Origin of the sequence: Streptomyces sp. NPDC048142, assembly GCF_043202835.1 — a bacterium.
Lineage (GTDB): Bacteria > Actinomycetota > Actinomycetes > Streptomycetales > Streptomycetaceae > Streptomyces.
The window spans coordinates 1-55,528 of sequence record NZ_JBIDBC010000032.1; the positions used below are offsets into that span (position 1 = coordinate 1).

Annotated in this window: 52 protein-coding genes and 1 pseudogene (1 of these 53 cut by a window edge); 22 read left to right on the top strand and 31 right to left on the bottom strand. The window is 73.9% G+C overall.

The genetic code is table 11. The features are described 5' to 3' along the window. Positions 1-183 precede the first annotated feature (183 nt). Positions 184-573 carry a hypothetical protein gene (locus ACGF2Y_RS29875; protein ID WP_392953864.1) on the bottom strand — a complete coding sequence of 130 codons (390 nt, stop codon included), beginning with the start codon at positions 571-573 and terminating at the stop codon, positions 184-186. A gap of 87 nt (positions 574-660) precedes the next feature. Between ACGF2Y_RS29875 and ACGF2Y_RS29880 the strand changes: the two genes are divergently transcribed. After that, positions 661-1,026 (top strand): DUF779 domain-containing protein, encoded by a 366-nt coding sequence (locus tag ACGF2Y_RS29880; protein WP_392953866.1) that lies wholly within the window; start codon positions 661-663, stop codon positions 1,024-1,026. A gap of 72 nt (positions 1,027-1,098) precedes the next feature. Here the strand turns inward: ACGF2Y_RS29880 and ACGF2Y_RS29885 are convergent, their stop codons facing one another. From ACGF2Y_RS29885 to ACGF2Y_RS29945, 13 genes are all read right to left on the bottom strand, one after another. Next, positions 1,099-1,839, bottom strand: coding sequence for a hypothetical protein (locus tag ACGF2Y_RS29885; protein ID WP_392953869.1), 741 nt, complete (start codon positions 1,837-1,839; stop codon positions 1,099-1,101). Positions 1,840-1,944: 105 nt separating this feature from the next. Next, the gene (locus tag ACGF2Y_RS29890; protein WP_392953872.1) at positions 1,945-2,139 is read right to left on the bottom strand and encodes a hypothetical protein; all 195 of its coding nucleotides are present in this window, start codon (positions 2,137-2,139) and stop codon (positions 1,945-1,947) included. Between the two features lie 117 nt (positions 2,140-2,256). Continuing rightward, on the bottom strand, positions 2,257-3,135 hold the full coding sequence (locus tag ACGF2Y_RS29895) for a phosphatidylinositol-specific phospholipase C/glycerophosphodiester phosphodiesterase family protein (RefSeq protein ID WP_392953875.1): 879 nt from the start codon (positions 3,133-3,135) through the stop codon (positions 2,257-2,259). Positions 3,136-3,422: 287 nt separating this feature from the next. After that, complete coding sequence (locus ACGF2Y_RS29900; protein ID WP_392953878.1) at positions 3,423-4,157, bottom strand: ABC transporter ATP-binding protein; 735 nt, start codon at positions 4,155-4,157, stop codon at positions 3,423-3,425. Then, entirely contained in the window at positions 4,150-5,079 is a 930-nt protein-coding gene (locus ACGF2Y_RS29905; RefSeq protein ID WP_392954045.1) for an ABC transporter ATP-binding protein, read from the bottom strand. The genes ACGF2Y_RS29900 and ACGF2Y_RS29905 overlap by 8 nt, the downstream gene beginning before the upstream one ends. 77 nt (positions 5,080-5,156) lie before the next feature. Next, on the bottom strand, positions 5,157-6,014 hold the full coding sequence (locus ACGF2Y_RS29910; protein ID WP_392953881.1) for an ABC transporter permease: 858 nt from the start codon (positions 6,012-6,014) through the stop codon (positions 5,157-5,159). After that, positions 6,007-6,972 (bottom strand): ABC transporter permease, encoded by a 966-nt coding sequence (locus ACGF2Y_RS29915; RefSeq protein ID WP_392954048.1) that lies wholly within the window; start codon positions 6,970-6,972, stop codon positions 6,007-6,009. The genes ACGF2Y_RS29910 and ACGF2Y_RS29915 overlap by 8 nt, the downstream gene beginning before the upstream one ends. A 23-nt stretch (positions 6,973-6,995) precedes the next feature. Further along, entirely contained in the window at positions 6,996-8,612 is a 1,617-nt protein-coding gene (locus tag ACGF2Y_RS29920; RefSeq protein ID WP_392953884.1) for an ABC transporter substrate-binding protein, read from the bottom strand. A 145-nt stretch (positions 8,613-8,757) separates the two neighbouring features. Beyond that, entirely contained in the window at positions 8,758-9,876 is a 1,119-nt protein-coding gene (locus ACGF2Y_RS29925) for an acyl-CoA dehydrogenase family protein (protein WP_392953887.1), read from the bottom strand. Further along, positions 9,873-11,066 (bottom strand): acyl-CoA dehydrogenase family protein, encoded by a 1,194-nt coding sequence (locus ACGF2Y_RS29930; protein WP_392953890.1) that lies wholly within the window; start codon positions 11,064-11,066, stop codon positions 9,873-9,875. Before ACGF2Y_RS29930 ends, ACGF2Y_RS29925 begins: the two co-directional genes overlap by 4 nt. Beyond that, positions 11,063-12,028 (bottom strand): NADPH:quinone oxidoreductase family protein, encoded by a 966-nt coding sequence (locus tag ACGF2Y_RS29935; RefSeq protein ID WP_392953893.1) that lies wholly within the window; start codon positions 12,026-12,028, stop codon positions 11,063-11,065. Before ACGF2Y_RS29935 ends, ACGF2Y_RS29930 begins: the two co-directional genes overlap by 4 nt. A gap of 125 nt (positions 12,029-12,153) precedes the next feature. After that, positions 12,154-12,759, bottom strand: a complete 606-nt coding sequence (locus ACGF2Y_RS29940) for a helix-turn-helix domain-containing protein (protein ID WP_392953896.1) — start codon at positions 12,757-12,759, stop codon at positions 12,154-12,156. 60 nt (positions 12,760-12,819) lie between these two features. Next, the gene (locus ACGF2Y_RS29945) at positions 12,820-13,554 is read right to left on the bottom strand and encodes a PIG-L deacetylase family protein (RefSeq protein WP_392953899.1); all 735 of its coding nucleotides are present in this window, start codon (positions 13,552-13,554) and stop codon (positions 12,820-12,822) included. A gap of 189 nt (positions 13,555-13,743) precedes the next feature. On the opposite strand from ACGF2Y_RS29945, the gene ACGF2Y_RS29950 reads away from it, so the two are divergent. Then, positions 13,744-14,316: a rhodanese-like domain-containing protein gene (locus ACGF2Y_RS29950; protein WP_392953902.1), complete on the top strand. Its 573-nt coding sequence runs from the start codon at positions 13,744-13,746 to the stop codon at positions 14,314-14,316. A gap of 90 nt (positions 14,317-14,406) precedes the next feature. Here the strand turns inward: ACGF2Y_RS29950 and ACGF2Y_RS29955 are convergent, their stop codons facing one another. Continuing rightward, on the bottom strand, positions 14,407-15,702 hold the full coding sequence (locus tag ACGF2Y_RS29955) for an alpha/beta fold hydrolase (protein WP_392953904.1): 1,296 nt from the start codon (positions 15,700-15,702) through the stop codon (positions 14,407-14,409). 260 nt (positions 15,703-15,962) lie between these two features. On the opposite strand from ACGF2Y_RS29955, the gene ACGF2Y_RS29960 reads away from it, so the two are divergent. Next, positions 15,963-17,126 carry a betaine/proline/choline family ABC transporter ATP-binding protein gene (locus ACGF2Y_RS29960; RefSeq protein WP_392953906.1) on the top strand — a complete coding sequence of 388 codons (1,164 nt, stop codon included), beginning with the start codon at positions 15,963-15,965 and terminating at the stop codon, positions 17,124-17,126. A 159-nt stretch (positions 17,127-17,285) separates the two neighbouring features. On the opposite strand, the gene ACGF2Y_RS29965 is transcribed toward ACGF2Y_RS29960, so the two are convergent. After that, on the bottom strand, positions 17,286-17,570 hold the full coding sequence (locus ACGF2Y_RS29965; protein ID WP_392953908.1) for a hypothetical protein: 285 nt from the start codon (positions 17,568-17,570) through the stop codon (positions 17,286-17,288). Between the two features lie 17 nt (positions 17,571-17,587). Between ACGF2Y_RS29965 and ACGF2Y_RS29970 the strand changes: the two genes are divergently transcribed. Further along, on the top strand, positions 17,588-17,797 hold the full coding sequence (locus tag ACGF2Y_RS29970) for a hypothetical protein (RefSeq protein WP_392953910.1): 210 nt from the start codon (positions 17,588-17,590) through the stop codon (positions 17,795-17,797). Between the two features lie 84 nt (positions 17,798-17,881). On the opposite strand, the gene ACGF2Y_RS29975 is transcribed toward ACGF2Y_RS29970, so the two are convergent. Next, positions 17,882-18,187 carry a DUF2087 domain-containing protein gene (locus ACGF2Y_RS29975; RefSeq protein WP_179500118.1) on the bottom strand — a complete coding sequence of 102 codons (306 nt, stop codon included), beginning with the start codon at positions 18,185-18,187 and terminating at the stop codon, positions 17,882-17,884. Between the two features lie 383 nt (positions 18,188-18,570). Here ACGF2Y_RS29975 and ACGF2Y_RS29980 point away from each other — a divergent pair, with 383 nt between their 5' ends. Beyond that, a complete protein-coding gene (locus ACGF2Y_RS29980) occupies positions 18,571-19,485 on the top strand; it encodes a nitroreductase/quinone reductase family protein (RefSeq protein WP_392953913.1) in 915 nt (304 codons plus the stop codon). 13 nt (positions 19,486-19,498) lie between these two features. Here ACGF2Y_RS29980 and ACGF2Y_RS29985 read toward each other — a convergent pair whose 3' ends face one another. The 3 genes from ACGF2Y_RS29985 to ACGF2Y_RS29995 are packed head-to-tail and all read right to left on the bottom strand — an operon-like array spanning position 19,499 to position 21,829. Next, the gene (locus tag ACGF2Y_RS29985) at positions 19,499-20,455 is read right to left on the bottom strand and encodes an ABC transporter substrate-binding protein (RefSeq protein WP_392953915.1); all 957 of its coding nucleotides are present in this window, start codon (positions 20,453-20,455) and stop codon (positions 19,499-19,501) included. Beyond that, positions 20,452-21,123 (bottom strand): ABC transporter permease, encoded by a 672-nt coding sequence (locus ACGF2Y_RS29990; protein WP_392953917.1) that lies wholly within the window; start codon positions 21,121-21,123, stop codon positions 20,452-20,454. Before ACGF2Y_RS29990 ends, ACGF2Y_RS29985 begins: the two co-directional genes overlap by 4 nt. A gap of 28 nt (positions 21,124-21,151) precedes the next feature. Next, positions 21,152-21,829 (bottom strand): ABC transporter permease, encoded by a 678-nt coding sequence (locus tag ACGF2Y_RS29995; protein WP_392953919.1) that lies wholly within the window; start codon positions 21,827-21,829, stop codon positions 21,152-21,154. 35 nt (positions 21,830-21,864) lie between these two features. Between ACGF2Y_RS29995 and ACGF2Y_RS30000 the strand changes: the two are divergent. The 14 genes and pseudogenes from ACGF2Y_RS30000 to ACGF2Y_RS30065 all read left to right on the top strand — a co-directional run bounded on the left by ACGF2Y_RS30000 (position 21,865) and on the right by ACGF2Y_RS30065 (position 36,225). Next, positions 21,865-22,514: pseudogene (locus ACGF2Y_RS30000) on the top strand (TetR/AcrR family transcriptional regulator). A 32-nt stretch (positions 22,515-22,546) separates the two neighbouring features. Then, positions 22,547-22,912 carry a VOC family protein gene (locus tag ACGF2Y_RS30005; RefSeq protein ID WP_392954051.1) on the top strand — a complete coding sequence of 122 codons (366 nt, stop codon included), beginning with the start codon at positions 22,547-22,549 and terminating at the stop codon, positions 22,910-22,912. Positions 22,913-23,133: 221 nt separating this feature from the next. Then, complete coding sequence (locus tag ACGF2Y_RS30010) at positions 23,134-24,192, top strand: tetratricopeptide repeat protein (protein WP_392953922.1); 1,059 nt, start codon at positions 23,134-23,136, stop codon at positions 24,190-24,192. Then, positions 24,189-25,238 carry a polyprenyl synthetase family protein gene (locus tag ACGF2Y_RS30015; RefSeq protein WP_392953925.1) on the top strand — a complete coding sequence of 350 codons (1,050 nt, stop codon included), beginning with the start codon at positions 24,189-24,191 and terminating at the stop codon, positions 25,236-25,238. The genes ACGF2Y_RS30010 and ACGF2Y_RS30015 overlap by 4 nt, the downstream gene beginning before the upstream one ends. A 134-nt stretch (positions 25,239-25,372) precedes the next feature. Beyond that, on the top strand, positions 25,373-25,951 hold the full coding sequence (locus ACGF2Y_RS30020; protein ID WP_392953928.1) for an isochorismatase family protein: 579 nt from the start codon (positions 25,373-25,375) through the stop codon (positions 25,949-25,951). 336 nt (positions 25,952-26,287) lie between these two features. Continuing rightward, positions 26,288-27,463 (top strand): glycosyltransferase, encoded by a 1,176-nt coding sequence (locus ACGF2Y_RS30025; RefSeq protein ID WP_392953930.1) that lies wholly within the window; start codon positions 26,288-26,290, stop codon positions 27,461-27,463. Continuing rightward, the gene (locus ACGF2Y_RS30030; RefSeq protein WP_392953932.1) at positions 27,460-28,938 is read left to right on the top strand and encodes a sugar transferase; all 1,479 of its coding nucleotides are present in this window, start codon (positions 27,460-27,462) and stop codon (positions 28,936-28,938) included. The genes ACGF2Y_RS30025 and ACGF2Y_RS30030 overlap by 4 nt, the downstream gene beginning before the upstream one ends. Positions 28,939-28,940: 2 nt before the next feature. Next, positions 28,941-30,314: an O-antigen ligase family protein gene (locus tag ACGF2Y_RS30035; protein ID WP_392953934.1), complete on the top strand. Its 1,374-nt coding sequence runs from the start codon at positions 28,941-28,943 to the stop codon at positions 30,312-30,314. Continuing rightward, positions 30,311-32,041 (top strand): murein biosynthesis integral membrane protein MurJ, encoded by a 1,731-nt coding sequence (gene murJ / locus ACGF2Y_RS30040; protein ID WP_392953937.1) that lies wholly within the window; start codon positions 30,311-30,313, stop codon positions 32,039-32,041. The genes ACGF2Y_RS30035 and murJ overlap by 4 nt, the downstream gene beginning before the upstream one ends. Then, a complete protein-coding gene (locus ACGF2Y_RS30045; protein WP_392953938.1) occupies positions 32,031-32,843 on the top strand; it encodes a polysaccharide deacetylase family protein in 813 nt (270 codons plus the stop codon). Before murJ ends, ACGF2Y_RS30045 begins: the two co-directional genes overlap by 11 nt. Beyond that, complete coding sequence (locus ACGF2Y_RS30050) at positions 32,840-33,976, top strand: glycosyltransferase (RefSeq protein WP_392953941.1); 1,137 nt, start codon at positions 32,840-32,842, stop codon at positions 33,974-33,976. Before ACGF2Y_RS30045 ends, ACGF2Y_RS30050 begins: the two co-directional genes overlap by 4 nt. Then, entirely contained in the window at positions 33,973-34,647 is a 675-nt protein-coding gene (locus ACGF2Y_RS30055) for a lipopolysaccharide biosynthesis protein (RefSeq protein ID WP_392953944.1), read from the top strand. The genes ACGF2Y_RS30050 and ACGF2Y_RS30055 overlap by 4 nt, the downstream gene beginning before the upstream one ends. After that, positions 34,644-35,792, top strand: coding sequence for a GNAT family N-acetyltransferase (locus tag ACGF2Y_RS30060; RefSeq protein ID WP_392953947.1), 1,149 nt, complete (start codon positions 34,644-34,646; stop codon positions 35,790-35,792). The genes ACGF2Y_RS30055 and ACGF2Y_RS30060 overlap by 4 nt, the downstream gene beginning before the upstream one ends. A gap of 139 nt (positions 35,793-35,931) precedes the next feature. Further along, positions 35,932-36,225, top strand: a complete 294-nt coding sequence (locus ACGF2Y_RS30065; RefSeq protein WP_392953950.1) for a chaplin — start codon at positions 35,932-35,934, stop codon at positions 36,223-36,225. Positions 36,226-36,292: 67 nt separating this feature from the next. On the opposite strand, the gene ACGF2Y_RS30070 is transcribed toward ACGF2Y_RS30065, so the two are convergent. Both ACGF2Y_RS30070 and ACGF2Y_RS30075 read right to left on the bottom strand, forming a co-directional pair. After that, positions 36,293-37,156: a tyrosinase family protein gene (locus tag ACGF2Y_RS30070; protein WP_392953956.1), complete on the bottom strand. Its 864-nt coding sequence runs from the start codon at positions 37,154-37,156 to the stop codon at positions 36,293-36,295. 19 nt (positions 37,157-37,175) lie between these two features. Continuing rightward, positions 37,176-37,643 carry a tyrosinase family oxidase copper chaperone gene (locus tag ACGF2Y_RS30075; RefSeq protein WP_392953959.1) on the bottom strand — a complete coding sequence of 156 codons (468 nt, stop codon included), beginning with the start codon at positions 37,641-37,643 and terminating at the stop codon, positions 37,176-37,178. A gap of 258 nt (positions 37,644-37,901) precedes the next feature. Between ACGF2Y_RS30075 and ACGF2Y_RS30080 the strand changes: the two genes are divergently transcribed. The 3 genes from ACGF2Y_RS30080 to ACGF2Y_RS30090 all read left to right on the top strand — a co-directional run bounded on the left by ACGF2Y_RS30080 (position 37,902) and on the right by ACGF2Y_RS30090 (position 43,277). Beyond that, a complete protein-coding gene (locus ACGF2Y_RS30080) occupies positions 37,902-39,191 on the top strand; it encodes a cytochrome P450 (protein WP_392954053.1) in 1,290 nt (429 codons plus the stop codon). A gap of 123 nt (positions 39,192-39,314) precedes the next feature. After that, positions 39,315-40,556: a glycoside hydrolase family 26 protein gene (locus ACGF2Y_RS30085; RefSeq protein ID WP_392953962.1), complete on the top strand. Its 1,242-nt coding sequence runs from the start codon at positions 39,315-39,317 to the stop codon at positions 40,554-40,556. 255 nt (positions 40,557-40,811) lie between these two features. Further along, entirely contained in the window at positions 40,812-43,277 is a 2,466-nt protein-coding gene (locus ACGF2Y_RS30090; protein WP_392953963.1) for a SpoIIE family protein phosphatase, read from the top strand. Positions 43,278-43,328: 51 nt separating this feature from the next. On the opposite strand, the gene ACGF2Y_RS30095 is transcribed toward ACGF2Y_RS30090, so the two are convergent. The 9 genes from ACGF2Y_RS30095 to ACGF2Y_RS30135 all read right to left on the bottom strand — a co-directional run. Further along, positions 43,329-45,194 carry an ABC transporter ATP-binding protein gene (locus tag ACGF2Y_RS30095; RefSeq protein WP_392953966.1) on the bottom strand — a complete coding sequence of 622 codons (1,866 nt, stop codon included), beginning with the start codon at positions 45,192-45,194 and terminating at the stop codon, positions 43,329-43,331. Beyond that, entirely contained in the window at positions 45,191-46,930 is a 1,740-nt protein-coding gene (locus ACGF2Y_RS30100; protein WP_392953969.1) for an ABC transporter ATP-binding protein/permease, read from the bottom strand. Before ACGF2Y_RS30100 ends, ACGF2Y_RS30095 begins: the two co-directional genes overlap by 4 nt. Before the next feature lie 125 nt (positions 46,931-47,055). Further along, positions 47,056-48,507: a nitroreductase gene (locus tag ACGF2Y_RS30105; RefSeq protein ID WP_392954056.1), complete on the bottom strand. Its 1,452-nt coding sequence runs from the start codon at positions 48,505-48,507 to the stop codon at positions 47,056-47,058. Between the two features lie 455 nt (positions 48,508-48,962). Next, entirely contained in the window at positions 48,963-50,330 is a 1,368-nt protein-coding gene (locus tag ACGF2Y_RS30110; protein WP_392954059.1) for a YcaO-like family protein, read from the bottom strand. Further along, positions 50,327-52,144, bottom strand: coding sequence for a CocE/NonD family hydrolase (locus tag ACGF2Y_RS30115; protein ID WP_392953972.1), 1,818 nt, complete (start codon positions 52,142-52,144; stop codon positions 50,327-50,329). The genes ACGF2Y_RS30110 and ACGF2Y_RS30115 overlap by 4 nt, the downstream gene beginning before the upstream one ends. Further along, on the bottom strand, positions 52,141-53,133 hold the full coding sequence (locus tag ACGF2Y_RS30120) for a hypothetical protein (protein ID WP_392953974.1): 993 nt from the start codon (positions 53,131-53,133) through the stop codon (positions 52,141-52,143). Before ACGF2Y_RS30120 ends, ACGF2Y_RS30115 begins: the two co-directional genes overlap by 4 nt. Positions 53,134-53,260: 127 nt before the next feature. Next, the gene (gene amiA / locus ACGF2Y_RS30125) at positions 53,261-53,395 is read right to left on the bottom strand and encodes a streptamidine family RiPP (protein WP_257136712.1); all 135 of its coding nucleotides are present in this window, start codon (positions 53,393-53,395) and stop codon (positions 53,261-53,263) included. Between the two features lie 66 nt (positions 53,396-53,461). After that, entirely contained in the window at positions 53,462-54,235 is a 774-nt protein-coding gene (locus ACGF2Y_RS30130; protein ID WP_392954062.1) for an ABC transporter ATP-binding protein, read from the bottom strand. A gap of 236 nt (positions 54,236-54,471) precedes the next feature. After that, on the bottom strand, positions 54,472-55,528 hold the 3' portion of the coding sequence (locus tag ACGF2Y_RS30135) for a FecCD family ABC transporter permease (protein WP_392953977.1). Its footprint extends 11 nt past the window's final position; 1,057 of the gene's 1,068 nt are visible here — the last part of the coding sequence; its start codon lies beyond the right edge, outside the window; it ends in the stop codon at positions 54,472-54,474.

Here is a 55,528-nt window from a genome sequence, read left to right on the forward strand (position 1 = left end):
AGCTACCTCGCCGGACTCCATCTCCGCGCCTCCATGATCTGGATCAAGGACCTCGCGCGGACCATCCATTGATCACAACTGGATACAGGCCCTAGTAGCTCCGCTACGAGGGCACCCGTCCGGCACGCCGAGGGCACGCACCGACCGCCGCTCCTTCTCCCGAGGGAGAACTCGATACAGGCCCTAGAGCAGTGGATCCTCGCCCTCGTCCGGTCCGCCGCCCTCGACCCGCAGCGCGAGGTCCTGGAGGACGTCGGCCGACGACACGTCGGTCTGCCCGGAGTCGTGGACCTGGGCCAGCATCGTGAACGCGAGGGTGAAGGCGCTCACGAGCTGTTCGACCGCGCCGCCGACCTCGCGCCCGACGACGGTGACCACCTCCTCGACGGAGAAGTCGTCGGGGATGGCGATGTGGGGCATCGTCTCGTTCAGCAGGGCGGTGACGGCGCCCGCTCCCGTGTCCAGGTCTTCCCGTTCGAGGTCCGCCTCCAGCAGACGCTGCATTTCACGCGCCTCTGTGAGGATGCCGATCACGCGCTTCACGACTTCCCGTTGCTCCATGGGCGCGAGCATAGGGCGTGCAACCCGGTCGCAACGTCCGGTCGAGTTGACTTGCGTCCGGTTGTCGCAGCGTTGCCGCAGCCGAGAAGGGGCAGGTCCATGGAGTGTGACCCGCAATCGCCCGCCGTCGAGCTGACTCCCGCCGCGGCCGGGGTGCTGCGGCGGCTACGGGCGGACCACGGCCCGTTGATGTTCCATCAGTCGGGCGGCTGCTGCGACGGCAGTGCGCCGATGTGCTACCCGGCCGGTGAGTTCCGCACCGGGGACGCCGATGTGCTGCTGGCGGCCCTCGCCGTCGAGGGGATGCCCGAGAGCGTGCCGTTCTGGATGTCGCGGAGCCAGTACGCGGTGTGGGCTCACACCCGGCTGATCGTGGACGTGGTGGAGGGCCGCGGCAGCGGATTCTCGCTGGAGGCCCCGGAGGGGGTGCGGTTCCTCATCCGTTCCCGTCTGGTGGACGGCTGAGGAACCCCACCGCCCGTCGGACGGTGTCGCATACCTGTGGGCCGCGCACCACGTGCCGTCGGGAGCTTCCGCTCAGCGCGGCGGACGCTTCGTACGCGAGCGGTTCTCCAGCATCGCCCGGCGGATTCCGGCCGCCGTGGAACGCGCGTGCTCCGGGGTCGCCGTGTGGTCGGCGACCGAGGTGACGAAGCGGTGCAGCGGCCGGCGGCAGCGGGTGCACGGGGTGTCGGTCGTCAGGAGGTAGCCGTCCTCGCACTGCGGGTCCGTGCACGAGCCCGGCCGCAGGAGCTGCTCGGCGATGTCCTGGGCGCTCCACCGGCGGCGGCCGTCCTCGTCCTTCTCGCCGAGCGCGTGGGCCCAGCGCAGGTTCCAGCGGCGTTCGATGCGCTCGCGCAGGAGGCCGGAGCTGCGGACGGCGAGTTCCTGGTGGATGAGATCGTGCACGGTGCTGGGAAGCCGGCCGCCGAGCGCCTGGAGGAGCTGGGGCGGCAGGGCCTGGAGGACGTAGCCGGGCGGGTTGCTCCGGGCGTTCTCCCGCCAGCGGTCGCAGGCGCAGGATCCGTCGGGGCGTTTCGGGGCGTGGCAGCGGCCGCACAGTCCGCGGCACTCGGCGCACAGCCCGCCGTCGAGCCCGTCCAGATAGGGCGCGGGCGCCCGGCCGCACTCGTGGCAGCAGGCCGCACACGGCCCGCAGAGCCGTTCGTTGCCCGCCTTCGTCGTCCAGGTCCGCATCTGGCACCGGCAGCACAGGCCGGTGTTGCAGTACTCGTGGTGGGCGGCGCCCGAGTGCCGGCCGGAGGGCGGAAAAGACATCTGCCCATTGTGCGGGATGTCCGAGCGCGGCGCGGACAGTCCGCCGGCCACCGCCGGGCCGGGGCCGGAGTCAGCGGCGGGGGCGGCGTCAGGAACAGGGCCGGGTCAGGGGTGGAGTCCGCTGACCAGGTCGGCGGTGGCCCCGACGCCGTCGTGGATGGTCGGTGCCATGCTCGTACCGGCCAGGAAGAAGCCCAGCAGGGCGCAGACCAGCGCATGCGAGACCTTCAGCCCGCCGCTGCGCAGGAAGATCACTGCCAGGATCAGCAGGAGCAGCACCAGTGAGATCGAAATAGCCATGACCAGCCTCCTCCGCCGCGCCGGATTTGCGGCATTCGGCCGCCAGTGTGGCGCAGCGGAGGGGCTGTTCGGAGCACTGGCGTGTCCGCCGAACGGGTACTTCCGGGCCGGGGGGCGTTACGGGGTCCGGGCGCCGTTCCCGCGAGCGCGGAGGAAGTCTCCGAGTCCGGCCAGGTCGTCGGTGTTGAGGTGGTCGACCCCGGCGGCGAGCAGTTCGGACCAGACGGCCTCGCGTTCGGGTCCTGGCAGGTCGGGCGTGGCCCAGAAGCGGATACGGCGGCCTTCGCGGTGGGCGGCGGTGACGAGGGCCCGGAGCCGGTCGCGCTCGGCCCGGGGAAAGGGGCCCGCGCCGAGCCAGCCGAAGCTCTGGGTCCAGTTGGCGCTGACGAGCGGGGCGAACGAGGCGGGGGCCGCGGTGCCGAGGTCGTCGAGACGGCCGTCGTAGAACGCGTACCTGGTGCGCTGCGCCTCCATGGGGACGCGGGCGGCGCGGTCGCCGGAGATGACCGGGGTGACCGCGCCGGGGTGGACGCGGCCGTGGCTGTAGCGGGTGAGGATCCGGTGGTGGCGGCGCAGCTGTCGGTCCAGTTCCCGGTAGGCGGCGACGCCGTCGGCCTTGATGTCGATGAGCAGTTGCAGCGGGGCGCGGTGGTGCGGGTGGACGCCGCCGCGCCCCGCGCGGACCAGGGCGGCGAGCGGGTCCAGGTAGAGCGAGGCGAGGGTGCGGGTGGGGTCGAGCCCTGCGGGCTCGTGGGCGACGAGCAGGTCGCCGTCGATGAGGAAGACATCCGCCTCGACGCTGGTGAACCCGTGCGCGAGCGCGTCGTACAGCGGCCGGGGGTGCAGGTAGTCGTTGTGCGCGTGGGCGTGGCGTAACGGACGCGGGCCGCGCGGGCGGGCGGGGGCGGCGACCGCCGTCGCGGTGGGGACGGCGATGCCGGCGGCTGCGGTGGCGAGGGCGACCGTGAGCGCGCGGCGGCGGGTGGGGTGGACCATGGGGACTCCCTGAGCGGCGGACGACGTGCGGCGGAGGGGCGGCAGACGGGCGGAGTGGACGGTCGCGTCGAGTATGGAGTCGGGCCCCCGATATTGGGCAGGTACCTGCCAAGAGTTGGCCGGACCGTCGCCGGTCGGTCGGCCGGGCCGCATCCGTTGTTCGCCGTATCCAGCCTTCCGTGCCGCTTGCCGTTCCCCGTGCGGCTCGGCGGTCCCCGTGCCGCTCAGCGGTCCCTGCGCGGCTCGCCGTTCCCGCGCGGCCGGCAGCCCCCGTGCGCGTGCAGTGCTCAGCCGGCCACGACGCGTTCGTGTCCCACGGGTCCCACGGGTCCCACAGCTCCTGCGGGTCCTGCGGGTCCTGCGGGTCCCGCGTTCTGCTCGTCCCAGCGGACCGTACGGTCGCACCAGCGCTCCAGCAGCACCCGGTCGTGGCCGACGGCAAGCAGCGCCGCCCCCGAATCGGATCGGTAGCGCTCGACCACGGCGACCAGGGCGGCCGTCGTGGACGCGTCGAGCATCGCGGTCATCTCGTCGCAGATCAGCAGCCGGGGCTTCAGCACCAGGGCCCGTGCCAGACAGGCCCGCTGGAGCTGGCCGTCGCTCACCGCGTGCGGGCGGCGCTCCAGCAGCTCCTCGGAGAGGCCGACCAGCGGGGCCAGTTCCGCCACCCGCTCGGGGACGTCCCGGCGCAGCCCGGTGGACCGCAGCGGCTGGGCGATCAGTTCGCGCAGGCTGAGCCGGGGGTCGACGGAGAGCCGGGGCTGCTGGAAGACGACGCCGATCGCCGTGCGCTGCTCGCGCGGGGCCCGGTGCCGCCAGCCGCGTATCACCGTGCCGTCCAGGGTCATGGTTCCGGCGTCCGGGCGGTGCAGGAGGGCGGCGACCTTGGCCAGGGTGGACTTGCCGCAGCCGCTGGGGCCCAGCAGCCCGACCGCCTCGCCCGCCCCGACGCGCAGGGACACCTCGCGGACGACGGGGTCGCGGCGGTCGTATCCGGCGGTGATCCGGGTCAGCTCAAGCATCGGCGGCCTCCTTGAGGGGGTGCGTCCGGCCGGTCAGCGCGTGGTGGCAGGCCAGGTCCGCCGCGAAGGCCGGGTGTTCGCCGGCGCAGCGGGCATCGGCGTACGCGCAGCGGGCGGCGAAGGCACAGCCGTCGGGCAGCGCCCCCAGCTCCGGCGGCATACCGGGGATCGGGGCGAAGTCCCGCTCGGGCAGGGCGTCCAGGAGGCCCTTGGCGTACGGGTGGCGGGGGCCGGGTGCGCCGAAGAAGGGGGCGGCGTCGGCGATCTCGACGATCCGGCCCGCGTACATCACGGCGACCCGGTCCGCGATCCGCTCGGCGGCGGCCAGGTCGTGGGTGATGATCAGCAGCGCCCGGCCCTCGTCGGTGTGGCGGCGCAGCTCGTCGACGGTCCGCTCGACGAGGTCCCGGTCGAGTCCGGTGGTCGGTTCGTCGGCGAGCAGCAGCGGGGCGTCGCCGATCAGGGCGAGGGCGGTCGCGGCGCGCTGGGCGAGGCCGCCGGAGAGCTGGTGCGGGTAGCGGTCGAGGTGGCCGTCGGGGAACGAGGCACGGGCCGCGGCTGCCACGGCGGCCTTGCGCAGGGCGCTCCCCCGCACCCCGGTCAGCTCGCGCAGGCTCTCCTCCAGCTGGGACCGGACGGTGCGCACGGGGGTGAGGTGGGCGGCGGGACTCTGCGGTACGAGGCCGATGCGCCGTCCCCGTACCGTGCGGGCGAGGGTGCGTTCGTCGGCGGTGAGCAGGTCGGTGTCCCCGCCGAGTACCGCGCTGCCGGTGGTCGCCGCGTTGGCGGGCAGCAGTCCGAGCAGGGCGGAGGCCAGGACGGACTTGCCGCAGCCGCTCTCGCCGACCAGGGCCAGGCACTCCCCCGGTGCGACGGAGAAGCGGGCGTCGGTGACGGCGGCGATGTCCCGGCCGCCGCGCATCCGGAAGCGGACGGAGAGGTTCTGGACATCGAGGACGGGGGCATCGGCTCCCGGGGCGGACGGCTCATGGGCGCGGGTCACAGCATCAGCTCCGATTTCCGGCGCGGGTTGATCCGGTCGCGCCATGCTCCGGCGAGTCCCGCGAGCGCGAGGGTCGGGATGATCAGGAAGAGGCCGGGGAAGAGCGTCGGCCACCAGTCCCCCGCGAGCAGCGAACCGCGCGCGGACTGGACGAGGTTGCCGAGGCTCGCCTGATGGGCCGGGAGGCCGAGCCCGAGGAAGGACAGCGCGGACTCGTGCCACATCGCGTGCGGCACCATCAGCACCGCCGCCAGTCCGGCCTGCGGGAGCACGCCGGGCAGCAGGTGCCGCACGATGACCCGGGTGCGGGAGGCCCCGCCGGAGACGGCCGCGTCGATGAAGGGGCGCGAGCGCAGCGAGAGCACCTCGGAGCGGACGATCCGGGCGGTGGAGATCCAGTGGGTCAGGGCGACCGAGATGACCACCGGCCAGACGCCGGGCCGGAACATCGCGACGATGAAGATGCCGAGCAGCAGATGCGGGATGGAGGACAGGGCGTCGACGACCCGCATCACGACCCGGTCCGTCCAGCCGCCGAACGCCCCGGCGAGCGCGCCGATCGCGGTGCCGATGACGGTGGCGGTGAGGGCCGCGACCAGGCCGACGAGCAGGGACACGCGCAGGCCGTAGACGCAGCGCAGCAGGAGGTCGCGGCCGACGTCGTCGGTGCCGAACGGGTGGGCCCAGGAAGGCGGTTCGAGCTTGTTGGCCAGATCGACGGCCTGCTGGTCGAGCTGGGCCAGCGGCGGGACGACGAGGACGGCGAGCGCGACGACGGCGACGATCGTGGCCGAGGTGACGATCCGGACGCGGCGGGTGGCGCGGCCGGGGAGGGCGTGCGTGGTCTCAGCCATCGAAGGCCACCCGGGGGTCGGCGAGTCCGTAGAGGAGGTCGGAGAGCAGGTTGCCGAGCAGGACGGCCGCGGTGGCGAGCACCGTGAGCGCGGCGAGCAGGGAGAAGTCCACCGAGGTGGCGGCCTCGACCGTGGCGGCGGCGATGCCGGGCCAGCTGAAGACCGTCTCGACGAGCAGCGCGCCGGTGATGAGTTCGGGGACGCGGGAGCCGATCAGGGTGAGCATCGGCAGCATGCCGGAGCGCAGGGCGTGGCCGAGGAGCACGGTGCGCTCGCTCAGTCCCCGGGCGCGGGCGCCGCGCACCGGATCCTCGGCGATGGCGTCGGCGACGCCCTGGCGTACGTACAGGAAGAACCACGGCAGCTGGGAGACGCCGAGGACGGCCGCGGGCAGGACGAGGTGGGAGGCGACCTGGTCGAAGGTGACGACGTCGCTGGCGGCGTCGGTGAGTCCGCCGGCCGGGAGGACGTCCAGCTTCAGGGCGAAGAACCAGATGGCGAGCAGCCCGAGCCAGAAGGCGGGGGCGGCTTCCAGGGTGTACGCGACGGAGCTGACGCACCGGTCGAGCAGGCCGCCGGGCCTGCGGGCGGCGAGGACGCCGAGGCCGGTGCCGAGCAGGATCGCGACGAGGAAGGCGGTGGCGGCGAGCAGGACGGACCAGCCCATGCGCTCCGCGATGACGTCGGCGACGGGCTGGCGCATCACGCTGGAGTCCCCGAGATCGCCCTGGAGCGCGGAGGTCAGCCAGTCCCACCAGCGGGCGACGAGCGGCTGGTCGACGCCGAGGTTGGCCCGCAGCTGGTCGAGGTTCTCCTGCGATGCGGTGAGCCCGGCGGTGCCCGCGTAGGCCTTGACCGGGTCGAAGGGGGACGCCGCGGCGACGGCGAAGACGCCGAAGGTGACGACGCCGAGGACGGGGACGGCGAACAGGGCCCGCCGTCCCGCCATCCGCGCCATCGGCCCCCAGGGGAGGCGGCGGCTCACTTCTTCGAGCCTCCGGCGGCCTCGGTGGACCACGCCTCGACGTTCCACCAGGGGCCGGAGGCCAGCCCGTGGTCGTGCGGTTCGACCTGGGTGGTGAGGGGGCCGAAGCGGTCGTCGACGACGTAGAGGTGGTCGATGTGGGTGAGGAAGGTGTAGCCCGGGTTCTTCACCAGCTCACGCTGGACGGTGTCGTACGCCTTCTTGCGCTCGGCCGCGTCACCGCTCCTGCGGCCGGTCTCGATCGCGGCGTCGACGGCCTTGTTGTCGTACCAGGCCATGTTGTTGAAGCCGTCGCCCGCGAGGGAGGACTTCAGCAGGGTGTACTGGTCGAAGTCGGGGTCGGCGGGCGAGCCGCCGCCCGCGAGCACGGCGTCGTGCTTCATGCGGGGTTCGATGACCTCCCAGGTTCCGGCCTCGGCGGTGATGGCGATGCCGGCCTTCTTGGCGTCGGACGCGTAGGCGAGGGCGTGCTCCTGGCGGAGCTTGTCGCCGGTGAGGTACCAGAGCGGGAAGGCGGCGCGCACGCCGTCCTTGACGCGGACGCCGTCCTTGCCGGGCTTCCATCCGGCCTCGTCGAGGATCTTCTTCGCGGCGGCGAGGTCGTGGGGGCGCTCGGTGCCCTTGGTGAACCACTCGCTGTCGGTGGGGACGGGGCCGTAGGCGGGCTTGCCGTCGCCGTTGAGGATGGCCTCGACCATGGTCTCGCGGTCGACCGCGATGTCGAGGGCCCGGCGCACCGCGGTGTCGCCGGCGACCTTGTTGTGGGTCGGCAGGGTCACCGTGCGGTAGTCGTAGGTGGTGGCGGCGTACGTCTTCTTGCTCCGGTCGTCCGCGAAGCCCTGGGCGAGGTTGGGCGGCAGGATCGCGCCGTCGAGGTCGCCGGAGCGCAGCCGGGTGGCGCGCACATCGTCGTCCTTGATGATCGCCATGGTGAACTTCTTCACCTCGGGTTCGCCGCCCCAGTAGTGGGGGTTGGCGGTGAAGCTGAGCTTCTCGCCCTTGGACCACTTGGTGAGGACGTAGGGCCCGGTGCCGATGGGGCGGGTGGTGAAGGCCCCGGTGTTGACGTCCTGCTTGCCCGCGACGTGCTCGGGGGCGATGGGCAGGACGGTGCGCTGGGCGAACGGCGCGTAGGGGTACTTGAGGGTGAAGACGACCGTGTCCTCGCCCTTCGCCGTGACGTCCTTGACGGCGTCCAGCTCGGTGCGGGAGGCGTTGTTGGTCTTCTCGTCGAGGATGGTGCGGTAGGTGAAGACGACGTCCTTGGCGCCGAACGCCTTGCCGTCGCTGAACTTCACGCCCTGGCGGAGCTTGTACGTGTACGTCAGACCGTCGTCGCTGACCTCGGGGAGTTCGGCGGCGAGCGCGGGGCGGAGCTTCATGTCCGCGTCCAGCGCGAGCAGTCCGTCGAAGATCTTGGAGTTGCCGTCCTTGCCGTAGCCGAGCAGCGGGCTCAGGCTGTCGGGCTCGTAGGCGATGCCGACGACGGCCGAGGTGGTTCCGGTCCCGGAACCGCTCTTGGCGCTGTCCGGATTCGAGCAGGCTGCGGCGGTCAAGGACAGTGCGGTCACCAGCGTGGCGGCGACCGCGCCCCGTATCGATCGGGCCGTCATACTCTGCACATCCCTGTTCAAGATCGACTGTTATTGCGAACAACATGCAATTAAACAGCACGTAAAAGGCCCTGGTACACCCCGCCTCGACAGGCGGGAGGGGGTACCAGGGCCGGGCGGCAGGGGCGGTTCTCCGGTGCGGACGTCAGGGAGCCGGCAGCTCCACCAGCTCCGCGACGGACTGCCGAAAGCTGCCCGCCGTGCCGCACGCGATCGAGTCGGCCTTCGCCCGCTTCAGGTACAGGTGCGCGGGGTGTTCCCAGGTCATCCCGATCCCGCCGTGCAGCTGGACGCACTCCTCGGCGGCGTGGACCGCGACGCCCGAGCAGTGCACCTGAGCCAGCGCGACGGCGAGCGGGGCGTCGGGGCTGCCGGTGGCGAGCGCGTCGGCGGCGTTGCGGGCGGCGGCGCGGGCCGAGACGATCTCCAGCCAGAGCTGCGCCATCCGGTGCTTGAGCGACTGGAACGACCCCACGGGACGGTTGAACTGGTGGCGTTCGCGGGTGTACCGGACGGTTTCGGTCAGGCACCACTCGGCGATCCCGAGCTGTTCGGAGGCGAGCAGTCCGGCTCCGGCGAGCAGTCCGCGCTGTACGGCCCCGGCGCTCGTGTCCGCGTCGGCGAGCAGGGTTCCGGCCGCCCCGGTCAGGGTGACGGCGGCCAGGGGCCGGGTCAGGTCGAGCGGGACGAGGGGCCGCACGGCGACACCGGGGTCCGCGGCCTCGACGGCGTACAGGCCCTCGGGGGTCGGCACCAGCAGGACGTCGGCGACCACCGCGTCCGCGACGCCGCGTACCGTCCCGCCCGACGGGACCAGTGCCGTCGCCGCCCCGGCGGGCTGGGTCGCGAAGGACACGGCGAGCACGGCCGTACGGGCGCCCGAGGCCAGGTCGCGCAGGAGCGCGGCGGACGGGCCGTCCTGCCCGCCCAGCGCGAGCAGCGTCTCGGTCGCCACGACGGAGCTGGTCAGGTACGGGGCGGGGGCGACGCTGCGGCCCAGTTCCTCCAGGACCACGGCGGCCTCGCGGTGGGACGCTCCCTGGCCGCCGAGTCCCTCCGGTACGAGGAGTCCGGCCGCGCCGATGCCGCCCGCGAGCGAGCCCCACAACTGCGGGTCGTACGGCGTGCCGGACTCGGTCGCCGCGATCACCGTCGGCGCGTCGGCCCGGTCTGCGAGGAGGGCGCGCACGGCGGAGCGCAGGTCCTCCTCGTCCTGCGAGTAGAGCAGGTCGGGGGTGGCGGGGGGCTGGGCGGGCACGGTCATCGGCTCAGGTCCTTCCAGGCGACGTCCTTGTCGTTGCGGGGTTCGGAGGGCAGGCCGAGGACGCGCTCGGCCACGATGTTCAGCAGGACCTCACTGGTGCCGCCCTCGATGGAGTTGCCCTTGGAGCGCAGATAGCGGTAGCCGGCGTCCCGTCCGGTGAAGTCGACCAGCTCCGGGCGGCTCATGGTCCAGTCGCCGTACAGCAGGCCCTCGTCGCCGAGCAGTTCGACTTCCAGGCCGCTGATCTCCTGGTTGAGACGGGCGAAGGCGAGCTTCATGCCCGAGCCCTCGGGTCCCGGCTGTCCGGCGACGAGCTGCTGGCGCAGCCGCTCGCCGGTGAGCCGGGCGACCTCGGCCTCCACCCAGAGGGTCAGGAGGCGCTGGTGGGTGTCGGGGGTACGCAGTTCGGGGCGTTCGCGCCAGGTCTTCGCGACCGGGCCGATCATGCCGCCCTCGCGCGGGATGCGGGAGCCGCCGATGGAGACGCGCTCGTTCATCAGGGTGGTCTGGGCGACCTTCCAGCCCTCGCCGACGGGTCCGAGGCGGTGGCTGTCGGGGATGCGCACGCCGGTGAGGAAGACCTCGTTGAACTCGGCCTCGCCGGTGATCTGGCGCAGTGGCCGGACCTCGACGCCCGGGTCGGTCATATCGCAGATGAAGTAGCTGATGCCCCGGTGCTTGGGCAGGTCCGGGTCGGTGCGGGCGATGAGGATCGCCCAGCGGGCCAGGTGGGCGCTGGACGTCCAGACCTTCTGCCCGTCGACGATCCAGTCACCGGTCCCGTCCTGTACGGCCCGGGTGGCGAGGGCCGCGAGGTCGGATCCGGCGCCGGGTTCGCTGAACAGCTGGCACCAGACCTCCTCCCCCACCCACAGCGGGCGCAGGAAGCGCTGCTTCTGCTCGTCGGTGCCGAAGCCGAGGACGGTGGGCGCGGCCATGCCCAGGCCGATGCCGATGCGGCGCGGATCGTTGTCGGGCGCGTCGGCGGCGGCGAGTTCGGCGTCGGCGACCTGCTGGAGGGAACGGGGCGCGTCGAGTCCGCCGAGGCCCACCGGGTAGTGGACCCAGGCGAGGCCGGCGTCGAAGCGGGCCTTCAGGAAGTCGGTGCGACCGGTGGTGGCCGGCGGGTGCGCGGCGAGCAGCTCGCGGGTGCGGCGGCGGACCTCGGCGGCGTCGGCTGCGGGGCTCATCGGGCGCCTCCGGGCAGGACGACGATGCGGCCGGTGCTGGTGCCGTCGGCGACGCGCTGGACGGCGTCGGCCGCTGCGGCCATCGCGACACGCTCACTGACCAGGGGTTTGACGATGCCCTGCGCGGCCAGCTCGGTCAGCTCGTCGTGACAGGCGCGGACGGCCGCCGGGTCCTTGGTGTTGTAGAGGCCCCAGTGCAGTCCGACGACGGAGTAGTTCTTCACCAGCGCGTGGTTGAGGCCCGGGGTGGGGATGACGCCGCTGGCGAAGCCGACGACGAGGACGCGCCCCTCGAAGGCGACGCACTTGACGGACTTGGCGTACGCGTCGCCGCCGACCGGGTCGTAGACGACGTCCGCGCCGCGCCCGCCGGTGGACTCCTTCACGGCGGCGACGATGTCCTCGCTCCGCCGGTCGATGACCAGGTCGCAGCCGAGCTCCCGGGCGACGGCCGCCTTCTCCGGGCCTCCGACGACGCCGATGACCTTCGCGCCCGCGGCCCTGCCGAGCTGGACGGCCGCGCTGCCGACGCCCCCGGCCGCCGCGTGGACCAGGAGGGTCTCACCGGGCTGGAGGCGGGCGCGGCGGTGCAGGCCGAACCAGCCGGTCTGGTAGCCGATGTGCAGGGCAGCCGCTTCGGCGTCGTCCAGTGCGTCGGGGGCGGGCAGCAGGGCCGCCTCGTCCGCGACCACGTAGTCGGCGAAGCCGCCATGGGGCAGGGCGGGGGTGGCGAGGACCCGCCGCCCGTCCTCGGTGGTGCCGCACACCTCGACGCCCGGGGTGAACGGCAGCGGCGGCCGCACCTGGTACTGGCCCCGGCAGAGCAGGGCGTCGGGGAAGTTGACGTTCGCCGCGCGGACCTCGACAAGCACCTGCCCGTCGCCGGGCGTGGGCCGGTCCGTCTCCTCCAGCCGCATCACCTCGCCCGGCTCGCCGTTCCGGTGCACTCGCCATGCCTGCATGAGGGGCCTCCACAAAACTGTCGGCATCAACCGCTGCCGCGGTCGGCATTACCACTGCTGCGGCACATACTAAGCGGTCGCTTGCCCGCCTGGGAACACCTTCACACCGCCGACGGCGGGACTCCTCAGCCCCGCTTCGGCTTCGGCTTCGCCCGCACGTGCATGCGCTCGCCCTGCGGGCCGAAGAGACTGAGAAACTCCACCGGCTTGCCCTCCGCCGGTCCGAACCAGTGCGGCAGCCGCGTGTCGAACTCAGCGGCCTCCCCCGACTCCAGCACCAGATCGTGTTCGGCCAGCAGCAGCCGGAGCTTCCCGGAGAGCACGAACAGCCACTCGTACCCCTCGTGCGTGCGCTGCTCCGGCGCCTCGCCGCTGCCGGGCTCCTGGATCATCTTGTACGCCTGGAGCCCGCCGGGACGGGCGGTCAGCGGCACCATCGTCCGGCCGTGCCGCACGATCGGCGTGGCCCGTACCCGGGGGTCGCCGACCGCTGGGGCGCCCACCAGGTCGTCGAGCGGCACCTCGTGGGCGCGGGCGATGGGAAGCATCAGCTCAAGGCTGGGGCGGCGACCGCCGGACTCCAGCCGGGAGAGCGTGGAGACGGAGATTCCGGTGGCGTCCGAGAGCGCGGAGAGAGTGACTCCGCGATCCTTGCGCAGACGGCGCAGCCTGGGGCTGACGCCGGAGAGCACCGCTTCGAGTTCCGGATCGTCCCGGTCGTGTTCCTTCATACGGCCATTGCAGAATCGGCAAGCCGGTTTGTCAATGCGGGAACACCGCTTCTGGCACGCTCAGTGGGCGAAGACCTCGAAGGTGACCGCGGGCCGGCCGCCGAACCGCTCGGCCGCGTCCTTCGCCATGCCCTCCAGGAAGGTCCGGCAGTACCGCTCCGGATCCTCCTCGGTCAGCGCCTCGATGTACGTGCGGTGCTCCAGCAGCGACCGGACCGAGCGTTCGAGGCCGGCCGTCGCGTCGACCGCGTGGGTGGGCCGGTCGCTGCCCGCCACGGCGGTCCAGCGCACCCCGTCCCACGGCTGGAGTCCCTGCTCGCCGAGTTCCGGGAAGATCCAGCGGTTGCCCGCGTCGGCGACGGCGTCCAGCGTGGCGCGCCCGACCGCGCGGTGGTCGGGGGTGTTCCAGGCGACCCCGCCCCAGGTGTCCCGGTGGTTGAGGGTGACCACCAGTTCGGGGCGGTGCCGGCGAATGGCCGCGGCGATGTCGCGGCGCAGCCCGGTGCCGTATTCGATCACCCCGTCGCGGTGGTCCAGGAACTCCACGGTCCGCACACCGACGACGGCGGCGCTCGCCCGCTGCTCCCGCTCGCGCACCGGGGCGCACTCCTCGGGCGGCAGGGTGTCGATCCCGGCCTCGCCGCGGCTGGCGAGGAGATAGACGACCTCGCGGCCGCCGTCGGTCCACTCCGCCACGGCGGCGGCAGCCCCGTACTCCAGGTCGTCGGGGTGGGCGACCACGGCCAGGGCGCGCTGCCAGTCCACGGGCATGGGTTCGAGTCGCTGCGGCGTCATACCGGCAGGCTACCGACGTAGGCTCACACCGGCAGTACGTCCATGGAGGCGTGGCCGCGACGGGGGCCGGGCGTGCGACGCTGGAGTCCGGTGGCGACCACCGCGAACACGGCCCGGCCCGGCCTGTCCGAGCCGGGTGGGAGGGATCCCCTCCCACCGCCGCCCCGGCGAACGAAAGGAAACCCGCCCGTGCCCAGCCCCGCATCCCTCTCCCCCGCCCAGGCCGCAGCCCGTCTGGAGGAGTTCACCGTCATCGACGTGCGGGCTCCGGGCGAGTACGCCGCCGGACACGTCCCCGGCGCCCTGAACATCCCGCTCGACAAGCTGCCGGACGCACTGCCCGCGCTCAAGTCCGCCTCCGCGCGCGGTTCGCTGCTGGTGGTGTGCGCCTCCGGGGTCCGCTCCACGCGGGCCTGCGAGATCCTCGCGGGCGCGGACATCGAGGCCGTGACGATGACCGGCGGCACGTCGGCGTGGGAGGGCGACGGCCGCGGCCTCGACCGCCCCGAGGGAGCGCGCACCACCTGGCCCATGGAGCGTCAGGTGCGGCTCGCGGCCGGCTCGCTCGTGGTGGCGGGGCTGGTGGCGGGCATCCGCTTCCCGGCGGCGCGCTGGCTGTCCGCGGGCATCGGCACGGGCCTGGTGTACTCGGCGCTCAGCAACACCTGCGGGATGGCCTCGGCCCTCTCGAAGCTGCCGTACAACCGGGCCCCGCGTGCCGCCGGTGACCTGGACGCCACGCTGGAGCAGCTCCAGCGTTGATCCGTCGGGGCCGGCCGGTCCACGACCGGCCGGCCCCGGGGGCGGGCGCGGACCTGTGCCGGCCCGGGGCGGCGGGCGGGCCCCTCCCGGTCAGGCCTCGTCGCGCACCAGCGCCAGCAGCCGGTCCAGGACCCGGGGTCCTCCCGCGCGCACCCCGTCGTGCTCGTACTCGTTCGTCACCCAGGTCCGCAGCCCCCGGACCGCCGCCGCCGTGCGCAGCGAGTCCTCGGTGTCGACGTACATGTCGTCGTGGTAGACGGCCGCCGCGACCGGGACCTCGTTGGCGGCGAGCCGCTCGGCGTCGTACAGCACCGGCCAGTCGGTGCGCTGGGCGAGCAGTTCGGCGGTCTCGCGCAGCGGGCGCAGCGCCGGGTCGACGTCGAAGTGCCAGGGGTGAACGGTCTCGCCGGTGAAGAGGACCGGGCCGTCGCCCGCCAGTGCCGCTGCCGCGTCGAACTGCGGGAACTCGGCCCGTACGCGGTCGGCGGCCCAGGCCGTGGCGCGTTCGCCCTGACCGTAGATGGCCTCGTGCAGCAGGGCGTACAGCGGATGTCCCGCGAAGGAGCCCGCGGTGCGCATCGCTTCCTGGAAGGCGTCGGAGAGTTCGGTGCCGTGCGGGGTGCGGACGAAGGCGTTCTCCAGCAGGTAGTGGAGCTGGTGGCTGCCGCTGCCCGAGCCCAGCAGGATGCCGAGCGACTGGAAGCCCTCGGGCGTCAGCCGGTGGCCGGCGCTCTCCGGCCGGTGCTCGGCCAGGTGGGCGGCGATGGCGCGGGCGCGCTCGACGTCCTGCGGGTAGCGGGCGTAGTGGGCGGCGACCTTGCGTTCGATACGGGGGTACGCGGCCCGGTAGACGTCGTCCGCGTGGGCGTCCAGCGAGGGCAGCCCACCGGTGATGAGCACCGCCGCGAGGCCCTCGGGCGCCGAGGAGAGATAGCGGACGGCACAGAACCCGCCGAAGGACTGGCCGAGGACCGTCCAGGGGGCTCCGCCGGTGAGCCGCGGCCGGATCAGCTCGCAGTCGCGGACGATGGAGTCGGAGCGGAAGTGGGCGAGGTAGTCGGCCTGTTCGCGCGGGCCGCCGCGCAGCGGGAGGGTCTGCCGGTTGGCGGGGGTGGACAGTCCGGTGCCGCGCTGGTCGAGGAGGAGGACCCGGAACTCGCGCAGGGCGCGGCCGAGCCAGGCCTCCGTGCCGACGAACCGGCGCGCGCCGAAGCCGGGGCCGCCCTCCAGATAGACCAGCCAGGGCAGTACCTCGCCGGCCCGGGAGGCGGCGACCGCTTCCCGGCCGTAGACTTCGATCTGCTCGCCGCCGGGGTCGCTGTGGTCGAGGGGCACGGTGAAACGCCGGTCGGTGAGGACGACACCGGGCTGCCGGTAACTGCTCACGGGAACTCCTGAATCCGGGGTGCGGGCTGATCCGGGCGAAAGGCCCAGTTCAGCACATGCCCACGGCCGGTCGGCGAAGGGGCCGCGCCCGTACGGAAGTGGGAGCCGGGACCGTACGGAGGTGGGAGCCGGGACCCGTACGGAGCTGGGGGCCGGGGCCGTACGGCGAAGGCGGCGCGGGATCGTACGGCGGAGGCAGCCGTGCCCCGTACGGTCCCGGCCCGTGTGCGCGGCGGCCGGGGCGCTCCTAGCGTGCAGACATGATCCGGTTCGAGCAGGTCGGCAAGGTCTACCCGGACGGGACGACGGCGGTCGACGGGCTGTCCTTCGAGGTGGCCGAGGGCGAGCTGGTGACCCTGGTGGGGCCGTCCGGCTGCGGCAAGACGACCACGATGATGATGGTGAACCGGCTGATCGAGCCGACCTCGGGCCGCATCCTGGTGGACGGCGAGGACATCGCCGGCACCGATCCGGTCAAGCTGCGTCGCCGCATCGGCTATGTGATCCAGCAGGTCGGCCTCTTCCCGCACCGGACCGTCCTGGACAACACCGCGACCGTCCCGGCACTGGTCGGCTGGAAGCGCGCACGGGCCCGGGAGCGGGCGGCGGAGCTGCTGGACCTGGTGGGCCTGGACCCGGCGACGTACGGCTCCCGCTATCCGGCGCAGCTCTCCGGCGGCCAGCGGCAGCGGGTCGGCGTGGCGCGGGCGCTCGCCGCCGATCCGCCGGTGCTGCTGATGGACGAACCGTTCGGAGCGGTGGACCCGGTGGTGCGGGAGCGGCTGCAGAACGAGTTCCTGAGCCTCCAGCAGCGGGTGCGCAAGACGGTGCTCATGGTGACGCACGACATCGAGGAAGCGGTGCGGATGGGCGACCGGATCGCGGTGTACGGGGAGGGGCGCATCGAGCAGTTCGACACCCCGGCCGCCGTGCTCGGCACTCCGGCGACCCCGTACGTGGCCCGGTTCGTCGGCTCCGACCGGGGTCTGAAGCGGCTGTCGGTCACCGCGATCGAGCCGGAGGACCTGGAGGAGCCGCCCGTGGCCCGGCTGGAGGAGCCCGCCGGGGACGCGGCTGCCCGGCTGGTCGAGGCGGGGGCCCGGTGGGCGGTGGTCCTCGGCGGCTCGGGCGAGCTGCACGGCTGGGTCGCCACGGACGTGCTGCGGGCGGCCGGGGAAGGGGCGACGGTGGGCACCCTGGCCCGCCGGATGGACGCGTGGGTGCCGGTCGGGGCCCCGTTGAAGCAGGCGTTCAGCGAGATGCTCCAGCACGACGCTGGGTGGGTGGCGGTGCTGGACGGGGCGCGGTTCCTCGGGGTGCTCACCCCGGCCAAGCTGCACGAAGCGCTGCGCCGGTCGGTGGACGCGGACGCGCAGGGTGTGGGGCGCGAGGAGGTGGACTTCGACTCGGTGGCGGACGCGTAAGGGCTGTCCCGTCGTCCCTGGTGGATCAGCGCGGCGTCAGACGCGGTGCATCGCAGCGCGGAGGGACGGGGGGCGGAAGTCGGCGGCGTCCTTGCGGATCGGCGTGCCCCCGATCACGGGAAGTTCTCCGCTGTGCCCCGATCCGGGCCGAGGGGATGGTCAGTACTGGGGGCAGGTGGCAGAGACGGCGTAGTCAACGACGTCGCGCGCACTGGAGCGCTGCCGATAGGCGGCGCGCTGGCGGTCGGCGCCGGTTCCTTCGGTGCGCAGGCGCTGCCACTGCTCGCGTACGAAGTCGAGATCCTCGTGCTGTCGCAAAGACAGCGCGATGGTGTGCAGCAGCCGTTCGACCAGCGTGCTTTGGAGCACCAGGCGGCCGCTGAAGGGGTCGATGCCGTGGCCGGCCAGTCCGTCGCGCGCCGCGCGCCAGCAGACCGCACGCAAGAGCTCCGGGGCCGGCCGTGGCGAACCTCCACGACGCCCAGACCGACGACGCCGTCGACAGCTTCCTGCGCACCGTGCGTCAACCCGTCGACGGCCGGCAGCCACAAGGGCTCGCAGGCCATGGGACAACCGACCTCCTGCCTCTTCCCACCACACCCGAACTGGCCGCCGCCGGCCTCTACCTCAGCCTCCACCCCCACCCCCACCTCGCGACCGACACCGCATGAGTGGACCGGCGTCGACCGAGCGCGGGCTGCCGACCGAGGTCTGCACCGAGTGAGGCGACTGCTCAGGCCCAGGGAGGCGAACGGTCAGCGGCCGCGCCGGTAGCTGCTGCCGTCCCGGGGGCGGACCAGCAGTCCCGCGACGACCAGATAGCGGCGCAGCGCGGAGCAGTCCTCGTGGACGGTGAGCAGCGCCTCGTTCACCTCGCGTTCGGTGTACGAGCGCTCCCGCTCGAACAGCGTGTCGGCGAGGTGCACGAGCAACTGCTCCCGCCGGGCCTCCTTGCGCGGGATCGCGACCAGGCGGCCGTGCGAGAAGAGCGCCTCCACGCGGTGCGTACGAGGGCTCGGCGACGGCGACAGCGGCTGAAGGGTTTCCTGTTCAGCAGGCATGGCAGGCATGGCAGGCATGGTCGGAAGAGTCGCAGGCTTACGCAGCACGGGCAACGCCATTTCCACGTTGCCCGTCCCGGCGTCGCCCGTCCTCGCGTTGCCCTTCCCGGCACTCGCGTTGACAGACGTACGCGGCCCGGGTTGTGATGGGGCACGTGCAGCGTGACGTCGGCCGAAGAGATCTGGGCCGGCCGGCAGTCAAGCCAGCACCTTCTTCCAGGGAAACCGCCATGAGCACACTCATCGCCCCCTGCCGCTGAGCCATCTGCCGCTGAGCAGTTCGCTCCGGGCGCGTACACGTTGACGCGCCACCCTGTGATGCACCCCGTTCCGTCTGCCGGGCCCTCGTGCGCCCGCGTCCTTCCAGGAGACCCAGAACCTCCATGCCCCCTGCCTTCCAGCAGTCCGTCATCGACGAGTTCCGCGCCAACGCCGGGAAGGTCGGCGGCCCCTTCGAGGGCTCCGACCTCCTCCTGCTCACCACCACCGGCGCCCGCTCCGGCACCCCGCACACCACGCCGCTCGGATACGTACGCGACGGCCGCCGGCTGCTCGTCGTCGCCTCCGACCTCGGCGCACCGCGCCACCCCGACTGGTACCGCAACCTCCTCGCCCGCCCCTCCGTCCGGGTGGAGTGGGGCGCAGAGGAGTTCGAGACCGTCGCCGTGCCCGCCGAAGGGGCCCGGCGTGACGAGCTGTTCGCCCGGGTGGTGGCCGAAGCGCCCGGGTACGCGGAGTACCAGGACGCGACCGAGCGGGTGCTGCCGGTCGTGGTCCTGGAACTCCCCGATCCCGATGCGGCGGCCCCTGCGGTCGCCTCCCTCGCGGACAAGCTCGTGGAGGTGCACACCTGGCTGCGCGCCCAACTGCGCCACGTCCATACCGAGACGGAGGCGCACTTCGCCTCACGGGCCGCCGACCGGGGCGCCGGGGAACCGCCCGCGCCGCCTCTCGGGCTCCAGATCCGGCAGCGCTGCCTGGCGTTCTGCCAGGCTCTGGACTTCCATCACACGGCCGAGGACGGCCATATGTTCCCCGTGATGGAGGGGTACCACCCGCACCTGCGGAAGGTCTTCGACCGACTGCGGGAGGAGCACCGCGGCATCGCGTCCGTCCAGACGGCCCTCTCCGCGCTGCTGGCCGACGTCGCCATCGCGGAGCCGGACCGCTTCCGTGCCGAACTGACCCGGATGACCGAGGAGCTGACCGCCCACCTCGACTACGAGGAGGAGCAGATCCTGCCGTTGCTGGCCGAGGTGCCCTGGCCTCCGGCGGCTCCCGCCGCGACCGCTTCCTGAGTTCCGGGGCCTCTCAGCCCTCCGGGAGGAGCTCCTTCGACTCCAGGTAGGTGCGCGCGACGTCCTCGGGCAGCCTGCGCCAGCTGTCGACCTGCTCGTTCAGCGATGCCAGGTCGGCGGTGGTCAGTACGGTGTTGAGCCGGTCGAGGGCGTCGCGCACCCCGGTGCTCCCGGCGCGGGCACGGTTGACGACGGGCACCACGTAGTCCGCGTTCTGGAGGTTCTCGTCGTCCTCCAGCAGGACCAGGCCGAACTGGTCCAGCGTGGCGTCGGTCGTGGTGGTCAGCACCATCTGGTCCTGACCGTTCTGGACCGCCTGCTTCGCCTGGGTGGTGCCGACGCCCTTCGGGTCGACGGCGACGATGTCGATGCCGTACGTCCTGCGCAGCCCGGGGGCGCAGTAGGGCCGCTGCACGCATTCGTCGCCCGCCGCCAGCCGCACGGGCAGCTTCGCGGCGCCCAGGTCGCTGAGGGTCTTCAGGCGGTGCTTCCTCGCGTACGCGGCGGTGACGGCGAAGGCGTTCTGGTCGACGGCCCGGCCCGGGTCGAGGACGGTCAGCCCGCGCGGGGCGGCCAGGGCGCGCAGCGCCTTCATGGTGGCGGCCGGGTCGGGCGATCCCACGGGGGCCGCGTCGGCGCCGTTGGCCTTGGCGTTCAGCCAGTCGGCGAAGGTCGCCGCGTACTCCGCGACGACGTCGATCTGGCCGTTCTCCAGGGCGGGTTCGTAGATCTCCCGGTTGGTGACGGAGATGATTTCGGTGGCGTATCCGGCGTGCTCCAGGAGCAGGGCGTACATCTGGGCGAGCAGGTCGCTCTCGGTGAATCCGGCCGATCCGACGGTGAGTTCCCTGCTGTCGCCGGGCGGTGCGGTGACCTCGCCCTGGTTCTCCAGGCTGGGGCCCGTGGTGCAGGCGGTCGCGGTGAGCAGGGCCAGCGCGGCCAGAGCCCGGCGGGCGCGGGCGGGCCTCACGCGGCCTCCCGTCCGCGCCGCGGCCCGAGGCGCTGCCCGGCCTCGAAGAGGCTCTCGACGAGGAGGGCGAAGACGGCCACCAGGACCGCCCCGGCCACCACCTGCGGGGTGGAGGCGAGGTTGAAGCCCGCGGTGATGATCCGGCCCAGTCCCCCGCCGCCCGCCAGTGCGGCGAGGGTGGCGGTGGCGACCAGCTGCACGGCGGCGATCCGTACGCCGGTGAGGACCAGCGGGAGGGCGAGCGGCAGTTCCACGCCCAGCAGCATCTGGCGGCCGGTCATGCCCATGCCCCGGGCCGCCCGTACGACATCGCGGTCGACCTCGCGCATCCCGACGTAGGCGTTGGTGAGGAGCGGCGGCACGGCGAACAGCACCAGCGCGATGATCGTCGGCCACTGGCCGTACGTGCCGATGGGTGTGAGCAGCAGCAGGACCAGTACGGCGAAGGTGGGGACGGCCCGGCCGATGTTGGAGAGGTTGACGGCGAGTGCGCCGCCCCTGCCGAGGTGTCCGAGGACGAGGGCGACGGGCAGGGCGATCAGACAGCTGATGAGCAGGCAGACGCCGGTCAGGAAGAGGTGTTCGCCGAGCCGGTGCCAGACACCGTCGGGGCCGGACCAGTGGGTGGCTGTGGTGAGCCAGGACCAGGTGTCGGCGAGCGTGTTCATCCCGGCCTCCGTGCCGCGGGTCTCGTCCTCATGCCCGCCTCCGGGTCCAGGGCGTCAGCAGCCGTCCGGCTCCCAGGAGCAGCAGGTCGGCGGCGACGGCGATGACGACGCACAGCACGGACGCGGTGAGCACCTGGGCCTTGAAGTACGTGTTCATGCCGGAGTAGATGAGGTTGCCGAGTCCGCCGTGGCCGACGATCGCGCCGACGGTGACCAGGGAGACCGCGGAGACGGTGGCGATGCGCAGCCCGGCCATCGCCGCGGGCAGCGCGAGCGGGAGCTCCACGGCGAGCAGCAGGCGCAGCGGCCCGTAGCCCATGCCGCGCGCGGCCTGCCGGGTCTCCTCGGGGACGGCCCGGAGTCCGGCCAGGATGTTGCGGACGAGCAGCGTCAGGGAGTAGAGGACGAGCCCCGCGACGACGAGTGCGGCGGAGAGCCCGTACACCGGCAGGAGCAGCGAGAACATCGCCAGCGACGGGATGGTGTAGAGGATCGTCGTCAGTCCGAGCACCGGCCCGGCCGCCCAGCGCCACCGGCGGGCCGCCAGCGCGAGGGGAACGGCGAGCACCAGGGCGATGGCCACCGCGGCGGCCGTCAGCTGGAGGTGCTGGATCACCGCGTCCACCAGGATCTCGCGGCGGGTGGAGAGATAGGCGCCGCAGATCCACTCGTTGCGGGCGAGGCAGTCGTCCGGGGGCGCCGTCATCCGTTCATTCGAGCGCGGCCGTGGCGCCGTCGCAGATCAGGGGCGGCCGTTCGGGGTGCGCGGGCCCGGGGGGGGACACCCGCACGGAGCTTCTGGAGGGCACGCCGCGCACGCTCGCCGAGCAGCGCGTCGCGAAGACGTCGGCCCGTTCGGTGGCGGCCGCGGCCGGGGGCGATCAGGCCCTGGTCCTCACCACTTCGGCTCGCTCGACGAACCTCTCCCACTTCGGCTCGCTCGACGAACCTCTCCCACTTCGGCTCGCTCGACGAACCTCTCCCACTTCGGCTCGCTCGACGAACTCCTACCACTTCGGCTCGCTCGACGAGCTGCCGGCCGGGGCGCGGGCCCAGCCCCGGCGGCCGGGCCCGTCCTGTGCACCGCCGGGATCGGGAAGGTCCTGGTCCGGGCCCTGGCGGGCTCCCCGCTCGGCGAGTTCACCGGTCCGGCGGGGCCGGCGCGGGCCGTGGCCGGGGCGTTCGTGGGGCTGGAGATGTACGGGGGCGTCGACCCGGACGGGGCGCTACGGGCCTTCGGGGCGCTGGAGCGGCTCGCGGAGGGGGCGGGCGTGCTCGACGAACTCGGCCCGGTCGCCCGGAGCGCGGTGCGCCTTCGGCTGCGGCGGACGGGGAGGGCGCAGCAGCGGGCGGGCGTCCGGTGGCCGACGTACGGTGGAGTGGCGGCATGAGTACGGCCCCGAACGGACGGCAGGTACCCGCGATGGCCGGTGAGATCTCCTTCTTCGAGCTCGGCGTGGAGGACCCGGAGCGGGCGCGCGCCTTCTACGGCGAACTGTTCGGCTGGACCTTCGAGCCGGGCCCCTCGGACGGCGGCGGCTTCGCGATCACGACCCCCGGGACTCCGGGCGGGGTGCACGGCGGTGACCGGGGAGCCGGACCGTACGTCTTCTTCCGGGCCGACGACCTGGGCGCCGCCGTGGCGAAGGTCCGCGAGCTCGGCGGCACGGTGGACGACGCTTCCCCGGGTGACGACGAGGAGTCGGCCGCCCGGTTCGGGCGCTTCCGGCTCTGCCGTGACGACCAGGGATCGCCGTTCGGCCTGCACGAGCCGCCGCCAGCCGTCTGACGCGGGACCGCCGAGCCGAAGCGGAACGACCTGGGCCGGGCGAGCAACCCTCCCCGTCCCGCTGCCGTCTTGGTCCATGACAGGACGGTTCGCCGCAGGTGTTGAGCGGCGTCCACCCCCACATGTTCCGGGCTTGGACGACCGGCTGACTATACGCCCCCTGTATACACAGGGCGTACAGTCGCCCCGGGTGCGGGCCCGGAACCGCGCGGAAGGCACCCATGCAGACCAAGGCACTGGCGCCCGAGTACCAGGGAGCTCTCACCAAGATGTCGGTGAACGCCTCCCTCACCGACGTACTGGCCGAGGGCGTACGCCATCTGAGGCAGGCCGAACTCTCCGGATCACAGGAGGAGGTGGCACGTTCGGGCCTCGCCGTGGCCGAGGCGCACCGCAGGCTCGGACAGGTGGCGGAGGCCGACCGGGCCTGGAAGGCCAGCTACCGGGCCGCGCGGGCGGCCGGGAACACCGGGGCGATGGCCTGGGCGCTGTGGAGCGGCGGCACGCTGGCGCGGCAACGCGGGGCGCTGCGCCTGGCGTTCCGGCTGCTGGGGCTCGCCGCCGAGCTGGGCAAGCAGGGCGGCGACGTGGTCGCCCGGGGCTACTCCCTGGCCGGCCTCGCCGAGACCGGACGGATCCAGGGCGACTACGCCACCGTCGCGACGCTGCACGAACAGCTGCTGGCCGAGGCCCGCGCCCGGGGCGAGGCGCGGCACACAGTATGGGCCCTGGAGGGCATAGCGCAGATCCGCCGCAACACCGGCTCCCTGGACACCGCGTTGGAGATGTTCGAGGAGGCGGCCGCCCTGGCGGGCGACGCGGACGACCGGCGCGGCCGGGCCTGGGCGCTGCGCGGCATCGCTGACATCGTTTCCCTCCGGGACGGCGCGACCGGGCGCGCACTCGATCTGCTCTCGGAGGCCGAGGTCACCTGCCGCGAGATGAAGCTCTCCAGCGCCCTGGCCTACAACCACAAGATGCGGGCCAACGTGCTGTTCCGCGCCGGTCGTTACGAGGAGGCCCGCGCGGACTACGAGCAGGCGCTCGGCGAGTTCCGCGCGATGGACGAGCCCCGGGGCGAGGCGCTGGCGTCGCTCGGCCTGGTCAAGGCGCGGGCCAGGCTCGGCCGGGACCGTGACGCCACCGCCGCCGAACTGGACGAACTGCGCGGCAGGCTCAGCCGGATCGGGCTGCTCAACGCGCGGGAGATGGTCGAGAAGGCGTATGCCGAACTCGGCGTGGAACAGTCCGTGGCGGACGGGAGGGACGACCGCCGATGACGCTCTCCACGACCCGCCGGGCGAGTGCGCCGCAGATACTGGACCGCTGCCGTGAGCTGGTGCGCCCGGCCCTGGTGGAGTCGGTGGGACGGCTGCACCCCTGGCACGCGGAGACGGCGGCCTTCTCGCTGGGCTGGAGCGGGACCGGCGGCGAGCCGGTGCCCGGATCGCAGGGCAAGGGGGTCCGCCAGGCGTTCGCGGTGCTCGGCGCGGAGGCCGCGGGCGGCAGTGGGGCGGACGCGGTGCTCGGCGCGGTCGCCGTCGAGCTGATCCACACCTTCTCGCTGATCCACGACGACATCATGGACGGCGACGAGACCCGTCGCCGCCGCCCGGCCCTGTGGAAGGCGTACGGCACCGGCCCGGCGGTCCTCGCGGGAGACGCCCTGTTCGCGCTGGCCGTCTCCACGCTGGCGGAGTCTCCCGGGCCGGGCGGCCCGGCGGCGGTGCGGCAACTGGCGGGCACGCTGGGCGAACTGGTGCACGGTCAGGCTCAGGACCTGTTGTTCGAGTCCCGGCCGTGGACCGGGCCCGACGCCGTCCTGCCGCAGGAGTACCGGGCGATGGCCACGCACAAGACGGGTTCCCTGCTCGGGTGCGCGGCCGCCGTGGGCGCGGTGCTCGCGGGTGCCCCGCCGAGCACGGCCGAGGCGCTGGACCGGGCGGGGCGCCATCTGGGGGTGGCGTTCCAGGCGGTGGACGACCTGCTCGGCATCTGGGGTGATCCGCAGGTCACGGGCAAGCCGGTGCACAGCGATCTGCGGCGGCTCAAGAAGACGTACCCGGTGCTGGCGGCCCTCGCGGCCGACCACCCGGCGGCCCGGAGCCTGGAGGCCCTCCTCACCTCCGCCGATCCCCTCGACGGCACGGCGGCCCGCCTGGCGGCCGAACTGATCGACGCCGCCGGGGGGCGCCGCGCCACGGCGGCCGAGGCCCAGGAGCACCTGGCCGCCGCCCACGACTGCCTGGACCGGGTGGAGCTCGCCGAGGAGGCCCGGGGAGACCTGCTCACGCTGATCCCGTATCTCGTCGACCGCACCGGCTGACCCGGGGCCGTCCACCGGCGGAAACCGTGGACGGCCCCCGGCCGCCGCCTGGGAGGATGGGCGGGCCAGGTCGTGTCCGGACAGCCCTTGGGGCTGTCCGTCCGCGTACGCCCCGACGGAAGTCCCTCCCCGATATGACCGCTCTCCCCGCTCCCGTACAGGCGCTGCTCGTGATCGACGTCCAGTCGGCGTTCGTCACCGGGAAGAACGCCGTGCCCGACGCGCCCCGGCTGCTGGACCGGGTGACGGATCTGGTCGCCGGGGCCCGGGAAGCCGGGGCGCTCGTGGTGCACCTCCAGAACGACGGACCGGCCGGGGCGCCGGACGAGCCGCACACCCCGGGGTGGGAGCTGCACCTTCCGGTCCGCCCGTGCCCTGCCGAGAGCGTGATCCGCAAGGAGGAGGACGACGGCTTCGAGGACACCTCGCTGGAGGACGAGCTGACCGCGGCGGGGGTCCGGGCGGTCGCCGTCTGCGGGATGTTGTCGGAGATGTGCGTGCTGGCCACCGCACGTCGTGCCCTGGAGCTGGACTTCCGGGTCGTCCTGCCGCACGACGCCCATGCCACGTACGACATTCCGGCCGCGCCGGGCATCAGTGAGCCGGTCCCGGCGGCGATGGCGTCGCGGGTCGCGGAGTGGGCGCTCGGCGACGCAGTGGAGATCGTCGCCCGTGCCGAGGACGTCGTATTCACGAACACGGGAACGGCGTAACACGAGAACGGCGTAATCGCCTCACTTCCATGGTGCCGCCATCCGGTGCGGCGATCGGCGGAGTGCGGCACGCCGGAAAGGGGCGGAGAGACCGCCCGCCAATCCGCGCGCGAAGCCCTCTCAATTCCGTACGGCCGCGCTCCGCAAGCCATTTCGCCGCCTGACGCCGAAGATTTCGCGGCCCTGCGGGATTCCGTCGCGCGACCACCCGGACGGTCCTGTCGTCCCGGCACTCCCCATGTGGTCGTATGAGCGAGTCACACGCATGATTTCGCCATAATCTCTGCCAAAGTGCACTTCGGCTTTACTCACCGGATTGAGCGAAGAGAGCCGTGCGTGCTGCACATGCGTCCCACTCAAGAAAGACAATTGACGGTCCTTCATCTGGTTCAGCCCGTGGACGGCGGAGTGGCCCGGGTCGTCACCGATCTCGTCAGGGCCCAGGCCGGGTCCGGGCTACGCCCCGTCGTGGCCTGTCCGCCCGGGAGTCCGCTGGCCCTCGGGGCGGCGGCAGCGGGTGCCGAGGTCCACGACTGGTCCGTCACCCGTGCCCCCGGGCCCCGGCTGGCCGGTGAGGTCGCCGCCGCGCGCCGGATCGTCCGCGCGAGCCGCCCGCACGTGGTGCACGCCCACAGCGCCAAGGCGGGACTGGCGGGCCGGATCGCGGTGCGCGGCCGGGTCCCCACGGTGTTCCAGCCGCACGCCTGGTCGTTCGAGGCCGTCGGCGGACGCACCGCGGAACTCGCACTCGGCTGGGAACGGTTCGGCGCGCGCTGGGCCGATCACATCCTGTGCGTCAGCGAGTCCGAACGCCGCACCGGCCAGGAGGCGGGCATCGCGGCCCGCTGGTCGGTCATCCACAACGGGATCGACCTCGACCGGTTCCGCCCCGGCGGCCACCAGGACCGGGCGGCGGCCCGCGCCTCACTGCCCTTGCTGGACGGCGTCGGCCGGGACGCTCCGCTGGTCGTCTGTGTCGGCCGGCTGACCCGGCAGAAGGGGCAGGACGTCCTCCTGCGGGCCTGGCGCCGGATGCCGGTGGCCGCGGCCCGGCTGGTCCTGGTGGGCGACGGGCCCGACCGGGAAGGGCTGGAGGAGTCGGCCCCGCCGGGCGTGCTGTTCACCGGAGCCTGCGAGGACGTTCGGCCGTGGATCCACGCGGCGGACGTCCTCGTGCTGCCCTCCCGGTGGGAAGGCATGGCGCTGGCCCCGCTGGAGGCGATGGCCTGCGGCCGCGCCGTCGTGATGACCGACGTGAACGGGGCGCGGGAGAGCCTGCCGCCCGGCCACGAGGACCACTGTCTGGTACCGCCGGAGGATCCGGCGGCACTGGCCGCGGCGCTGACCGCGCTGCTCACCGACCCGGAACTGCGCGAGGCGGTGTCCCACCGGGCCCTGCGCCACACCCGGGCGGCCTTCGACGTCCGACGGACCGCGGGGGCGGTTGCCGGTCTCTACGAGGAACTTGTCGGCATGTCCCGCCCCACGACGAGGAAGCGCACCGAGCGATGACGATGGAGAGTGCACCGGTTCCCGGCGCCGGCCAGGCAACAGCCGTACAGGCTCACACGGTTCATCCGCCGCGAAGAAGCGGCGGCGGTGCGCAGGCGCAGCCCGGCGAGCGCCGGGCCGTCCGGTACGGCCGTCTCGTGCCGCTCCTGTGCGTGGACGCCCTGGCCCCGGCCGTGACGTTCGCCCTGGCCGTCCCGGTCTCGTGGCCCTGGCTGCTGGTGGCCGTCCAGGCGGTGGCGCAGGTGCTGTTCTTCGCCCGGCGCGGCCTGTACGGGATGCGCCTGTCCCCCTCGGTCCTCTCCGAACTGCCCGCGCTCCTCGGTCTCACCCTCCTCCAGTGGTACGTGACCATGGAGGTGCTGGACGCCTGGGCCCCGCAGCAGGCGATCGGCTGGGCGGTGCTCGCGTACGGGGCAGCCACGCAGACCGCGCTGACCTGCGCGGGACGGGCGGCCGTCTACCGGGCGCGGCGGCGGGCCGCCGTCCGCCGTCCGCTGTCCACGCTGGTCGTGGGCCAGGGGCCGCTGGCCCGTCAGGTGACGGCGACGCTGTACGGCCATCCCGCGTACGGGCTGCGGCCGGTCGGTCTGGTCGCCGCCCCGGCGGCCGGGGACGAGAAACAGGCGACGGGTTGCGACTCCGTGCCACTGCCGGTCCTGGGTTCGCCCCAGGAGGTGGGGCGGGCCGTCGTGCAGAACAGCGTGCGGCACGCGGTGTTCACGGCCCCGCCCGAGGCCACCCCGGACGGAGACACTCTCTTCACCCTGCTCACCGGACACGGCTGCCGGGTGTGGCTGGTCACCGGACCCGGCGCCGTCGCGGGACCTCCGGCCGGAGGCCGCCCCGATCATCTGTGGGGCTTCACCGCCCAGCCGCTGCACGACGGGACGAACCGTCCCATCGGCCATGGCGTGAAGCGGGCGATGGACGCCGTCCTGGCCTCGGTCGGTCTGCTGCTGGCGGCCCCGGTGATGGCGGCCTGCGCCCTGGCCGTGCGGCTCTCCGACGGGCCGGGCGTGATCTTCCGGCAGGAGCGCATCGGCCGGCACGGACGTCCTTTCGTCCTGCTGAAGTTCCGTACGCTGCGCGCCGACGTCCAGGAGTCGGCCACCCGCTGGAACGTCGCGTCCGACGGGCGGATGAGCCGGGTCGGCCGCGTGCTGCGCCGAACCTCCCTCGATGAGCTGCCGCAACTGTGGAACGTCCTGCGCGGCGACATGAGCATGGTCGGGCCCCGCCCCGAACGACCCTTCTTCGTCGCGCAGTTCAGCCGCGCCCATCCCGGCTACCAGGCCCGCCACCGGATGCCGGTCGGCCTCACGGGTCTGGCCCAGGTGAACGGGTTGCGGGGCGACACCTCGATCGAGGAGCGGGCCCGCTTCGACAACCGCTACATCGAGACCTGGTCGCTGTGGCAGGACGCGTGCGTGCTGGCACGGACCGCGGGCTCCCTGTTCCGGCTCGGAGGCAGCTGATCATGGCCGCTGTCCTGACCCCGCCCGTGCCGACGCCGCCGGCCGGGCCCCGCACCGCCTTCCGCCCCCCGTGGGGCGGCTGGCGGAGCCGCTGGCCGCTGTTGCCGCTGGCCGCGGCCGTCCTGCTGCCCGCCCTGCCCCACGGAGTGTCCGGCGGGGGCGGCGGCCCGGCGGTCGGACCGGCCGACCTGGCCTCCGGCCTCGCGGTGCTCGTGTGCGTGGGTCGGCTGCTGTATCTGCGCCGGCGCCCGTTGAGCGCCGCCGCCGCGCTGGTCCTGGGGCTGCCGGCGGTGGGCTTCGCGGTGGCCACGGTCACCGCGGCGGACCCGGCGGCGGCCCTGCCGGGGCTCGTCCGCTATCTCCAGGTATTCGTCCTCGTACCGATCGCGGTGTGTCTGCTGCTCCGGGACGCACACGGGTTCCGGATCGTCGCCGGCTCGCTGGTGCTGCTGGCCGTCGTCCAGGGCGTCACGGGCGTCCACCAGTACGTCACCGGGACCGGCGCCTCCTACATGGGCGAGGACATCCGGGCGGTCGGCACCTTCGGGCCCAGCGACATCATGGGGATGGCGACCGTCGTCGCCTACGGGCTGCTAGCCGCCGCGGCCTGCGCCCTGCGCACGCCCGGCAACACCCCGGCCTGGCTGCGGCCGGGCGCCGCCGTCCTCGCCGTCGCGCTGATCGTGCCCCTGGCGCTGTCGTTCAGCCGGGGCGTGTGGATCGCCACGGCCGTCGCGATCCTCGTCGCCCTGGTGCTGACCGGGCGTCGGCAGGCGCTGATGTCACTGGCCGTGGCGGTCGCGGCCGGGGTGGTGCTGGTCGGCGGGTTCGGCATCGGCTCCGAGATGATCGCGGAGCGGGCCGCCAGCGTGACCCGGGTGGCCAGCACCCCGGACCGTTCGGTCAGCGACCGCTACGCGATGTGGAGTGCGGCGGGCGCGATGTGGCGCGAGCAGCCGGCCACCGGGGTCGGCCTCAAGGGCTTTCCCGACCACCGCGACGGACACGCCTCCATCGGGCTCTCCTCCGGCAGCGACACCGCCGGGGCGGGCCAGGCGTACCGTCGCCAGGCCCTCCTGTCGCCGCACAACATGTATCTCCTCGTCCTCAGCGAACAGGGCCTCATCGGCCTGACCGCGCTGGTCGGCAGCTGGGCGGCGATCCTGGTGGGCGCGATCCGCCGACTGCGCATCGCCCGCTCGCGCGCGGACGCGGCCATGGACTGCGGTCTGACGGCGGTGGCCCTGATGACCTGGCAGAGCGTCAACTTCCTGTACGCGGACATCGGCGGGCCCACCACGGTGCTGAGCGGCGTCATCCTGGGGCTGGCCGCCTGGTGGGCGCTGGCCGAGCCGGACCGGGTGAGCGCCGCATGAGCGACACCGGGGCGGGGACGGGGACAGGGACGGAGGCCGAGCCGCGCCCGGCGGACGCGGCGGACGCCCCGCCGCTGCTCCCGGCCCCCGGAGCAGGACCCGAAGGGCCCATCGGCCCCGGCGCACCACCGCGGACGGACAGCGGCGAAGCGCCCCGGCTCGGGTCCTTTCTCGCCCGCGCGGCGGCGGCCACGGCCGTACTGACCGTGCTGGGGGCCGTCCTCGGTCTGGTGCGGGACCAGGCCATCGCCCGGTACTTCGGGGCGAGCCACGCCAGCGACGCGTTCCTCATCGCCTGGACCGTGCCCGAGATGGCGGCGACGCTGCTGATCGAGGACGGGATGGCGCTGCTGCTCGTCCCGGCCTTCAGCCTCGCCCTGACCCGGCGGGCGGCGGGCGGGGGCGAACCCGGTTCCGACCCCGTACGGGATCTGGTGGCGGCCACGCTCCCCCGCCTGTTCCTGCTGCTATCCGGCGGCGCGGCACTGCTGATCGCGGGCGCCCCGTGGGTCGTGCGCGTGCTGGCCCCGGGCCTCGCCGATCCGCGGCTCGCGGTGGACTGCACCCGGCTGACCGCGGTCACCGTCCTCACGTTCGGGATCACCGGCTACTTCAGCGCCGCGCTGCGCGCGCACCGCAGCTTCCTGCCGCCCGCGGGGGTCTATGTCGCGTACAACCTCGGCATCATCGGGATGACGCTGGCCCTGCACGCGACGTGGGGGGTACGGGCCGCGGCGATGGGGGTCGCGGTCGGCAGTGCGCTGATGATCCTGACCCAACTGCCCATGTTCCTGCGGCTGGTGCCGATCGGCCGCCCCCGGCTGCCGAGGTTCGGACGGCTGCGGCGGCGGGCCGCTCGGACCGCTCCGCTCCTGGGGTTCGCGGTCCTGGCCCCGGTGGTCCTGTTCGTGGTGAGCCGTCAGTCCCAGGTGCTGGTGGAACGGTTCCTGGCCTCCACGCTGCCGGCGGGCGCGATCTCGCATCTGAACTACGCGCAGAAGGTCGCGCAGATGCCGATGGTGCTGTCGCTGATGATCTGCACGGTGACCTTCCCGGTGGTCGCGCAGGCCATGGCCGCCGGGGACCGGGAGAAGGCCCGGCTGCGGGTCGAACGGGACCTGGCGCTGGCCGGGATGGTGGTGCTGCTCGGCACGGCGGTCGTCCTCGGCTACGCGCCCCAGATCATCGAGGTGCTCTTCCAGCGCGGCGCGTTCGACGTCTCGGACACCGACTCCACCGCGCAGGTGATGCGGGTGTACGCGCTGGGGCTGCTGGGGCACTGTCTGGTCGGCGCTCTGAGCCGGCCGTTCTTCTCGTCGGGGCGGCCCACCTGGTTCCCGGCGTTCGCCATGGGCACCGGGCTGCTGGTCACGATGGGGGCCGGGTACGCGCTGACGTACCGCTTCGGCGTGGACGGCATCGCGACCGCCAACGCGATCGGGATCAGCACGACGGCGCTGCTGCTCCTCATGGGCCTCGGGACCCGGGTGGTGCCGATCCGGGCGCGGGCCGTGGCGCTCTCGCTGGGCCGGCTCGCCGGGGCGTCGCTGTCGGCGGGCGTGGCCGGCTGGGCGTTCGCCCCCGTCATCGCCGACGCGGTGCTGAGTCTCGCCGCCGGGTGTCTCCTCGTCCCCGCCGTGTTCTTCCTGACCGGGCTCGCCCTGCGCTCGCCCGAGGTCGTATCCCTGCTGGCACTCACCCGACGGAGGTTCCTTGATGGCCGCTGAATCCTCGGCACATTGCGCCGACGCCCCCTCGTCCCGGCTCCGCCCGCACACCCGCCGTCAGCCGTGGATCCTCACGTACCACTCGGTGACGGACCCGAGCGACGATCCGTACGGCATCACCGTCTCCCCCGAGCGCCTCGACGAGCAGCTGTCCTGGCTGCGCAGCCGGCGGCTGACGGGGGTGGGGGTGGGGGAGCTGCTGCGCGCGGGGGCGGCGGGGCGGCGCGGTCTTGTCGGGCTGACCTTCGACGACGGGTACGCGGACTTCCTCGGCGAGGCGCTGCCGGTGCTGCGCAGGCACGGCTGCCGGGCGACGGTCTTCGTCCTGCCGGGCCGGCCCGGCGGGGTCAACACGTGGGATCCGCTGGGTCCGCGCAAGCCGCTGCTCACCCACGAGGACGTCCGGCGGGTCGCCGCCGCGGGGATGGAGGTCGGCTCGCACGGCCTGTACCACCAGGACCTGACGGCGCTCTCGGACGAGGAGCTGCACCGGGAGACCGCCCACAGCCGGGAGCTGATCGGCGAGCTCACCGGCTCGCTCCCGGCCGGCTTCTGCTATCCGTACGGCATCCTCGACCGCCGGGTCACGGAGGCCGCGCGTACGGCGGGTTACGGCTACGGCTGCGCGCTGGCTCCCGGCCCGCTGCTCAGCCGGTTCGCCCTGCCCCGCACCCACATCAGCCAGGCGGACCGGGGCGTGCGTCTGTGGGCGAAGGATCTGCGGCACGGGCTGCGGCAGGTGGCCGCGCCGGGTGCGGGTTCCCTGGCCGCCGGGCCGGTGCGGGCGGGCGGTCCGCGATGAGGGCGCTGCACATCATCACCGGGCTCGGGGTCGGCGGCGCCGAACGGCAGTTGCGGCTGCTGCTGCGTCATCTGCCGGTGGAGTGCGATGTCGTGACGCTCACCAACCCGGGGGCGGTCGCCGAGGAGCTGCGGTCCGACGGGATCCGGGTGACCCACCTCGGGATGCGCGGCAACCGGGATCTGCCGGCCGTCGGGCGGCTGGCCCGGCTGATCCGGGACGGCCGCTACGACCTGGTCCACACCCATCTGTACCGGGCCTGTGTGTACGGCAGGGTCGCGGCCCGGCTCGCCGGAGCACGGGCCACCGTGGCGACCGAACACTCCCTGGGGCGTGCCGAGATCGAGGGACGCCCGCTCACCCGGGGCATCCGTGCCCTCTACCTCTCCACCGAACGGCTCGGCGCCGCGACCGTCGCCGTCTCCTCCACCGTGGCCGGCAGGCTGCGGGACTGGGGGGTGCCCGCCGACCGGATCCGGCTGGTGCCCAACGGCATCGACGCGGACCGGTTCCGCTTCGACGGGGAGCGGCGGGCGTCCGTACGGGCGGAACTCGGCATCCCCGACGAGGCGTTCGTGGTCGGCGGGGTCGGACGGCTGGTGCCGGGCAAGCGGTTCGACGTGCTGATCCGCGCGGTCGCGGCGCTGCCGGAGGCCCGCCTGCTGCTGGCCGGGGACGGACCGGAGGCCGGGGCGCTGCGCGCGCTGGCCCTCCGTCTCGGGGCGGTGGACCGGATCCGGTTCCTCGGGGAGTGCGACGAGGCCGGGGACGGTCCGGTACCGGGTGTCGCGGCGCTGCTCAGCGCCCTGGACACCTTTGTCTCCACGTCCCGCGAGGAGTCCTTCGGCCTGGCCGCCGTGGAGGCGCTCGCCGCCGGACTGCCCGTGCTCCACGACGCCTGCCCGGCCATCGACGACCTGCCCGCCGCCCACGCCCCGGGGGCGACCCGGATCGCCGGAAGCCCCGAGGAGCTGACGGCCCGGCTGCGCCAGCGGATACAGGCCCGTACGGTCCGGCAGCCGCCGCCCCGGGCCGTCGGCCATTACGACATCAGGCGCAGCAGCGAGCGCCTGATGGACGTGTACGCGTACGCCCTCGACACCGCCCCACCGAACCGGAGAACCTTTTCATGACCGAGTCACCCGAGCAGCAGCGACACCTGGTCGTCCGTCGGCTGCGCACCGCCCTCACCCGGCTGCCGCACTGGTGGCCGCTGCCCGTCTGCGTGCTGATCGGCACCACGTCCGGGCTCTCGTACGGTGCGCTCGCCGCACCGCGGTACGAGGCCACCAGCTACGCGATGGCGGTCGCCGAGGCGGAGACGGATCCCTCGGCGGCGCTGGGGTACGCCCAGTCGTACGGGCGGCTGACGACGAGCGACGCGACGCTCTCGTACGCCCAGGGCGCAGCGGGCGAGCCGGTGCGCGAACTGCGGTCCCATGTCCGGTCGGAGACCTCCCCCGACTCGCCGATGATCGCGGTGACCGGCACGTCCGAGAACCGGCAGAGGGCCGCCGACATCGCGAACGCGGTCATCGAGGCCGTCATCGTGAGCAGCGGCCATGTCTCCAAGGACACCGGTGTGAAGCTGATCAAGTTCACCCATGCGATGACACCGGACCAGCCGGTCTCGCCTTCGGTGCCGCTGGGCACCGCCGTGGGGGCCGCCGCGGGTGGTCTGCTGGGCGGTCTCGTGCTGCTGGTGCGGCCGCGCCGGGCGGGCTGGAGCGTGTCGGCCCAGGTGCCCGGTCCGACGGCGGAGGGCGGCGGCGTCGCCCAGGACGACCGGGAGCTCGTCCGATGACGGCGCACCGGGCCGGCGGCCTCGCCGTGACCCTGTGCCGGGACTTCCGGGAGTTCGGCGCGCTCGCCGGGGAGTGGGACGCCCTGCACCGCCGCTGCGCCACCGCCACCCCGTTCCAGAGCCACGCCTGGCTGCACTCGTGGTGGATCTCCTACGGCCAGGAGGGCCGGCTGCGGGTGCTGTTGGTCCGCCGGTCGGGGCGGCTGATCGGGGCGGCGCCGCTGATGCTGGTGCACCGTCCGATGCCGCTGCTCGTCCCGATGGGCGGAGCCGTCTCCGACTTCTTCGACATCCTTCTGGACCAGGAGGAGGCCGGGTACGCGGTGGGGGCGCTGGGGCGCGGTCTGGACCGGGCGGCCCGGCACACCGTGGTGGACCTGCGGGAGGTCCGGCCGGACGCGTCGGCGCAGTTGCTGTTCGGGCGGTGGCCGGGAGCCCGGAGCAGGCTCACGGACTCGACGTGCATGGAGCTTCCGGCCGAGCCGCTGGGCGACCTCGTGGCACGGCTGACGGGCTCGAAGGGTCAGCGGCTGCGCTCGAAGCTGCGCAAGGTCGACGCCCTGGGCGTCGAGGCGCACCGGATCCCGCAGGACGGGGTGCCGGCGGCGGTCGGCACGCTGCTGCGGCTGCACGAGAGGCAATGGGCGGGCCGGACGGTCAATCCCGAGCATCTCCGGGCGCGGTTCTCGGACCATCTGATCCGGTCGGTGGGGCGGATGGCGGGGGACGGTACGGCGGCCATCACGGAGTTCCGGCTGAACGGCGAGGTGGTGGCGTCCAACCTGTCGTTGCAGTCCGGGCGGCTGACGGGCGGCTATCTGTACGGCGCCGATCCGGCGCTGCGCGAGCGGAAGATCGATGTGTCGACGATGCTGCTGCGCGAGGTCGCCCAGCAGGCCTCGGACGGCGGGCGCGAGGTGCTGAGCCTGCTGCGCGGTGCGGAGAGCTACAAGAACCACTGGGGGCCGGTGCCCGTGGTCAACCAGCGGCTGCTGCTGGCCCGTCCGGGTCTTGAGCCGCTGCTGCGGCTGCGCGAGTCGCAGGTGGCGGTGCGGGAGCGGGCCGTGGAGACCGTGAAGGCCCGGTTCCCGGCGGCTCGGGACTGGCACGAGCGGCTCACGGGGCTCGCGGCGATCGGGCGCTGACGCGGCGGGCGTACGCCGGACAGCGGCATCGGAGACATCACCTGTGGGCAGATCCGTTACCGTCCGGCGTCTCCCGCGTTGACAGGGGGTGCGGGCCTCGTGTCCGCAGCACACCCCCCTTCTTTACTAGGAGTTCTCAATGTCTCGTATGACGAAGGTCGCCGCTGTCATGGCCGGCACCGGCGCGCTGATCGCCGGCGGCGCCGGCATGGCGTCCGCGGACGCCGGCGCGCAGGGCGTCGCCGCCGCCTCCCCCGGTGTCGCTTCTGGCAACCTGGTCCAGGTCCCGGTGCACGTGCCGGTGAACCTCTGCGGCAACACGATCAACGTGATCGGCCTCCTGAACCCGGCCTTCGGCAACACCTGCGTCAACGCCTCCGGGGGCCACGACGGCGGCAACGGCGGCGGCGGGGACTACGGCTACGGCCGCTGATCTCCCGTAGTTCCGGAACGGCCGGCTCCCTCCTCACGGAGAGGGCCGGCCGTTCCTTCGTCCGCGCTCAGGCGTAGCGGTAGAGCGTGCCGTGGCCGAGGAGTTCCCTCGGGGTCACGCCCCAGGGGGGCATCGCCTCGTCGATGCCGAAGACGCGGTCACGGTCCGGGCCGGGCGAGGCGGGCTTGCGGCCCGGCAGGTAGGCGGACTTCGGGTGCGCCTTGCGCCATCGATCCCACAGCAGGTCGATGAAGGAGTGGTGGAGCCAGAACACCGGGTCCTCGGGGGAGGCCGCGCCCGCCATCGGGCCGCCGACCCACTGGTGGACCTGGTTGTGCAGGCCCACGGTGCGCACGCCCCGGATCCCCCAGCCCTCGATGCGGTTGCGGAAGCCCTCGGTGCTGATGCTGTTCCAGGGCTCGGTGTCGTAGACCGGGTCCTTGAGCGCCCGCGCCACGTCGTCCTTGGTGGGCAGGGAGACCGGGTTGCGGCCGGGCCGGCCGAAGTTGCGGGTGAGGTAGTGCTCGTCGGTGACTCCGGCGCCGACGCTCCAGTTGCCCGCCTCGTAGGCGAACGCTCCGGTGGTGACCTGGCGGTCGCCGAGCCTGCCGTTGCCGCCGAGGAAGTCCTCCGCCCACAGCGAGGACGTCGGCTTGTTGTCCTGGGTCCAGTCCCAGTACGGGACGCTGACGCCCGCGTCGACGCCCTGGAGCGCCTTCTCGAACTCCAGCAGGTACTGGCGGTGCCAGGGGAAGAACGACGGCGTCATGTGCGCCGGGCGCGGCCGGCGCTCGGTGTCCATGACGTAGTACTCCCGGTGCATGACGACGAAGTCGTCGTAGCGGCCCGAGCGCTTCAGTTTCAGGATCGCGTCGACGAGCCGGCGCTTCTCGGTGCGCGTGAGGTCGCGCTGGTTCTTGCGGGTGTACACCGGTGCTGGTCCTCCTGGTTCACATGCGGTGCGCGACGGGGTGCGCGAGTCGGGCGGTGCCGAGCTCGTCGACGGCGGCGCGGGCCGTCTCCAGCAGCGTCGGGTACGACTCGTAGTGCCGGACGTCGCTCAGATAGGTGCCGTCCGCCCGCCTCATGACGTGCAGCGGCCTGCCGTCGATGCGGATCTCGGTGGCCGGTACGGCGGCGAACGCCGGCCGGTCCTCGTCCGGGGCTCCGGCGGGGACGAGGACGCTCGCCGTCCCCCGGATCTCCCGGCCCCGGTACATCTCGGCGAACTCTTCCGCCGTGGATCCGGTGCCATCGGCTCCCGGCGCGGGCCGGGCGGTGTCGGCCTGCTCACGGTCGAACAGCGGGAGCAGGGCGACCGCGGTGCCCGTGACCACTGCGGCGGTGAAGGCTCCGCGCAGGACGATCCGGCGGGAGGGAACGCGGGTGCCGCCCGGTTTCGCGGGGGTGGGGCTCATGAGATGACTACCTGCCTCTCGTCGACGCGTCTGGCCGACGCGACTCGTTAACTCGTCCGAGGTGCTTCTGGTGGCGATGTTGACAACGAGGCGGTGGCGAAACAGTTCTCGTGCGTACGGCGTACGGAGCACACGCGGTGGCCGCGTTCCGTCAAACGCGTGAGGGTGCGAGGCCATCGGCGGCGACGGGCCGCGTCGGGAGGGTCCGCGCGGCCGGCGGACCGGAACATGGCCTGGCGAACCGTGGAGGTGATGGGCATGACCGTGCCGTACCAGCTGTCCGGGAACCGTGCGCCGCGCGCGGCGGACGTCGATCTGGCCGACCCGGCCTTCTGGCGGCTGCCGCGCCCCGAGAGACTCCGGGCGTTCGCCCTGCTGCGGGAGCTGGACGCGCCGGTCCTGTTCACTCCCCGGCCCGGTACCGCGCGTACCTCCGGCAAGCCGTTCCACGCCCTGGTGCGCCATGCCGACGTGCGGACCGCGAGCCGGACGCCCCAGGTGTTCGCGAGCGCCCCGGGGGTCACCACCCCGGAGCCGGCCGGCTGGGCGAAGGCGCTGTTCGGGAACTCGATGGTCAACATGGACGGGCCCGAGCACGCGGCGCTGCGGCGGATCATCTCGCGGCGGTTCACCCCTCGGCTGCTGGCGGACGTCGAGGAGAACGTCGGCCGGCTCGCCGGGCGGCTGGTCGACGAGCTGATCACCGAGCGGCCCGGGGACTTCATGCCGTCGGCGGCCTCGCGGCTGCCGCTGGAGGTGATCTGCGACCTGATGGGCATCCCGAAGGCGTACCGGGCGCGGATCGCGGAGCAGATCGACCACGCCTCCGAGCACGTCGGAGTCGAGCGCCGGGGCCGGGCCCGGCTGCGGATTCCCGGCCGGGGGCTGGCGTCCCTGGCCCGGATGCAGTGGGTCATGGGACGGCTCGCCCGGGAGCGCCGCCGTCGCCCCGAGGACGACCTCGTCTCGGCGCTCGTGCGTGCGGACATCGACGGCGAGGCGCTGTCCGGGCGGCAGCTGGGGGCCTTCTTCTCGCTGCTGCTGGTGGCCGGGGTCGAGACGACCCGCAACGCCATCGCGCACGGGTTGTTCCTGCTCGACCGGCATCCGGAGCAGCGGGAGCTGCTGCGCGACGACTTCGACCGGTACATCGGCGGCGCCGTCGACGAGATCGTCCGGCATTCGACGCCGATCATCCAGTTCCGCAGGACTGTCACCGCTGAATACGCACTCGGCGGCCGCACCTTCCTCCCGGGGGAGAAAGTCGCTCTCATCTATGCGTCGGCCAATCGTGACGGGGCGGTTTTCACCCATCCGGATCGCTTCGACATCACCCGGTCGCCGAATCCCCATCTGGGATACGGCGGCGGGGGTCCGCACCATTGCCTGGGAGCGCATCTGGCCCGCCTCGAAATGACCGCCCTGTTCCGGGAACTGATCGGCCGACGGCCCGTCATGCGGAATCTGGGAGATCCGGAGCTGGTCGATTCGAATTTCGACAACCGGGTCGGTTCGCTGCCGTTCACGTTCGGCCCCACATTCACCTGAACGGCACGTCCGCGAACGCGGAATACGATAAATGGGCTCCTGCACATGCCGCCGGTGCATGATGATGAAATTCTCTCCCCATCGGGCCGAACCGGCCGGAATTCACCCCAGCCAGGAGGAGCAATGCCGGCAAAGCGCCGTCTCATCGTTTCGTTTATCGCGGCGGCCGCTCTCAGCCTCCTGGCAGGTGGCGGCATCGCGGGCCAGTCGTCGCAGGGCACCGATTCCGTCGACGGTGCCTCTCCCGGCCCGCCGGGGGCGGGGAACAGCACGGCGCACGGCGCGTATCTGGACTACGGGCCCGCCGGGGTCCGCAGGATGGCCGGTCTGTCGCGCTGGCTCGGCGGGGCGGAGCTGCGGGTGGGGCACACGTACCTGCCGGGCGACCTGTGGGTGAACATCGAGGGCGCCCCCGATTTCCTCGACGCCTGGGCGGACTGGAGACGGGCGGAGCAGGACCGGATGTTCGTCCTCAACGTGCCGATGCTGGAGCGCAACGAGGGGCGGGTCCCGGACGACGAGGTCCGCACGCTGCTCCGGGCGGGCGCGGCCGGGGACTACGACCAGCACTTCACCCGGCTCGCGGAGCGCCTGGTGGGGCTGGGCGTTCCGGACACCGTGATCGTGCTCGGCTGGGAGATGAACGGCACCACGTACACCCATCGGTGCGGCCCCGACCCCGCGTCCTGGAAGGCGTACTGGGAGCGGATCGTCACGGCGATGCGCGCGGTGCCCGGCCAGGAGTTCCGCTTCGACTTCACGCCGAGCCGGGGGCTGGACGCGGTGCCGTGGACCGAGTGCTACCCGGGCGACGACGTCGTCGACATCATCGGGATGGACTCCTACGACCAGCCTCCCGGCGAGACCTTCGACGACCAGATCACCGACCCGTACGGGCTCCAGAAGCACGTCGACTTCGCCGCGGAGCACGGCAAGCCCATCTCGTTCCCGGAGTGGGGGCTCTTCCGTAACGGCGACAACCCCGAGTACATGCGGCGGATGCTGGAGTGGATCGACCGGCACGAGCCGCTCTACCAGACGATCACGGACTACTGCCCGCACGGCGTCTGGCAGTGCGGGAGCAATCCTCGGTCCTCGAAGGTCTTCCGGACGATGCTGACGAAGATGGCAGCGCCCGCCGTGCCCGTGCCCAGCCCGACACCGACACCGACACCCACGCCGACGGATCCGGCCCCGTCCCCGACGGTCCCGCCGTCCGCGCAGCCCTCACCGGTGAGGCCCTCGCCCACGCCCACACCGCCGGGAACAGAGGTGCCGCCCACCCGCGAGTGGTGCGTCACCGTGCCGTTCGGCGACTGGCTGGGCCAGTGGCTGCGGGAGCGCAAGATCTGCCTCCGCTACTGACCCCGGGTACGCAAAACGGCTCCGGCCCTCCTCGCGGAGCCGGAGCCGTCCGCCCACACGGGTCCAGCGCGGAGAGAAGGGGACGCGGAGGGAAGGGGACGAGCAACCGCTTGTCACCACCACCAACGCGGCACGGTCCGCTCCGTCACACCGCCGGACGAGGGACGGACCGCTCCGGGACCGTACACGGGGCGCACCGGGCGCGGTCCGGGGCGACGCGCGACCATGGAAACCTACAGAGGGTGGTGAGGTGCAATGGCATCCGCCGATGAGGGCTCCCCGGCGGAGCCCGGCCCGCTGCCCTCCGGGGACGGGCGGGCACCGGCGCGGACGGTTGACGACGCGGCGGCGGTGATCGCCGGGGACGGCACGGTCATCGCCTGGACCCTCGGGGCCGAGGCGTTGCTCGGGTATCCGGCGGCCGAGGTGGTCGGCCGGTCCGCGGCCCTGCTGCTGACGGGCCCCCCGGACGCCCGGCGGACGGCCGCGGTGGCCGCCCGCTGCCGGGCCGGGTCGGCGTGGAGCGGGCTGGTCCCCCTGCGGAGCCGGGACGGCCGGTCGCTGGACATCGACGTGCGGGCCACGGCCCCGTTCCTGATCGCCGGGCGGGAATGCTTCCTGGTGTCCGGGCGGGAGCTCACCCCGCACTGGAAGATGAGCGGGTCCGTGCTGGACGACTTCCTGACCCGGTCCCCGGTGGGCATGGCGGTGCTCGACCCCGACCTGCGCTATCTCTGGCTCAACGACACCCTGGAGCGGTTCGGCGGTGTGCCCCGGGAACAGCGGCTGGGACACCGGCCCAGCGAGGTGCTGCCCGGAGCACTGGCGACGACCATCGAGCGGTTGATGCGGCAGGTCCTGTCGACCGGCGAGGCGATCACGGACTACGAGTACCTGGGCTGGAGCTGGGCCGATCCGCACCGCCGACGGGCGTACGCGAGCTCGTTCTTCCCGCTGGCCGACGCCCGGGACAGGCGGATCGGCATCGGATACATGGCCCTCGACGTCACCGACCGGTGGAACGCGCGTCAGCTGCTCGCGCTGGTGAACGAGGCCGGATCGAGTATCGGCAGCACCCTGGACGTACAGCGTACGGCGCAGGAGCTCGCCGACTTCGCGGTGCCCCGGTTCGCGGATTTCGTCTTCGTCGACCTGCTGGAGATCCCGTTCGGCGGCGACCGGCCCGGGTCGGCGGCGCCGGCCGAGGGCGAGCGGCCGGCCATGCGCCGGGCGGGCCTGAGCTCGGTGCGGGAGGGCTGCCCGGAGGCGGTCGTACGGGTCGGGGAGACGGTCGACTTCGTGCCGCCGCCGCAGGACGCGCACTTCCTCCTCGACGGCGACCCGGTCCTGCTGCCGGTTCTCGACCCGGACAGCCACGGATGGACGGTGGAGCAGCCGGCGCGGGCGGCCCGGATCCGGGAGTTCGGGCTGCACTCGCTGATCTCCGTGCCGATGCGGGCGCGCGACACCGTGCTGGGTCTGACCACGTTCATGCGGTCGCAGAATCCGGTGGCGTTCGACGAGGACGACGTGGCGCCCGCCCGGGAGCTGGTGGCGCGTGCGGCCGTGTGCGTGGACAACGCCCGCCGCTACACCCGGGAGCACACCGCGGCGCTGGTGCTCCAGCGGAGCCTGCTGCCGCACACGCTGCGCGGCGGGACGGCGCTGGACGTGGCGTCCTCGTACCTTCCGGCGGACGAGAAGGACGGGGTCGGCGGCGACTGGTTCGATGTGATCCCGCTGTCCGGCGCCCGGGTCGGCCTGGTCATCGGCGATGTCGTCGGGCACGGCATCGGGGCCGCGGCGACCATGGGCAGACTCCGCACCGCCGTACAGACGCTGGCCGACATGGACCTTCCCCCCGACGAGCTGCTGGCCCGCCTGGACGATCTCGTCCTGCGGCTCAGCGAGGAGGAGCGGGCGGGGGGCCCGGGGGAACGCGGCGGCACGACGGTGGTGGGGGCCACCTGCCTGTACGCCGTCTACGATCCGGCGAACGGCTCCTGCACGATGGCGCGGGCCGGTCACCCGCCGCCGGTGGTGGTCACCCCGGACAGCACGGTCAGCTTCCCCGACCTGCCCGCCGGGCCGCCCCTGGGAATCGGCGGGCTGCCCTTTGAGTCCCTGGAGATCGAACTGCCCGAAGGAAGCCTCCTCGGCCTCTACACCGACGGGCTCATCGAGGGGACCGACAAGGACATCGAGAGCGGAATGGACCGGCTGGGCCGGGCGGTGTCCCGGGGCGGGCTGCCGCTGGAGGATCTGTGTCCGTCGGTGGTCAAGGAACTGCTGCCCGTCCCGCAGCCGGACGACATCGCCCTGCTCCTCGCCCGGACGCACGTCCTGAGCCCCGAGCACCTCGTCTCGTGGGACGTGCCCGTGGACCCCGCGGCGGTCGGGGAGACCCGGGCCAAGGTCTCCCGACAGCTGGAGACGTGGGGGCTCGCGGACCTGTCGATGACGACGGAACTGATCGTCAGCGAGCTGGTGACCAACGCGATCCGGTACGCCTCGGGGCCGGTGCGGCTGCGGCTGCTGTTCCAGTCGGCGCTGACCTGCGAGGTGTCCGACGCCAGCAACACCTCGCCGCGGCTGCGGCACGCGAGGACGACGGACGAGGGAGGGCGCGGGCTGTTCCTCGTCGCGCAGCTCGCCCATCGGTGGGGCACGCGCTACACCCCCAGGGGAAAGATCATCTGGGCGGAGCAGCCCCTTCCCTGAGCGCCATACGCGGAGCAGCCCCTTCCCTGAGCGCCACGCGCGCAGCCGGTCTCAGGGAAGGGTTCCCGCCTCCTCGCGGGCGAAGAGGCGGGTCAGCGGTCCGCCGGCCCGGATCAGCTCGTCCCAGGTGCCCTCCTCGACGATGCGCCCGCCGTCCAGGACCGCGATCCGGTCGGCCCTGCGGACGGTGGCCGGGCGGTGGGCGATCACCAGGGTCGTCCGGGTGGCGGAGTCCGCCGTGAGCGCGTGGGCCAGTTCCTCGTCGCCCCGGTGGTCCAGATGGGCGGTCGTCTCGTCCAGGACGAGTACGCGCGGGCCGCTCAGCAGCCCCCGGGCCAATGCCACCCGGGCGCGCTGACCACCGGACAGGGTCGCGCCACGCTCGCCGACGGCGGTGTCGAGCCCGTCGGGCAGGGCGTCGGCGATGGCGGCGATGCCGCAGATCCGGGCCACCGCGCCCAGTTCGTCCGCCGTGGCGTCCGGCGCGCCCAGGCGGAGGTTCTCGGCGAGGGTGCCGTGGAACAGCGGGGCCTCCTGCCCGACCACGGACACGGTGGCGCGCAGGTCCTCCTCGGTGAGGTCCCGCAGGTCGACGGGGTGGGCCGGGGCGGCGGGCACGAGCTCCACGGTGCCGGCCTCGGGGTCCCAGTAGCGCGCCAGGAGATGGGCACAGGTCGACTTTCCCGCCCCGGACGCTCCGACGAGGGCCAGGGTCTCGCCCGGCCGGACGGTGAGGTCGACGCCGTCGAGAACGGACTCTGTCCCGTAGCCGAACCGTACGCCGCGCAGCCGCAGGCCCAGCGGTCCCGCCGGTACGGGGCGGGGCGCCGGCGGCGCCGGGGCACCGGCGGGGGCGTGCACGGCGGCCCGGACCCGTGCCGCGGCGGCACGCAGACTGCCCGCCCGGCCGAGTGCGGCCGCCGATTCGGCGACCGGGGCGAGGGCGCCCAGGGCGAGGGCCATGGCGGCCGGGGCCCACGCGCCGTCCAGGCGTCCGGCGGACGCGGCGTGGGCGGCGGCCGCCACGACCCCGATGACGGCGGCGACGACCAGCAGGTCGCGGGCCGCGCCCGCACCGGTCTCCCAGGACTGCTCGGCGCGCTGGGCGCGGGCGAGCCGGCGTCCGGCGGACCGGAGCCGGGCCCGCCTGCGGTTCAGCGCCCCCGCCATCAGCAGCTCGCGCAGCCCGTCGACGCTCTCCACGGTCTCGGACGACACCTCGGCGAGGGCGCTGCGGGTCCGCACGCCGCGCTCGGCCCGCCCGCGCGCTTCGAACAGCGGCGACCAGATCAGGAGCAGTGCGGCGGGCACGACGGCGAGCAGCAGCCAGGGCCCGAGGGTCGCCAGCACGGTGGCCGCCACCGCGAACACCACGCCGGAAGCCAGGAGTTGGGCGATGGCGTGGGCGTAGAAGAACTCCAGCGCCTCGACGTCCCCGAGCGCGGTGGCCGCGAGGTCGCCGCTGCGCCGGCCGGCGATCCGGGCGGGGGCGCTGCGGGCCAGCCCGTCGAAGACCCGGACGCGCAGCTCGGCGAGGACCCGGTAGGCGAGGTCGTGCGAGAGGTCCATCTCCCGCCAGGTGGCGAGGGCCCGGAGCAGGACGAGACCGGCCAGGACGGCGACGGTCCCGGGGGCGGGCGGGCGGTGCTCCGTGACGGCGGTGCCCACGGTGTGGGCGGCGAGGGTGACCAGGGCGACCAGGGCCGCCTGGTCGACGAGAGCGGCCAGGCAGGTGCGCAGCACGGTGGTGCGGTGCGCGCCGAGGACCGGGAGGAGCGAGCGCAGGGCGCCGGCTCCGGCCTCGTCGGTGGCGACGGCGGTGGGGCCGGGCCCGTGGGGACGGCCGGGATCGGTCGGGGCGGGGCCTGGGGCGGGGGTCGGGGCCGGGGTGGGGGTCGGGACCGGGGTCGGGGTCATGCGGCGCGCTCCTCCTGTGCGGTGCGCCCGGCCGCGACGAGCGAGGCGTACACGCCGCCGCCCGCGAGCAGGGTGGTGTGGTCGCCCGCCGCGGCGACACGGCCCGCGTCGAGGACGACGATGTGGTCGGCGTGGCGTACGGCGTCGAGCCGGTGGGCGACGACGACGCAGGTGCGGCCGCGGCCGGCGGCCGTCAGTTCCCGGACGATGCGCGCCTGGCCGCGTTCATCGACCGCGCTGGTGGCCTCGTCCAGGATCAGGACCGGGGCGTCCGCGAGCAACGCCCGTGCGAGGGCAAGCCGTTGGCGCTGGCCACCGGAGAGCGTGGCACCGCGTTCGCCGACGAGAGTGGCGTAGCCGTCCGGCAGCCGGGCGATCTCCTGGTCTATTCCGGCGGTGCGAGCGGCGGCGCGCAGTTCTTCGTCCGTGGCGGCCGGTCGGGCGATGCGCAGGTTCTCCGCGATCGTGGCGTGGAAGAGGTAGGTCTCCTGCGAGACCACGGCGATGCCCCGGCGCAGCGAGGCGAGGGTGTACGCGGCGGTGTCCGTCCCGGCGACGGTGAGGCGGCCCCGGTCCGGGTCCCGTTGCCGCAGCAGCAGGCTCAGCAGGGTCGACTTCCCCGCCCCGGACGGACCGACAACGGCTGTGGTGCGTCCGGGGGCGGCGGTGAAGCTGACACCGTCGAGGGCGGGCCGCCCGCTCCCCGGGTGGGTGAAGTGCACGTCATCGAAACGGATTTCGGGTGCGCTCTCCCAGGCGGCGGCCACGGCGCCCCGGTCCGCGACGGCGGCTTCGGCGGTGCGCAGGCCGGCGATGCCGTCGGCCGCGGACACCCCGAGGTAACCCGCGTGCCACTCACGGGAGAGGTCGCGGACGGGGCGGAAGCACTCGGAGGCGAGGAGGAGCAGGAGGTAGGTGCCGGTGGCGGCGGTACGGCCGGTGGCGGCCGAGGAGCACGCCACGAGTACGGCGACGACGGTGCCGCCCTGGACGGCCAGGTCGGTGAGGCCGGTGTCGACGAGCGAGACCCGGAGTTTGGCGACCGTGGTCCGGTGCAGGGCGGCCGACCGATCCTCCAGCCGTTCCCGTACGCGGCCCACGGCACCGGCGGTGCGCAGGGTCGGCATCCCCTGGAGAGCCTCCAGGTAGTCGGCGGCGAGGGCTTCGTAGGAGTCCCAGTGCTCCTTGCCGCGCCGGGCGAGCAGCCGGTCCCACCAGCGCGGCCCGAAGAGAGCGAGCAGCAGGGCGGGGCCGAGGGCCAGGGCCGCGTACGGCTCGACGAACGCGACGGCGGCGAGCAGCAGCGGCGGAACGGCCACGGTGATGAGGAGTTGGGGCAGATAGCGCGAGATGTACGCGTCGACGCCCTCGACGCCGTCCACCAGCGTGGCGCGCACGGCTCCGGCCCGCGCACCGGTGATCGCGGTGGGGCCGAGCGCGCCGAGCCGCTCCAGCAGGGTGTCGCGGAGCCTGACCCGTACGGTGGCGCCGGCCGTGACGGCGGTCAGGCGCTGGGCGCGGCCGAGGGCGGCTCGGACCAGGACGACGGCTATGACGGCCGTGAGCAGCGGGGCGAGGGCGGCCGTCTCACCCTGGGCGATCCGGGAGAGCACGAGCGCGAGCAGGACGGCTTGGGCGAGGTGGGTGACGGTGACCGCCGCGAGCAGTGCGGTGGCGAGACCGAGCGGGCGGCGCGCGGTGTTCGCGGCGCGCAGGAGTTCGGGGTGGAGCATCATGGGCGTTCTTCCTCGCCGGGCGGGCCGTCTGGGTGATGAGTTCGAGGGGCGGGGGTTGGGGGTCGAGTGCCGGTTGTTGGTTGTTGGGCGGGCTCCGGGTTACGGAGGCGGGGGACGGTTACGGGTTACGGGGCGGGCTCCGGTACGTCGGCGGGTGCCGGGGGCGGGGCGGGCTCCGGTGTGTCGGTCGGGGGCGGGGCGGGCTCCGGTGTGTCGGTGGGCGCCGGGCCGGCCAGGGCCAGGCCGTGCACGATCCAGTCGCGTCCGGGAGGGTCGCCGAGCGCCGCGCCCAGGTCGGCCTGCTGCCAGGAACCGATGGGGCGTGAGCGCAGGCCCAGCCCGGTGGCGTGGGCCTGGGCCGCGCCGGCCCCGTATCCGGCGACGAGATGGCTGCTGCGGACAGCGGCCGGCTGGGCACCCTCGGGGCAGCCGTGGGCGAGGAGCACCGCACCTGCGGCGCCGATCCACTGCTGGCGTGCTCCCCAGCGGGCGAGGGCGGGACGCGCGTCGCCGGCGGCGCGGACGTCGAGGCTCCGACTGCCGGGAGCCGTCGCGTACAGGGCCGGGGCGGCGCCGCCGACCGCCGCGGTCCAGGCGGGTCCGCCCGGCAGCAGTGTCCGCGCGGTGGCCAGGATCCGGGCCAGCGGGTCCTGGCCGGGCGGGTGGTTCAGGTCGTCGGGCGGGGCGCTCCGCCGCGCTTCCAGGACATCGTCGGTCACCGGTCCCGGGCGCGGGGCCGGGTGCCAGGTGCCGCCCGGCAGCTCGGGGGCTCCAGCGATGTGGTGCAACAGGTGCCGTGCAGCAGCGAGTTCACGGGGCGGGGTGGTATCGGCGCCGGGTTGCGGCGCCGGGGCCCCGGCGCGGGGCAGTGCCGCCCAGACGCTCAGCGTGCCTTCGGCGTCCACGGTCCCACCCGGGGGCGCCAACCGCACTGCCGCGAGGGGAAGTTCCGGCTCGGTGCCGGGCCAGGCGTCCTGCCAGGCCGGGACACGGGGCAGTCCGGCGGCGGCGGACAACAGGGCACCGTCCGCGTCGAGGGAGACCCGGACGTCGCTGGCCGGGGCCCCGGCCAGCGCCAGGGCGGCGGCGGCATGGCCCGTGTCCAGGAGCAGCAGCGGCCAGGCCCGGTGACCGTAGTGCGCGACGGTGCGGGAGGCGGCCACGGTGAGGACGACGAGGGCGCCCGGCGGCGCGGCGGCGGGGGCCGGACCGCGCGGGTGGGCGCGGTGGGTGCGGGGGTCGTAGGCGTAGCGTCCGGGCGGCAGCGAACATCCCGGCCCGAGCAGCAGGTGGGCGCGCACCGGGTGGAGGGCACCCGCCGAGGGGACGGGTCGCAGCCGGCCCGTGGTCCCGGTGGGCGCGGCCAGGGACAGCCGCAGCACACGGTCCAGGTCGATCGCGGCCCCAGGCCCCGGCCATGGACCGGCCCCGGATCCGGATCCGGCCACGCTCCCGGCCCCGGTCATGCTCCCGGCCAACGGCAGCGCGGGGCCGTTCCAGGGGAACGGGCGTTCCGGTACGTACGGGGAGAGGCCCGGAGCACGCAGCGATCGGGCGTCCGCGAGCGCCTGGCGCAGGAAGCCCGGTGCGGGACGCTCGGGGCGGGGGCCGAGGGCGGCACCGTCGCGGGAGGCCGGTCCCGGGGCACGGGCGGAAGTGGGCGCGTCCGGGGCCGCGGGAGCCGGTCCGGTGGCGTGGGCGACAGGTGGGCCGCCAGGCGTATCGGAGGCGAACGCCGTGGACCGTACAGCCCGTTCATCTCCGGAGGCAGACACGGCGGGCACGGCGGCGTGCGCCCCGGAAGCAGGCACAGCGGGCCGCACCGCCTTCATCCCGGAAGCAGACGCGGCGGGCACCACGGCGGGCGCCCCGAAAGCAGGCGTCTCGGACAGCGCGGCGCGCGTACCGGAGACAAACGCGTCAGGCGTCCCGGCGCACCCCCCGGAAACGGGCGCGGCGGGCGGCACCTCGCGCGCCCCGCGAGCGGGCGCGGCAGCTCGGTCCGGCGTTTCGGGCATGGCGGTGCGCTCCTTCACATGTGCGGCGGCGGGGCGAGGGTGAAGTCCTGTGGAGCGGCGGGTGGTCGGGAGCGCCAGCCCCGCGCGAGCGCCGCGGCCGCGAACCGCGGGCAGCCGAAGTAGCCGAATGCCGCAGGGGAATTGGGAATCAGCCCGGAGACCAGGACGCGGGCGACGCGCAGCGTGGTCTCGGCGACGTCCTCCGTGGTGAGGTCCGCGGTGATCACCCGGTGCCCCCCGGCGGCGAGCGCCGCATCGAGCGCGGCACGGCCGCCCGGGGCGATCTCGGTGACCGGAACCGTACCGAGGGCGGGTTCGGTGAAGCGGCGGGCGAGCGGGGCCATCCGGTCGTCCAGCCAGACCTGGACATGGGCGCCGAGGTCGCGGACGGAGGCGAACTCGGGTCCGCAGTCGTCGAGGTAGCGCCGGTCGGCGCGGTGGTCGAGGTACAGGCCGCGGGCGAGCATCCCGGCTTCCACCGCCCGGTACACCCAGCCGTCGGCGTCCACCGCCCCCTGGGTGAACACCCAGGTGTGCACGGCCTCCAGTACGGCCTTGCGGGCCGCCTCCGCCGGGTCGTACCGGCAGGCGAACCCTGCCGCGTATATGCCGCGCCCGGGGTCGTGCACGAGGGCCGCCACGCAGGGGGCGAACTCGGAGGGCATCTCCACGATGTGCACGTCCAGCCCGCAGCCGGCCAGGTCCTCCGTGAGCCCGGGGACGCTCGCCGGGTCGATGCCCCGGGTGGGCCCGTCCAGGTGCCACCACAGCTCCAGCGCGTCGCGCTCGACGACTTCGAGGAGCCCGCGCTCGACGGCGTCGTCGAGGCCCTGGCCGGTGGCGATGCCCGCGTAGTTGAGGTGGTGGGTGCGGGGCAGCGAACGCAGTTCACCCTGACGCCAGTTGAGGTGGGTCAGTGCGACGGGAGCCCAGCAGGGCTCCCCGTTCTCGGTGGCCCGGGTCCACAGCGCAGGTGTGTCGGGGGTGAGTTCGGCGTACGGGAATCCCGGGCGGCCGTACTGCCAGGGGGCGTACGCCGGCAGAGCGCCGGGCCCGTAGAGGCGGTGGCCCTCGGCGGCCAGTTCGGCGGCGGTGGCCCGCCGGGGCTCCTGGGGGCTGCCGGGCGGCGGGAGGCGGTTGCCGCAGTAGCGCTCGACGGCCTCGGCGACGGCCGCGATCCACGCGCCCCGGGGGTCGCCGAACGTGGTGCCGAGCGAGACCCGGTCGGCGGGCCAGGCGCCGAGGCGGCGGGCGTCGGCGACGTCCGCGGTCATCGCGGTGTAGCGGGGCGGCGCACCGGTGGGGTGTTCTACGGGTGCGACGTCGCGGATGATCCCGCTGACGGGGTCGACGAGGGCTTCGATGGGCAGGGCGCTGGTCAACGGCATATCTCCGGTACGGGCTCGACGTAGCGGCGTCGGGCGACGACGGGCAGGTGGAGGGCGCTGCCCCGGGGGTTCACGGTGCGGCGGGACGGGACGAGCCGGGTGGCCGTGACCGGGTCCTCTCCGGTGTGCGGGTTGCGGGCGTGGGCGGGGAAGTGGTGTCCGGCGATCTCGGCCCGCAACCGGGTCCCGGCGGGCAGCCGGCGGCCCAGCGTGCCGAGCGGCACGGTGATGTCCGCGGCTTCGCCGGGCGGGCCGGTGCGCCGGACGATGCCGAAAGCGAGCGGATCCGCACGGCCGGCCGGGTCGAGTGCGGTCAGGCGTACGGCCCAGTCGGCACAGGGTGTGTCGGCCGTGACGTTGATCCGGGCGACGGCGGCTCCCGCCAGGTCGAGCGGGCGGGGCAGCGGCGGCGAGAGGAGCAGACAGCGGTCGGCACGGTCCTCGCCGGCCGGGACGGCGAGGTCGTCGGAGCGCACGGGGTGGTCCGGGTCCGCGCTGAACTCGGCTCCGTGGAGCAGCCGTAGACCGGTGGGCGAGCCGAAGGGCCAGGCGACGGGACCGGCCGGTTCGGTGTCCGGGGGCGGGAGGTGGGCCGGGGCATGGGTGTGGGCAGGGGCGGGGGCCGTGCGGCGGTCCCGGTGGTCGCGGTGGTCGCCCGGTGACGGATCCGGGACGGCTCCAGCGCTCATGGCCAGAAGCCGCCCGGCATCCGACCGCTTCAGCCCCTCCAGCCCCTCCGATCGCTCTGGTCCCTCCGACCGCTCGCACCTCTCGGGCCTCTGCGGCGGGGTGGCGTCGGCGGTGATCGCGGCTCGGGGGGTGCTCCGCACCCGGGTGCTGTGCCAGCGGCCGCTGTCGCCGAGGGCGATGACCCCGTGCCGCGTCGGTTCCAGACGGCCGGCGAGCGCGGCGCGGGCCCACCGTACGTACAGCGCGCCGAGGTTGATACGCGCGCGGGCCGGTGCGGACGGGTCGGCGGTGAGGCGGTGGCCCCAGGGTCCGAGCAGCAGACGGGTCGGGCCGCCCCAGCCGTGCCACAGGGCCACGGTGTCCTCGGCGAAGGGGTCACGGGTACCGCCGACGGCGAGCAGCGGAAGGCGGGCGGTGGAGCCCAGCGCGACGAGGCTGCCCCGTCCCCGGTCGGCCCAGAGCCGGGGCCAGGACGGCAGTTCGCGCCCCAGGCTCTTCGTCAGCCGCTCCGGCAGGCGGACGACCGGGAGGTGTTCGAGCAGCCGGGGGTCGTCCGCCAGCGCGCGGGCCAGCGCGTCCGGATCGGAGTCGTGACGGTCGCCGTGGGCCGCCCACCAGCCGGCTCTGGCCCACAGCCGCTCCGGTCCCCCGGGCTCGCGCGCCGTGTCGGTGAGTCCGAGCGCGGGCACGGCGACGATGACCGCGTCGGGGACTCCGTCGCGGTGTGCGTTGCCGGGGGCGTCCCGGCAAGCGCCATCGGGGGTGGCGAGCGCGATGACGAGGGCGCAGTGCGCGGCGTACGAGGCGCCTGCGGCGACGACCTCTCCGTTGCTCCACGCCTGGGCGCGTGCCCAGGCGACGGTGGCCGCGCCGTCCGTCCTCTCGTGGCCTTGGTAGGGGTGCCACTCCCCCGGTGAGCCGTGGCGCCCGCGTACGTCCTGGGCGAGGGCGGCGAATCCGTTCGCCGCCCAGCCGCGCAGCTCGGCGCGGTGGGCGTCACGCCCGTAGGGGGTTCTGATCAGGACGGCGGGACAGGGACGAGCCCCGTCCGGGAGGCATACGTCGGTGGCGAGCGCGGTGCCGTCGGGCGTGGGGACGTACACGGTGCGGGTGTTCACGGGTGCGCCTTCGTCGTCCCGGTCCCGGCGCGCGTCCCGACCCGCGTCGGGGCGGGCAGGGGTGCGACGTCCGGGACGGGGAGCACGGGGTGTTCGGTGACGGTGAGGTCGCGCAGGTCGATCCGGCGCAGCCGACGGCGCGCGGGGAGACCGGCGGCCCCGCCCGGTCCGGCTGCGACAGCGGCCCCGGCCCTCGCTTCGGCCCCGGCCCCTTCCGCTGCTGCCTGCGCCTCCGCCTGCGCTTCTGCTTCTGCTTCTGCTTCTGCTTCTGCCCAGGCGATCAGATCCGCGGTGAGGAGCGCGGCGATCAGGGCCGCTGAAGCCTCGGTGGGGTGCGGTCCGGTGTCGGGGGTGCGGTGTCCGGCCCAGTACGCGGCGAGTTCGCGATGGGCGGCGGTGGCCGCGAGCCTGCGAAGGCGGACATGCCGGGAGGTGACGTCACCCGGAGCCGCGGCGAGGGGCTCGGTCCAGCTGTGGGCGCCCTCGCGGTGGCAGCGCAGCCAGGCAACGCGCCGCGCGGGCAGCCGGTCCGCCGTGTCCCAGAGCCCTTCGGGCACGGGCGAGTCGAGGCACCACACCACGGCGACGCGTCCTTCGGTGCGGTGGCGTGGGGTCGCCCGGGTGAGTTCCGCCACGCGGTCCGGAGTGGTCAGGTGAACCTCGGCCCCTTCCGCCCCGGCGCAGCGCGCCACCGGCCCGGTGAGCACGGGGTCGCCGAGGACATGGACGGTTCGACCGGCGAGCGGGGCTCGGGCCGGGGCGGACACCGCATGTCCGCCGGCCTCGAACGCCTCGACGAGCCGGTCGAGTTCGGCGGCGTGCGGGCCCTCGCCCGGCGCCTCCTCCCCCACCAGCCGGCGCACCAGGGCCTCGCCGTCGACACCGCCGGTGTCGATGCGCAGGAACTCCCCTCCGGAGGTCCGGAGAACGGGGCCGGCACCGGGGACGGTGACGATCCCGGCGCCGGGAGCGAGTCGACTGCGGGTCACGGAATCCTCCGGTGCGGGATACGGGGACGGGATGTTCGGGGCTGAACGGGGCGGGCCCGCCCGGGATCTCACCGGGCGGGCCCGCCCCGCGCTACGCGGGGAACCTGCCGTCAGCGGCAGGCTTCGCTCACTTCTCGGCCGCGGTGTCGGCCTCGACAGCGTCGTCGAAGGGGTTCTCGACGAGGGCGTTCGAGTGGGTGGCGGACAGGTGGGCGAGCTGACCCTGGTCGGCGATCGGGCTGAACACCTTGTTGTGCTCCATGAGTTGAAGCCTCCATTCGAATCGGGTTGGTAGGTCGCGGCGTTGGCGCGTGCCGCAGCACAGACACTAATGAATATGATTTTCATTCCGCAATAGCTGGAGTGGATCGAGAGGGTGATCTGGGTAACAGACCGGCCGGCCGGCCTCGCTGTCGATCCCCACCCGGCCGTCCACGCCGAGGACTTCGGCCAGCAGGCGCCGGGTGACGACCTCCGCCGGGGGGCCGTCGGCGGCGACGCGCCCCTCGCGCAGCGCGACGATCCGGTCGGCGAACCGGGCGGCGTGATTGAGGTCGTGCAGCACCATCACCACCGTCAGCCGGCGTTCCACGCGCAGCCGTACGACGGTCTGGAGCACCTCCAGCTGGTGCCGCAGATCGAGATACGTGGTCGGCTCGTCGAGGAAGAGCACGCGGGCGTCCTGTGCCAGCGCCATGGCCAGCCGTACCCGCTGACGCTCTCCCCCGGACAGCGCGTCCACCGGCCGGTCGGCCCAGGCGGCGACGCCGACGTCCGCGAGCGCCCGGGACGTCACCTCGTCGTCGCCCTCCCGCAGCATCCCGAGCGGTCCCCGGGCGGCGTAGCGCCCCTGCCGCACAAGTTGACGCACCGTCAGCCCTGGTACGGCCGGTGCCGACTGATGGAGCAGGGCGACGCGTCGGGCGGCGGTGCGGCGGGGCAGCCGCGCCACGTCGTCGCCTTCGAGCAGGACGCGCCCGCCGCTCGGGGTGAGCAGTCCGGCGGCGAGCTTGAGGAAGGTGCTCTTGCCGCATCCGTTCAGCCCGATCAGGGCGACCAGTTCACCGGCGCGGATGCTCAGGTCCAGCCCGCGCAGCACCATGCGTCCCGGGTAACCGAACGCCAGCCCTTCCGCCCGGACCACCTCCGGGCCGAACTCCCCGCCGGACACCCCGCCCAGGTCCACGTCCGGGTCCACGCCCCGGTCCACGCCCGGGTCCGGGAAGGTTCCCTTCGCCTGGCTCTTGTCCACTTGTCCGGTCAGGCCCTTCGGCATGCCGCCCTCCTCATCCGCTCTCTCCCGCTTCCGTTGACGCGGCACATCCGCCTCTCGCCCCGTCATCGCTCGTCCGCCCGGCGCCGCGCCACGGCCATCAGCAGCCCCGCCCCCACGAAGGTCGTCAGGGCGCCGACCGGAAGGGTCAGCCGGTCCGCGTCGAACACGGTGGCCAGCAGCCGGGACAGCACTTGGGCACCGGCGTCCGCTCCGCACACCACCGCCGCACCGAGCAGCGCGGCACCCGGCAGCGTGATGCGCAGGTCGGCACCGAAGACGGCCAGCGCCAGATGGGGCACCAGCAGGCCTACGAAGCCGAGCGCGCCCACCGCCGAGACCGCGCCGGCCGTCAGCGCCACCGCGCACACGAGCGCCGCTCCCCGGCCCCGGCCGGTGGCCAGACCCGCGGCGGCGGCCTGTTCGTCGCCGCAGCGCAACAGGGTCAGCGGTCCGGCGAGCAGCCAGGCCGCCGCACCCCAGAACAGGGCCCACGGCCAGAGCAGATTCCAGTGCTGCCAGACCCGGCCCTCGGTGGAACCGATCAACCACTGGACGACGCTGCCGAGTTCGCCGGGAGCCACCAGGAGGACGACGGCGGTGAGGCCCGCGAGCACGGCGGACACGAGGACCCCGTAGACGGCGGTCTGTTCCGGGTCGCCCCGGTCCCGCCCGGCGAGCAGCCACAGCAGACCCGCTCCGGCGAAGCCGCCGAGGCAGGCGGCCACGACCACGGCTGTGGGAGACTCCCAGCCCGCGAGGCCGAGGCCGGTCGCGGCCACCGCTCCGAGCACCGCACCGGGGGTGACGCCGGTGACCTCGGGCCCGGCCAGCGGGTTGCGCAGGGCCGACTGGAGCACGAGCCCGGCCACCCCGAGACAGGCCCCGGCGACCAGCGCCACCAGCAGCCGCGGCAACCGCAGTTGGAGCACGATGTGTCCGGCGGTGGGGTCGTCGCCGATCCCGAGGAGCACAGCACGTACACCTTCGGGAGCAACGCCCCGGCCGGCGAACAGGTCGGCGCAGGCCACCACGGCGACGAGCAGCGCCAGGCCGCCCATCCGGACGCCCGGTGCGCGCAGGGCGCGGTGGCCGCGGTGGGCAGGTCCGGGCACGGTGTCG

Coding starts and splice junctions, on each gene's coding strand:
- ACGF2Y_RS30060 (WP_392953947.1), top strand. CDS start 34,644: ATGACGGCGCACCGGGCCGGCGGCCTCGCCGTGACCCTGTGCCGGGAC.
- ACGF2Y_RS29975 (WP_179500118.1), bottom strand. CDS start 18,187: ATGCCTGCTGAACAGGAAACCCTTCAGCCGCTGTCGCCGTCGCCGAGC.
- ACGF2Y_RS29920 (WP_392953884.1), bottom strand. CDS start 8,612: ATGACGGCCCGATCGATACGGGGCGCGGTCGCCGCCACGCTGGTGACC.
- ACGF2Y_RS30085 (WP_392953962.1), top strand. CDS start 39,315: ATGCCGGCAAAGCGCCGTCTCATCGTTTCGTTTATCGCGGCGGCCGCT.
- ACGF2Y_RS30130 (WP_392954062.1), bottom strand. CDS start 54,235: ATGGTGCTGCGCGGGCTGGACCTGAGCATCCGCGCCGGTGAACTGGTC.
- ACGF2Y_RS29990 (WP_392953917.1), bottom strand. CDS start 21,123: ATGAACACGCTCGCCGACACCTGGTCCTGGCTCACCACAGCCACCCAC.
- murJ (WP_392953937.1), top strand. CDS start 30,311: ATGAGCGACACCGGGGCGGGGACGGGGACAGGGACGGAGGCCGAGCCG.
- ACGF2Y_RS29895 (WP_392953875.1), bottom strand. CDS start 3,135: ATGGTCCACCCCACCCGCCGCCGCGCGCTCACGGTCGCCCTCGCCACC.
- ACGF2Y_RS29905 (WP_392954045.1), bottom strand. CDS start 5,079: ATGCGCGGCGGCCGGGACATCGCCGCCGTCACCGACGCCCGCTTCTCC.
- ACGF2Y_RS29960 (WP_392953906.1), top strand. CDS start 15,963: ATGATCCGGTTCGAGCAGGTCGGCAAGGTCTACCCGGACGGGACGACG.
- ACGF2Y_RS30055 (WP_392953944.1), top strand. CDS start 33,973: ATGACCGAGTCACCCGAGCAGCAGCGACACCTGGTCGTCCGTCGGCTG.
- ACGF2Y_RS30090 (WP_392953963.1), top strand. CDS start 40,812: ATGGCATCCGCCGATGAGGGCTCCCCGGCGGAGCCCGGCCCGCTGCCC.
- ACGF2Y_RS30005 (WP_392954051.1), top strand. CDS start 22,547: ATGGCCGGTGAGATCTCCTTCTTCGAGCTCGGCGTGGAGGACCCGGAG.
- ACGF2Y_RS29890 (WP_392953872.1), bottom strand. CDS start 2,139: ATGGCTATTTCGATCTCACTGGTGCTGCTCCTGCTGATCCTGGCAGTG.
- ACGF2Y_RS29940 (WP_392953896.1), bottom strand. CDS start 12,759: ATGAAGGAACACGACCGGGACGATCCGGAACTCGAAGCGGTGCTCTCC.
- ACGF2Y_RS30035 (WP_392953934.1), top strand. CDS start 28,941: ATGGCCGCTGTCCTGACCCCGCCCGTGCCGACGCCGCCGGCCGGGCCC.
- ACGF2Y_RS30045 (WP_392953938.1), top strand. CDS start 32,031: ATGGCCGCTGAATCCTCGGCACATTGCGCCGACGCCCCCTCGTCCCGG.
- ACGF2Y_RS30080 (WP_392954053.1), top strand. CDS start 37,902: ATGACCGTGCCGTACCAGCTGTCCGGGAACCGTGCGCCGCGCGCGGCG.
- ACGF2Y_RS29875 (WP_392953864.1), bottom strand. CDS start 573: ATGCTCGCGCCCATGGAGCAACGGGAAGTCGTGAAGCGCGTGATCGGC.
- ACGF2Y_RS29885 (WP_392953869.1), bottom strand. CDS start 1,839: ATGTCTTTTCCGCCCTCCGGCCGGCACTCGGGCGCCGCCCACCACGAG.
- ACGF2Y_RS29980 (WP_392953913.1), top strand. CDS start 18,571: ATGCCCCCTGCCTTCCAGCAGTCCGTCATCGACGAGTTCCGCGCCAAC.
- ACGF2Y_RS30020 (WP_392953928.1), top strand. CDS start 25,373: ATGACCGCTCTCCCCGCTCCCGTACAGGCGCTGCTCGTGATCGACGTC.
- ACGF2Y_RS29925 (WP_392953887.1), bottom strand. CDS start 9,876: ATGACCGTGCCCGCCCAGCCCCCCGCCACCCCCGACCTGCTCTACTCG.
- ACGF2Y_RS29880 (WP_392953866.1), top strand. CDS start 661: ATGGAGTGTGACCCGCAATCGCCCGCCGTCGAGCTGACTCCCGCCGCG.
- ACGF2Y_RS30075 (WP_392953959.1), bottom strand. CDS start 37,643: ATGAGCCCCACCCCCGCGAAACCGGGCGGCACCCGCGTTCCCTCCCGC.
- ACGF2Y_RS29910 (WP_392953881.1), bottom strand. CDS start 6,014: ATGGCTGAGACCACGCACGCCCTCCCCGGCCGCGCCACCCGCCGCGTC.
- ACGF2Y_RS30010 (WP_392953922.1), top strand. CDS start 23,134: ATGCAGACCAAGGCACTGGCGCCCGAGTACCAGGGAGCTCTCACCAAG.
- ACGF2Y_RS29945 (WP_392953899.1), bottom strand. CDS start 13,554: ATGACGCCGCAGCGACTCGAACCCATGCCCGTGGACTGGCAGCGCGCC.
- ACGF2Y_RS30095 (WP_392953966.1), bottom strand. CDS start 45,194: ATGACCCCGACCCCGGTCCCGACCCCCACCCCGGCCCCGACCCCCGCC.
- ACGF2Y_RS30015 (WP_392953925.1), top strand. CDS start 24,189: ATGACGCTCTCCACGACCCGCCGGGCGAGTGCGCCGCAGATACTGGAC.
- ACGF2Y_RS30030 (WP_392953932.1), top strand. CDS start 27,460: ATGACGATGGAGAGTGCACCGGTTCCCGGCGCCGGCCAGGCAACAGCC.
- amiA (WP_257136712.1), bottom strand. CDS start 53,395: ATGGAGCACAACAAGGTGTTCAGCCCGATCGCCGACCAGGGTCAGCTC.
- ACGF2Y_RS30065 (WP_392953950.1), top strand. CDS start 35,932: ATGTCTCGTATGACGAAGGTCGCCGCTGTCATGGCCGGCACCGGCGCG.
- ACGF2Y_RS29995 (WP_392953919.1), bottom strand. CDS start 21,829: ATGACGGCGCCCCCGGACGACTGCCTCGCCCGCAACGAGTGGATCTGC.
- ACGF2Y_RS29915 (WP_392954048.1), bottom strand. CDS start 6,972: ATGGCGCGGATGGCGGGACGGCGGGCCCTGTTCGCCGTCCCCGTCCTC.
- ACGF2Y_RS29900 (WP_392953878.1), bottom strand. CDS start 4,157: ATGCTTGAGCTGACCCGGATCACCGCCGGATACGACCGCCGCGACCCC.
- ACGF2Y_RS29930 (WP_392953890.1), bottom strand. CDS start 11,066: ATGAGCCCCGCAGCCGACGCCGCCGAGGTCCGCCGCCGCACCCGCGAG.
- ACGF2Y_RS30100 (WP_392953969.1), bottom strand. CDS start 46,930: ATGATGCTCCACCCCGAACTCCTGCGCGCCGCGAACACCGCGCGCCGC.
- ACGF2Y_RS30050 (WP_392953941.1), top strand. CDS start 32,840: ATGAGGGCGCTGCACATCATCACCGGGCTCGGGGTCGGCGGCGCCGAA.
- ACGF2Y_RS29935 (WP_392953893.1), bottom strand. CDS start 12,028: ATGCAGGCATGGCGAGTGCACCGGAACGGCGAGCCGGGCGAGGTGATG.